The 57,671-nt window shown below is 43.2% G+C and carries 57 protein-coding genes (1 of these 57 running past the window's edge); 38 read left to right on the top strand and 19 right to left on the bottom strand.

Translation table 11 applies throughout. The features are described 5' to 3' along the window. Both ISG33_RS15150 and ISG33_RS15145 read left to right on the top strand, forming a co-directional pair. On the top strand, window positions 1–126 hold the 3' end of the coding sequence (locus ISG33_RS15150; RefSeq protein WP_195734490.1) for a type IV pilin protein. 342 nt of this gene lie to the left of the window's left edge; the window shows 126 of its 468 coding nt (coding positions 343–468); its start codon lies off the left edge, out of view; it ends in the stop codon at window positions 124–126. Window positions 127–289: 163 nt separating this feature from the next. Then, window positions 290–958: a spondin domain-containing protein gene (locus ISG33_RS15145; protein ID WP_195734489.1), complete on the top strand. Its 669-nt coding sequence runs from the start codon at window positions 290–292 to the stop codon at window positions 956–958. Between the two features lie 71 nt (window positions 959–1,029). On the opposite strand, the gene ISG33_RS15140 is transcribed toward ISG33_RS15145, so the two are convergent. Further along, window positions 1,030–1,668 carry a GspH/FimT family pseudopilin gene (locus ISG33_RS15140; protein ID WP_229333635.1) on the bottom strand — a complete coding sequence of 213 codons (639 nt, stop codon included), beginning with the start codon at window positions 1,666–1,668 and terminating at the stop codon, window positions 1,030–1,032. Window positions 1,669–1,834: 166 nt separating this feature from the next. Here ISG33_RS15140 and nadE point away from each other — a divergent pair, with 166 nt between their 5' ends. Together nadE and ISG33_RS15130 are read left to right on the top strand one after the other, a co-directional pair. Then, entirely contained in the window at window positions 1,835–2,677 is an 843-nt protein-coding gene (gene nadE, locus ISG33_RS15135; protein WP_195734488.1) for an NAD(+) synthase, read from the top strand. Window positions 2,678–2,707: 30 nt separating this feature from the next. Next, on the top strand, window positions 2,708–3,046 hold the full coding sequence (locus ISG33_RS15130; RefSeq protein ID WP_195734487.1) for a P-II family nitrogen regulator: 339 nt from the start codon (window positions 2,708–2,710) through the stop codon (window positions 3,044–3,046). Between the two features lie 65 nt (window positions 3,047–3,111). Here the strand turns inward: ISG33_RS15130 and ISG33_RS15125 are convergent, their stop codons facing one another. Then, the gene (locus ISG33_RS15125) at window positions 3,112–3,597 is read right to left on the bottom strand and encodes an FKBP-type peptidyl-prolyl cis-trans isomerase (protein WP_195734486.1); all 486 of its coding nucleotides are present in this window, start codon (window positions 3,595–3,597) and stop codon (window positions 3,112–3,114) included. A 7-nt stretch (window positions 3,598–3,604) separates the two neighbouring features. Next, window positions 3,605–4,615, bottom strand: coding sequence for a CAF17-like 4Fe-4S cluster assembly/insertion protein YgfZ (gene ygfZ, locus ISG33_RS15120; protein WP_229333634.1), 1,011 nt, complete (start codon window positions 4,613–4,615; stop codon window positions 3,605–3,607). A 194-nt stretch (window positions 4,616–4,809) separates the two neighbouring features. On the opposite strand from ygfZ, the gene ISG33_RS15115 reads away from it, so the two are divergent. Together ISG33_RS15115 and ISG33_RS15110 are read left to right on the top strand one after the other, a co-directional pair. Continuing rightward, window positions 4,810–5,061, top strand: coding sequence for an FAD assembly factor SdhE (locus ISG33_RS15115; RefSeq protein ID WP_195734485.1), 252 nt, complete (start codon window positions 4,810–4,812; stop codon window positions 5,059–5,061). Between the two features lie 576 nt (window positions 5,062–5,637). Then, on the top strand, window positions 5,638–6,573 hold the full coding sequence (locus ISG33_RS15110; protein ID WP_195734484.1) for a MaoC/PaaZ C-terminal domain-containing protein: 936 nt from the start codon (window positions 5,638–5,640) through the stop codon (window positions 6,571–6,573). A gap of 9 nt (window positions 6,574–6,582) precedes the next feature. Here ISG33_RS15110 and nadB read toward each other — a convergent pair whose 3' ends face one another. Continuing rightward, entirely contained in the window at window positions 6,583–8,178 is a 1,596-nt protein-coding gene (gene nadB, locus ISG33_RS15105) for an L-aspartate oxidase (RefSeq protein WP_195734483.1), read from the bottom strand. Between the two features lie 274 nt (window positions 8,179–8,452). Between nadB and rpoE the strand changes: the two genes are divergently transcribed. The 10 genes from rpoE to ISG33_RS15055 all read left to right on the top strand — a co-directional run bounded on the left by rpoE (window position 8,453) and on the right by ISG33_RS15055 (window position 17,458). Then, window positions 8,453–9,031: an RNA polymerase sigma factor RpoE gene (gene rpoE / locus ISG33_RS15100; RefSeq protein ID WP_195734482.1), complete on the top strand. Its 579-nt coding sequence runs from the start codon at window positions 8,453–8,455 to the stop codon at window positions 9,029–9,031. A gap of 46 nt (window positions 9,032–9,077) precedes the next feature. Continuing rightward, window positions 9,078–9,680 carry a sigma-E factor negative regulatory protein gene (locus tag ISG33_RS15095; protein WP_195734481.1) on the top strand — a complete coding sequence of 201 codons (603 nt, stop codon included), beginning with the start codon at window positions 9,078–9,080 and terminating at the stop codon, window positions 9,678–9,680. A 14-nt stretch (window positions 9,681–9,694) separates the two neighbouring features. Next, window positions 9,695–10,834 (top strand): MucB/RseB C-terminal domain-containing protein, encoded by a 1,140-nt coding sequence (locus ISG33_RS15090; protein WP_229333633.1) that lies wholly within the window; start codon window positions 9,695–9,697, stop codon window positions 10,832–10,834. 17 nt (window positions 10,835–10,851) lie between these two features. Next, window positions 10,852–11,334: a SoxR reducing system RseC family protein gene (locus ISG33_RS15085; protein ID WP_195734480.1), complete on the top strand. Its 483-nt coding sequence runs from the start codon at window positions 10,852–10,854 to the stop codon at window positions 11,332–11,334. A 197-nt stretch (window positions 11,335–11,531) separates the two neighbouring features. Then, window positions 11,532–13,328, top strand: a complete 1,797-nt coding sequence (gene lepA / locus ISG33_RS15080) for a translation elongation factor 4 (protein WP_195734479.1) — start codon at window positions 11,532–11,534, stop codon at window positions 13,326–13,328. Beyond that, on the top strand, window positions 13,328–14,254 hold the full coding sequence (lepB, locus tag ISG33_RS15075; protein WP_195734478.1) for a signal peptidase I: 927 nt from the start codon (window positions 13,328–13,330) through the stop codon (window positions 14,252–14,254). Before lepA ends, lepB begins: the two co-directional genes overlap by 1 nt. Before the next feature lie 137 nt (window positions 14,255–14,391). Further along, window positions 14,392–15,066, top strand: a complete 675-nt coding sequence (gene rnc, locus ISG33_RS15070; RefSeq protein ID WP_195734477.1) for a ribonuclease III — start codon at window positions 14,392–14,394, stop codon at window positions 15,064–15,066. Then, the gene (gene era, locus ISG33_RS15065; RefSeq protein WP_195734476.1) at window positions 15,059–15,964 is read left to right on the top strand and encodes a GTPase Era; all 906 of its coding nucleotides are present in this window, start codon (window positions 15,059–15,061) and stop codon (window positions 15,962–15,964) included. The genes rnc and era overlap by 8 nt, the downstream gene beginning before the upstream one ends. Window positions 15,965–15,992: 28 nt before the next feature. Continuing rightward, window positions 15,993–16,646, top strand: coding sequence for a pyridoxamine 5'-phosphate oxidase (gene pdxH, locus ISG33_RS15060; RefSeq protein ID WP_195734475.1), 654 nt, complete (start codon window positions 15,993–15,995; stop codon window positions 16,644–16,646). 11 nt (window positions 16,647–16,657) lie between these two features. Continuing rightward, window positions 16,658–17,458 (top strand): TatD family hydrolase, encoded by an 801-nt coding sequence (locus ISG33_RS15055; protein WP_229333632.1) that lies wholly within the window; start codon window positions 16,658–16,660, stop codon window positions 17,456–17,458. Here ISG33_RS15055 and ISG33_RS15050 read toward each other — a convergent pair. Beyond that, window positions 17,434–17,865, bottom strand: a complete 432-nt coding sequence (locus ISG33_RS15050; RefSeq protein WP_498043317.1) for a hypothetical protein — start codon at window positions 17,863–17,865, stop codon at window positions 17,434–17,436. The two genes, ISG33_RS15055 and ISG33_RS15050, sit on opposite strands and share 25 nt — an antisense overlap. A 293-nt stretch (window positions 17,866–18,158) precedes the next feature. Here ISG33_RS15050 and serB point away from each other — a divergent pair, with 293 nt between their 5' ends. Beyond that, the gene (gene serB, locus ISG33_RS15045) at window positions 18,159–19,181 is read left to right on the top strand and encodes a phosphoserine phosphatase SerB (RefSeq protein ID WP_229333631.1); all 1,023 of its coding nucleotides are present in this window, start codon (window positions 18,159–18,161) and stop codon (window positions 19,179–19,181) included. A 20-nt stretch (window positions 19,182–19,201) separates the two neighbouring features. Here serB and ISG33_RS15040 read toward each other — a convergent pair whose 3' ends face one another. Continuing rightward, a complete protein-coding gene (locus ISG33_RS15040) occupies window positions 19,202–19,678 on the bottom strand; it encodes a CreA family protein (RefSeq protein WP_229333655.1) in 477 nt (158 codons plus the stop codon). A gap of 107 nt (window positions 19,679–19,785) precedes the next feature. Then, on the bottom strand, window positions 19,786–22,230 hold the full coding sequence (locus tag ISG33_RS15035; RefSeq protein ID WP_195734473.1) for a PilZ domain-containing protein: 2,445 nt from the start codon (window positions 22,228–22,230) through the stop codon (window positions 19,786–19,788). 161 nt (window positions 22,231–22,391) lie between these two features. Between ISG33_RS15035 and radA the strand changes: the two genes are divergently transcribed. Both radA and ISG33_RS15025 read left to right on the top strand, forming a co-directional pair. Continuing rightward, window positions 22,392–23,759, top strand: a complete 1,368-nt coding sequence (radA, locus tag ISG33_RS15030) for a DNA repair protein RadA (protein ID WP_195734472.1) — start codon at window positions 22,392–22,394, stop codon at window positions 23,757–23,759. Between the two features lie 39 nt (window positions 23,760–23,798). Continuing rightward, the gene (locus ISG33_RS15025) at window positions 23,799–24,536 is read left to right on the top strand and encodes an alpha/beta fold hydrolase (RefSeq protein WP_195734471.1); all 738 of its coding nucleotides are present in this window, start codon (window positions 23,799–23,801) and stop codon (window positions 24,534–24,536) included. 96 nt (window positions 24,537–24,632) lie between these two features. Here ISG33_RS15025 and ettA read toward each other — a convergent pair whose 3' ends face one another. Beyond that, on the bottom strand, window positions 24,633–26,297 hold the full coding sequence (ettA, locus tag ISG33_RS15020) for an energy-dependent translational throttle protein EttA (protein WP_195734470.1): 1,665 nt from the start codon (window positions 26,295–26,297) through the stop codon (window positions 24,633–24,635). A 185-nt stretch (window positions 26,298–26,482) separates the two neighbouring features. Between ettA and lpxD the strand changes: the two genes are divergently transcribed. From lpxD to ISG33_RS14970, 10 genes are all read left to right on the top strand, one after another. Next, the gene (gene lpxD, locus ISG33_RS15015) at window positions 26,483–27,502 is read left to right on the top strand and encodes a UDP-3-O-(3-hydroxymyristoyl)glucosamine N-acyltransferase (protein ID WP_195734469.1); all 1,020 of its coding nucleotides are present in this window, start codon (window positions 26,483–26,485) and stop codon (window positions 27,500–27,502) included. A 196-nt stretch (window positions 27,503–27,698) separates the two neighbouring features. Further along, complete coding sequence (gene glyA, locus ISG33_RS15010) at window positions 27,699–28,955, top strand: serine hydroxymethyltransferase (protein WP_195734468.1); 1,257 nt, start codon at window positions 27,699–27,701, stop codon at window positions 28,953–28,955. Between the two features lie 167 nt (window positions 28,956–29,122). After that, the gene (nrdR, locus tag ISG33_RS15005) at window positions 29,123–29,572 is read left to right on the top strand and encodes a transcriptional regulator NrdR (RefSeq protein ID WP_195734467.1); all 450 of its coding nucleotides are present in this window, start codon (window positions 29,123–29,125) and stop codon (window positions 29,570–29,572) included. A gap of 5 nt (window positions 29,573–29,577) precedes the next feature. Then, entirely contained in the window at window positions 29,578–30,741 is a 1,164-nt protein-coding gene (gene ribD, locus ISG33_RS15000) for a bifunctional diaminohydroxyphosphoribosylaminopyrimidine deaminase/5-amino-6-(5-phosphoribosylamino)uracil reductase RibD (RefSeq protein ID WP_195734466.1), read from the top strand. Window positions 30,742–30,765: 24 nt separating this feature from the next. Further along, window positions 30,766–31,425: a riboflavin synthase gene (locus ISG33_RS14995; protein ID WP_195734465.1), complete on the top strand. Its 660-nt coding sequence runs from the start codon at window positions 30,766–30,768 to the stop codon at window positions 31,423–31,425. A gap of 65 nt (window positions 31,426–31,490) precedes the next feature. Then, window positions 31,491–32,597, top strand: a complete 1,107-nt coding sequence (gene ribBA / locus ISG33_RS14990) for a bifunctional 3,4-dihydroxy-2-butanone-4-phosphate synthase/GTP cyclohydrolase II (protein ID WP_195734464.1) — start codon at window positions 31,491–31,493, stop codon at window positions 32,595–32,597. Between the two features lie 72 nt (window positions 32,598–32,669). Beyond that, complete coding sequence (gene ribH, locus ISG33_RS14985) at window positions 32,670–33,146, top strand: 6,7-dimethyl-8-ribityllumazine synthase (RefSeq protein ID WP_195734463.1); 477 nt, start codon at window positions 32,670–32,672, stop codon at window positions 33,144–33,146. Further along, window positions 33,147–33,569, top strand: coding sequence for a transcription antitermination factor NusB (gene nusB / locus ISG33_RS14980; protein ID WP_195734462.1), 423 nt, complete (start codon window positions 33,147–33,149; stop codon window positions 33,567–33,569). It begins immediately after the preceding gene. A gap of 3 nt (window positions 33,570–33,572) precedes the next feature. Beyond that, window positions 33,573–34,547, top strand: coding sequence for a thiamine-phosphate kinase (gene thiL, locus ISG33_RS14975; RefSeq protein WP_195734461.1), 975 nt, complete (start codon window positions 33,573–33,575; stop codon window positions 34,545–34,547). Beyond that, window positions 34,548–35,036, top strand: coding sequence for a phosphatidylglycerophosphatase A family protein (locus ISG33_RS14970; RefSeq protein WP_195734460.1), 489 nt, complete (start codon window positions 34,548–34,550; stop codon window positions 35,034–35,036). Between the two features lie 38 nt (window positions 35,037–35,074). On the opposite strand, the gene dxs is transcribed toward ISG33_RS14970, so the two are convergent. The 3 genes from dxs to xseB form a co-directional block, all read right to left on the bottom strand. Next, a complete protein-coding gene (gene dxs / locus ISG33_RS14965) occupies window positions 35,075–36,940 on the bottom strand; it encodes a 1-deoxy-D-xylulose-5-phosphate synthase (RefSeq protein ID WP_195734459.1) in 1,866 nt (621 codons plus the stop codon). Between the two features lie 137 nt (window positions 36,941–37,077). Then, window positions 37,078–37,974, bottom strand: coding sequence for a (2E,6E)-farnesyl diphosphate synthase (gene ispA, locus ISG33_RS14960; RefSeq protein ID WP_370545342.1), 897 nt, complete (start codon window positions 37,972–37,974; stop codon window positions 37,078–37,080). A gap of 10 nt (window positions 37,975–37,984) precedes the next feature. Continuing rightward, window positions 37,985–38,215 carry an exodeoxyribonuclease VII small subunit gene (xseB, locus tag ISG33_RS14955; RefSeq protein ID WP_195734457.1) on the bottom strand — a complete coding sequence of 77 codons (231 nt, stop codon included), beginning with the start codon at window positions 38,213–38,215 and terminating at the stop codon, window positions 37,985–37,987. A gap of 364 nt (window positions 38,216–38,579) precedes the next feature. Here xseB and pomA point away from each other — a divergent pair, with 364 nt between their 5' ends. Both pomA and ISG33_RS14945 read left to right on the top strand, forming a co-directional pair. Beyond that, window positions 38,580–39,341: a flagellar motor protein PomA gene (gene pomA, locus ISG33_RS14950; RefSeq protein ID WP_195734456.1), complete on the top strand. Its 762-nt coding sequence runs from the start codon at window positions 38,580–38,582 to the stop codon at window positions 39,339–39,341. Beyond that, on the top strand, window positions 39,338–40,279 hold the full coding sequence (locus ISG33_RS14945) for a flagellar motor protein MotB (protein WP_255528939.1): 942 nt from the start codon (window positions 39,338–39,340) through the stop codon (window positions 40,277–40,279). The genes pomA and ISG33_RS14945 overlap by 4 nt, the downstream gene beginning before the upstream one ends. A 29-nt stretch (window positions 40,280–40,308) precedes the next feature. On the opposite strand, the gene ISG33_RS14940 is transcribed toward ISG33_RS14945, so the two are convergent. From ISG33_RS14940 to ISG33_RS14920, 5 genes are read right to left on the bottom strand one after another with little or no spacing between them, the layout of a single operon-like run. Beyond that, window positions 40,309–41,565, bottom strand: a complete 1,257-nt coding sequence (locus tag ISG33_RS14940; RefSeq protein ID WP_195734454.1) for an SAM-dependent methyltransferase — start codon at window positions 41,563–41,565, stop codon at window positions 40,309–40,311. A 15-nt stretch (window positions 41,566–41,580) separates the two neighbouring features. Further along, window positions 41,581–42,345 carry a DUF1365 domain-containing protein gene (locus tag ISG33_RS14935; RefSeq protein ID WP_195734453.1) on the bottom strand — a complete coding sequence of 255 codons (765 nt, stop codon included), beginning with the start codon at window positions 42,343–42,345 and terminating at the stop codon, window positions 41,581–41,583. Beyond that, complete coding sequence (locus ISG33_RS14930) at window positions 42,345–43,625, bottom strand: NAD(P)/FAD-dependent oxidoreductase (protein WP_195734452.1); 1,281 nt, start codon at window positions 43,623–43,625, stop codon at window positions 42,345–42,347. The genes ISG33_RS14935 and ISG33_RS14930 overlap by 1 nt, the downstream gene beginning before the upstream one ends. A 5-nt stretch (window positions 43,626–43,630) precedes the next feature. Next, window positions 43,631–44,365, bottom strand: coding sequence for an SDR family NAD(P)-dependent oxidoreductase (locus ISG33_RS14925; protein ID WP_195734451.1), 735 nt, complete (start codon window positions 44,363–44,365; stop codon window positions 43,631–43,633). Beyond that, window positions 44,362–44,787, bottom strand: a complete 426-nt coding sequence (locus ISG33_RS14920) for a nuclear transport factor 2 family protein (RefSeq protein WP_195734450.1) — start codon at window positions 44,785–44,787, stop codon at window positions 44,362–44,364. Before ISG33_RS14920 ends, ISG33_RS14925 begins: the two co-directional genes overlap by 4 nt. Before the next feature lie 155 nt (window positions 44,788–44,942). Between ISG33_RS14920 and ISG33_RS14915 the strand changes: the two genes are divergently transcribed. From ISG33_RS14915 to ISG33_RS14905, 3 genes are all read left to right on the top strand, one after another. Next, window positions 44,943–45,509 (top strand): LON peptidase substrate-binding domain-containing protein, encoded by a 567-nt coding sequence (locus tag ISG33_RS14915; RefSeq protein ID WP_195734449.1) that lies wholly within the window; start codon window positions 44,943–44,945, stop codon window positions 45,507–45,509. 140 nt (window positions 45,510–45,649) lie between these two features. Continuing rightward, window positions 45,650–46,264 carry a sigma-70 family RNA polymerase sigma factor gene (locus ISG33_RS14910; RefSeq protein ID WP_195734448.1) on the top strand — a complete coding sequence of 205 codons (615 nt, stop codon included), beginning with the start codon at window positions 45,650–45,652 and terminating at the stop codon, window positions 46,262–46,264. Continuing rightward, complete coding sequence (locus ISG33_RS14905; protein ID WP_195734447.1) at window positions 46,257–46,922, top strand: ChrR family anti-sigma-E factor; 666 nt, start codon at window positions 46,257–46,259, stop codon at window positions 46,920–46,922. Before ISG33_RS14910 ends, ISG33_RS14905 begins: the two co-directional genes overlap by 8 nt. A gap of 77 nt (window positions 46,923–46,999) precedes the next feature. On the opposite strand, the gene ISG33_RS14900 is transcribed toward ISG33_RS14905, so the two are convergent. Beyond that, the gene (locus ISG33_RS14900) at window positions 47,000–47,767 is read right to left on the bottom strand and encodes an outer membrane protein assembly factor BamD (protein WP_195734446.1); all 768 of its coding nucleotides are present in this window, start codon (window positions 47,765–47,767) and stop codon (window positions 47,000–47,002) included. A 331-nt stretch (window positions 47,768–48,098) separates the two neighbouring features. Between ISG33_RS14900 and rluD the strand changes: the two genes are divergently transcribed. The 3 genes from rluD (at window position 48,099) to clpB (ending at window position 52,482) form a co-directional block, all read left to right on the top strand. Then, window positions 48,099–49,028 (top strand): 23S rRNA pseudouridine(1911/1915/1917) synthase RluD, encoded by a 930-nt coding sequence (rluD, locus tag ISG33_RS14895; protein WP_229333654.1) that lies wholly within the window; start codon window positions 48,099–48,101, stop codon window positions 49,026–49,028. Beyond that, window positions 49,028–49,813: a peptidoglycan editing factor PgeF gene (gene pgeF, locus ISG33_RS14890; RefSeq protein WP_229333630.1), complete on the top strand. Its 786-nt coding sequence runs from the start codon at window positions 49,028–49,030 to the stop codon at window positions 49,811–49,813. The genes rluD and pgeF overlap by 1 nt, the downstream gene beginning before the upstream one ends. Window positions 49,814–49,911: 98 nt before the next feature. Beyond that, the gene (gene clpB / locus ISG33_RS14885) at window positions 49,912–52,482 is read left to right on the top strand and encodes an ATP-dependent chaperone ClpB (RefSeq protein ID WP_195734444.1); all 2,571 of its coding nucleotides are present in this window, start codon (window positions 49,912–49,914) and stop codon (window positions 52,480–52,482) included. 9 nt (window positions 52,483–52,491) lie between these two features. Here clpB and ISG33_RS14880 read toward each other — a convergent pair whose 3' ends face one another. After that, the gene (locus ISG33_RS14880) at window positions 52,492–55,284 is read right to left on the bottom strand and encodes a tetratricopeptide repeat protein (RefSeq protein ID WP_195734443.1); all 2,793 of its coding nucleotides are present in this window, start codon (window positions 55,282–55,284) and stop codon (window positions 52,492–52,494) included. A gap of 91 nt (window positions 55,285–55,375) precedes the next feature. Beyond that, complete coding sequence (locus tag ISG33_RS14875; RefSeq protein ID WP_195734442.1) at window positions 55,376–56,254, bottom strand: hypothetical protein; 879 nt, start codon at window positions 56,252–56,254, stop codon at window positions 55,376–55,378. A 274-nt stretch (window positions 56,255–56,528) separates the two neighbouring features. On the opposite strand from ISG33_RS14875, the gene pssA reads away from it, so the two are divergent. Next, window positions 56,529–57,362: a CDP-diacylglycerol--serine O-phosphatidyltransferase gene (gene pssA, locus ISG33_RS14870; protein ID WP_195734441.1), complete on the top strand. Its 834-nt coding sequence runs from the start codon at window positions 56,529–56,531 to the stop codon at window positions 57,360–57,362. The last annotated feature ends 309 nt before the right edge of the window (window positions 57,363–57,671 follow it).

Genomic DNA, 57,671 nt, shown 5'->3' with positions numbered 1-57,671 from the left:
ACACCTGTTGCTGGAACATCAGTAGATGGCGACGGCGCGCTTTTCTATTTTAGTGATGGCCGAAAAGCGTGGGATAAAAATGACGACGGCAATATAGGCAATGATGAGTTCTGTTGGACTTGCTAAGTCGAATCTAATTTATTTGTGGCTAAGACTTGAAAGTCATGTTTTCGTGTTGAATTCATGACTTTTTTGTTTGTTTAGCGTTATTCATTTGTGATTGTTTCGTGACAACTGCTCCTTAGTATAAATTTTGTCCAATTAGCGACAGCATACTCGGAGCAACAAAATGAAAAAAAGAATATTAGCCAGCTTAGCTTTATTAGCAGTAAGCACCAGCAATGCAAGCGCAAATTATTATCAAAGTGAAAGAAGCTATGAAGTAACAGTCACTAACATGACGAAAGGGCAGACCTTCACTCCGGTGTTATCGGCAACGCATAAACGAGCAATCAGTTTTTTCGAATTAGGTCAGGCAGCTTCAGCACCACTAGCTGAACTTGCCGAGTCAGGAAACCCCACGCCATTAAAAGATGTTCTCGATGGTGCACCTAGTCTGGTCAGTGCAAGTAATGCAACTGAAGGTCTATTAGCGCCAGGCGAGTCAGTTACCTTCGACATTTCGTCCAGTCGCCGTTTTAACCGCTTTAGTCTTGCGGCAATGTTAATTCCAACTAACGACACTTTCGTTTCGGTAAATTCGGTAAGACTGCCAGCATGGGGAAGTCGTACTTATATGGCAAGTGCTTATGATGCCGGTAGTGAAGCTAACGATGAATTATGCGCCAACATTCCTGGCCCTGCGTGCGGTGGCGCAGGTGCCTCACCTAGTGCGAGTGACGGTGACGAGGGCTTCGTACACATTGCTTCCGGTATTCACGGGGAGGGCGATTTATTGCCTTCGGTGTACGATTGGCGAGATGCCGTTGCTAAAATCGAGATTAGACGAGTAAGGTAGCAAAGTGTAGCCTTGTCTCAGTCTGAGGCAAGGCCTTCGTGTGCTTGTAGCGACGGTAGGTATAAGTAACTTTAGCTACAGGTAAGTGGACTTCCATCTGGCTTCTCATGCACTCCATCACCGTCGGTGTCTTTACTCACTCTCACACGGCCTTGCAGAGAGACATTAACTGCTCTTGCAAATTTTGCATCGTTGGTATCGGGGCAAATTAGAAGGGTAAAACCTTGACTCGCCACACCATTTTCCTCAAATTCAATCGTTGCATTCGGGCCAGTCATTGTTGTCGAATCAGATGATGCCGTGCTTGCTATTCGTAAGTCTTCAAAGTTTGCATTAGCTTCGTTGTCATTTCTTTGTCCATCACCATTGCGATCAATAAACGCAATCTTAGGATCATTCCAATCGTTCGAGCAATCGCTATAATTACTTGAAGGACAGACTGTTACAGGCGTTTGTTCGTCTATCGAAAGATGCCTCGCGTACTGAATGAGCCCGCTGATCTCATTTATTTCACCGGTAATTCTATTTTTGGTTAAAAAATCTTTTATATTCGGCGAGACAACAGTAAGTGCAACGGCTAGAATTGAGACAGTTATCATCAGCTCAAGCAGCGTAATGCCAGCTTGTTTCCTTTTAGTTGATGTGCGCGCTTGTATAGCTAAGCTTGGCACTCTGGTAGATGAAAACAGTTTCGAAATTTTGTAAAACACAGTAATCCCCTAAATTGAAGTTAAGACTATACGCTATATTTGAATTTCTTGCGTATATAGCTACAACGCTGGTTAGTCGTCTTAATACCTTGGTGTGGGTATATGGAAGTTTGTATTGTAACCAATTTTTGTCGAGTATCACGAATTAAAAATGAGAGAGTTTACTATGTTAAAACAAGAAGTTATTGATGAAATGCGTGTTCGCCCCAATATTAACGCCCAAGAGGAGATTGAACGGCGTACGCAATTTATAAAAAATCAACTGCTTGGTTCAGGGATGAAGGCGCTTGTTCTGGGAATTAGCGGTGGAATCGATTCGTGTACCCTAGGTCGTCTAGCGCAATTGGCAGTAAATGAACTCAACGAAGAAAGCTTAGACGAGCAGCAATCTTATCAGTTTGTTGCCGTACGTTTGCCTTACGGCTCTCAAGCCGATGAGGAGGATGCACAAGCTTCCATTGAGTTTATCCAACCCTCGGTTCAACTTACCGCAAATGTGCAAGCAGGTGCCGACGCAATTCACGAGGCAGCACTTTCAAGTCTATCTGAAGCTGGTATCAATAATGTTACAAAAGAAAAGTCAGACTTTGTAAAAGGAAATGCCAAAGCTAGAACGAGAATGGCGATTCAGTACGATATTGCTGGGATAACAAATGCCCTGGTGTTAGGTACTGATCACTCGGCTGAAAATATTACCGGGTTTTATACTAAATATGGTGATGGCGCTTGTGACCTTGCCCCATTGTTCGGTCTAAGTAAAAGACAGGTTAGAGCCCTCGCTCGCGAAATGGGCGCACCTGAGAAGGTGATTACGAAAGCACCAACGGCTGACCTAGAATCTTTGAATCCGCAAAAATCGGACGAAGAATCCCTAGGTTTAACCTACGATCAAATCGATGACTTTCTTGAGGGTAAAAGTATTGATCCACTTGCTGATGACAAACTTTTAGCTATATACTTAAAAACCCAACACAAACGAATACCAATACCGACTATTTACGACGAATAGTTTAGTTTTGAGTACAAGGCTACTAATAAAATGAAAAAAATTGAAGCGATTATCAAACCATTCAAGCTTGATGATGTGCGAGAAGCACTGTCCTCAATAGGTGTATCGGGTATCACTATGACCGAGGTTCGAGGCTTTGGCCGTCAGAAGGGTCACAAAGAGCTGTACCGTGGTGCTGAATACAATATCGATTTTCTGCCGAAAGTTAAAATTGAGCTAGTTGTTCCCGAAACTTTGGCGCAAAGGGCCGTTGAGACAATAGAGGAACATGCTAAAACGGGCAAAATTGGTGACGGTAAAATTTTTGTTTTTGATGTTGGACAGGTTATTCGCATCAGAACTGGCGAAACGGACGAAGAAGCCATCTAGTACAGCAAAGCATTTAATTAAAAAAAGGGCCGATTGGCCCTTTTTTGAAGTTATAAATCAACTGACTAGTGTGAGTGACCACAGCCGCCATCAGCATGAACGTGACCATGCGCTATTTCATCTTCAGTGGCTTCTCTTACATCGACAACTTCAATGTTAAACGCTAGCGACATGCCAGACAAAGGGTGATTGCCGTCAACGGTGACGGTATCGTCGGTCTTGTCGATAATAATCACTGATTGTTCTCCATCATCAGTGGTTGCTCTGAAACTCATACCAACCTCTACGTCCATCCCTTCAAACATTGCGCTAGGAACTTCCTGAACCAAATCATCATGACGCTGACCATAGGCTTTATCTGGATCTAGATCTAAGGCAAATATATCCCCTTTCTTTTTACCGAATAATGCCTCCTCTATTCCCTCAATCATAAAGTGACTACCTTGCAAAAATGCAAGTGGCTCAGCTTCTCTTGAACTGTCAATGACGTCTCCGTCAGATGTTTTTACGGTGTAGTGGAGTGTTACAACATGGTCTTTCTCTATTTGCATGGGGAACCTATTTGTCTTCTAAGCTATATGGCAGGGGAAGAACTGTGAATTCCACCACTGGATTTGCCTTCAATCGTATCATAGCTCCAAGCTCTGTGTCATTCGACAACACTGCAAGGGCAACTACTTTTAAGGTAGACTCGCTTTTCAGAACAGATTTTTGAAGTAAACTACCACCACTGCGCCAGTTCTCGCCAGCCTGTTTCTCTAAGGCGGCCCCAGCACTAAGTTCAGTTTCAATAGACTCGACTTGCTCAGCATCCATCTGCTCAATATTTAGCTCTGATTCTAGGATATAACTAGCTCGCTTATTTTTTCCTAAGAATTTTGTGCGGGCAATGGTTTCTTGCCCCATGTAGCAACCTTTATCAAAGTCGATACCCGCAATGGCTTGCAAATTTAGCATTTGAGGCACAAATTCGTTAGCTACTTGTGATGCTAAAGTCGGGAAGCCGCTCAAAATCACATCTGCATCCCAGAGTTCCTGTACGTCGGTATCAACACCATTAAATGACTCAAGAAAGTCAGCCTCTCGCTCTTGTGCAACCTTAATGAGATAAAGCGGCGCAAGCTCATTCGAAAATTGATAGCATATTGCAGTACCGATATCTGCAATTGAAATACCTAAATGCTGCGTATTCAATTGAGTGAAGTGCTGTTGTAGCGTTTTGCAGTAATCATTGCCTTTGACACCATAAAAACAGTAGCCGGCACTCTTGTCTTCAATTTCTACTTTTGAAAATACGCCATATTTTTTGAATTCAGATAGACTTTTCGCCAAGCCATCAGCATGACAAATCAACGAATACACATCATTGCTCTTAAAAGCCGTATACACAGCCCACGTCTTGCCTTTGAAATCACAATGTGCGCCAACACGTGCAGCTTCGTTGTTGAGCGAGTCGAGCGATGTTGTATTGATAGTGATTTGGCCTTGAAGATAATCAGCAGCTTGTGGCCCTTGCATTTCGATAACGCCGATACTGTCTAATTTAGTCACATAACTTGTGTTGGTCACGACTTACCTCGTTAAATTTGTGTAGTCTGTTTTTGCTTTAACAAAGTATTATTGGGACAGACTTTGTTTTTTACAAGCGTAATTACTCGCATTGAACAATAGCTTCAACCGAAACTTATATATCAGTCTATACGTTCAGGTTAGAATAATAAGCCAGTGTGATATGCTTCACACACAAATGCACAAGGATTTATATGTTTACAGCAAAAAGACTCGCCAGATTAAAATGGGCATGCCGCCGAGGTATGTTGGAGCTCGACGTTTTGTTTCTACCCTTTGTCGAGCAAGCGTTTGATGACTTAAACGATGGCGAAAAGGTAACCTTTGAGAGACTTCTTACTTGCGATGATCCAGACTTGTTCGCTTGGTTCATGGGGCATCAGAAGTGCAACGATCCTGACCTTGCAGCTATGGTTCAACGCGTTTTGAGTAGAGTGAAGGTGTAGTTGTCGTTCGCTTCTATTTACGAAAAAATAACTGGTCGTGGCCGAGCGCTATTAACTACCTTGTAGCGACCTTGCTGTGCTCTTTACTTATTGCTCAAGTGCTTGGCTCAGACTACTTTATACCATTACTTGTTATGCTTATTTTCATTGGTATTTGCATTTTGGCTGTCAGCAAGCAAAATAAGTCTCGTGTGTTCAAGGGGTTCTTGTCACTGAACTCGGTGAGCGTTTCGAAACTGGAGTTTCCTGACTTCAATAATAGTAATTTGTGCCCCTCTGAAGATTACCTTATTTTGCCTAGCTCGCGCCTAGCGTGGGGAGTTCAATTTGTGCACTTACAGAAAGTCAGCACACGCCCACAAGCAAGGGGCAATTTAATGACATCTGGGCCTTGCCAAAGAACGTGGCTCATAATATTCCGAAATGAATGCAGTAGAAGAAGCTATCGCTTGATTGCCTGCGCTGTAAGAAAAGCTAATAAGATCAGTGTTAACACAATCTAGTCACTAGAAATTTGTGCTATTGTTGTCAAAGACAACAGACAAATAACGAATAGGTGTTCTCACAAGAATGAGTATGAATTTACTTCGAGCCGCGTTGTATCGCCCCAAACGCAATGCGCTTTCCCTACCCATTTTACCCAGTACTGAACTCAGTCGAGAGTTTGAAATTGCTCCTGAGCATTGTCAACGTTATCAACAGCTCGTTGCTTGGAAACCAGGTATCGCATCGCTTATACATCCATGTTATTTACAGGTGCTTACCTTGCCGATGCAACTGTCGATGATGGTAAGAGAGCCTTTTCCATTTAAAGCTTTGGGTTTGGTGCACGTGGCGAATGAAATCGACGTGTATCGTCTGCCAGAGCAAAATGCCAAGCTAGTATTAAAAACCAAATTTACTTCATTAGAAAAGCACAAAAGAGGCTGGGTTTTTGGCTTACGCAGTGAGGCTTATGTTGACGGCCAGCTTATGCAAAGTGCCACATCCTTCTATTTGGCTAGAGAGCGACATCAAGAGGAACAAGCGTCTCGAACAACTGAGTCGTCAATCTTACCTAGTATAAATATGAGCCAATTACAAAATGAACTTGGTGTACGAAACGAGAGCCTTTGCTGCACTTATGAATTTGAGTCAAACAGCGGCCGTGAATATGCTAGGGCGTCTGGTGATTACAATCCAATACACTTGACTAAAGTGAGTGCTAAATTATTGGGATTCAGAGCGGCAATAGCACATGGTATGTACACTAAAGCACTTGGTCTATCGATTGCCTTAAGTAACAAAAATGTGGGTTTAGGAAGTATCAATTCCGTGCAACTCGATCATTTATTTGCGAATGATATCGATAGCAAGGTAACCATTGAAACGCAATTCTTGCAGGCGCTATATTTACCTAATTCGGCGCAATTTTCAGCCGTAAATCATAACAATCGATTAGTGCAGGTACTTAGCTCTCAACACCGCTCCAAAACGCGAGAGTATCTTAAAACCGCTATTACCTTATGTTAGCTTGCCGAGTTATGAAGTCCGTCGGATGATCGTTGGGCCTGACTGTTCATTTTGCTGAGGATGGTCGAGATTGTAGTGTAGGCCTCTGCTTTCCTTGCGTTGCATTGCACAGTTTACAATCAACTGTGCTACACACACCAAGTTTCGCAGCTCTAGCATATTGTTGCTAACTTTGAAGTTAGAGTAATATTCATCAATCTCTTGTTTTAGCAAATTGATTCTTCGTAACGCACGCTCTAATCGTTTGTCTGTTCTGACGATGCCGACATAATCCCACATGAATAATCTAAGCTCATGCCAATTGTGTTGAATAATGACTTGCTCATCAGAGTCTATCACTCTCGATTCATCCCACGGTTTTATTTCTTCATCGATGTAATGGCCATCGAGATGGCTCAATATATGTTTGGCAGCGGCGTGTGCAAAAACCACACATTCGAGTAGGGAGTTGCTCGCCATTCTGTTTGCGCCATGAAGACCGGTATAAGCTGTTTCACCAATCGCATACACATTATCTATGTTAGTTTGTGCATTGAAGTCAGTTTTCACACCTCCACAGGTGTAGTGTGCCGCAGGAACAACAGGAATTGGACTTGTTGTAATATCGATACCTAAAGAACGGCATTTGCGGTAGATATTTGGAAAGTGCTTTTTGATAAAGTCGTTCGATTTGTGGCTAATGTCAAGATACATGCAGTCTGCACCTAAGCGCTTCATTTCGAAATCGATTGCTCTGGCAACAATGTCCCGCGGCGCGAGATCACCTCGTTCATCAAATTTATGCATGAACTTGGTACCATCTTCATGACAAAGAAAGGCGCCTTCTCCGCGCAAGGCTTCGCTAATTAAGAAGTTTCCTGCATCTGGATGGTAAAGACAGGTAGGGTGGAATTGATTGAACTCCATGTTAGCAATTTCGCAGCCCGCTCGCCATGCCATCGCAATACCATCACCACTTGATACATCTGGGTTAGATGTATATTGATACACTTTGCTACCGCCGCCAGTTGCTAGGGTAATAAATCGTGAGCGGATAACTTCTACACGCTCTTTTTTTCGATTCCAAACATAGGCGCCCACACATTTATTAGGTTCAGCAACGCTTTTTATCAAATCGATGGCGTTGTAGCGTTCATAGAGATGTATGTTGGGATGATTTGCCACATTATCGGATAAGGTTTCTTGCACGGCAGCCCCTGTGGCATCAGCAGCATGCAAAATTCGGCGATGGCTATGCCCGCCTTCTCGCGTTAGGTGAAATTTTTTCTCTCCATTTTCTCCCTGCTCTTGGTCAAAGGGAACGCCTTTTTCAATTAACCATTGCATGCTCTCTTTAGCGTTTGCAGCAGTGTAAGCCACTACTTCTTCATCACAGAGGCCGGCGCCTGCATTTAGCGTATCTTTTACATGACTCTCGATGGAATCACTGTCATCAAAAACTGCTGCAATACCACCTTGAGCGTATCGCGTGCTGCCCTCATCGAGGTCACTTTTGCTAAGTACTATTACATCGCAGTGCTCTGCCATTTTAAGGGCCAGACTAAGCCCTGCAGCGCCACTACCCACGATAAGAAGATCGCAACGATGTTCGATAGTTTGAGTCATGTTATGAAATTTACATCTGATGAATATGCGGCAATAGTAATGGTCTGATGAAAAAAAACAACTTTCTGACCAATAATTGTTGCGCATATTTGGACATTGAATTGCGCTTTCGGTAACCTTTAGGCTCAAACGAGCATATCCAGTCTTTTTGATAATTGCTCTGTGTGTAATATTTTAAATTATTTTTCTTTTTTCCGAACTTATCCATAAAGTGTCTGTCTATTACTACACTTGCATGAGCCATAAGTAGTAACCTTTAGGAGTAATGGCTCGAATGAGCGAGCAGAAAACCGATCAAGAATTAGTTGAACAAGTGCAGCGGGGCAACAAAAACGCATTTAACTTGCTTGTCGTTCGTCATCAAAACAAGGTGATGAACATTGTGGCAAGGTATGTTAAAAATAGTGGTGACGTTGCCGACGTAACGCAGGAAGCGTTTATAAAAGCCTACAGAGCTCTCCCCAATTTTAGAGGAGAGAGTGCGTTTTACACTTGGTTGTATCGAATAGCAGTGAACAGCGCGAAAAACTACCTAACTTCTCAGGGGCGCAAGCCTCCGGCTAGTGATGTAGATGCGACTGAAGCAGATTATTATGACGGAAGTGATGCGCTCAAGGAGAACAACTCTCCAGAACGCTCCTTATTATCCGACGAACTTCAGCACAAGTTGTTCGAGACGATTGAAGGCTTACCCGATGATTTGCGAGCGGCGATTACCTTGCGTGAAATCGAAGGCTTAAGCTACGAAGAAATCGCAACCGTGATGGAGTGTCCAGTTGGTACTGTACGCTCACGAATTTTTAGAGCGCGAGAGGCTATCGATAAAGTGATATTGCCTTTGGTGCAAAATTAAACACTAGCTATAACTCGTTGTAGTTGGTGAATGTAGGATGTCTTATATGACGCAGCAACAAGAAAAATTATCAGCTTTTTTTGACGGTGAAGATGAAGCTAACGAATTAATTGATTCGTTGAATAGCAACAAAGATCTGTCTGATAAATGGAAAAGATACCATTTAGCACGCGATTGCATGCGCAATGAAATGACTGCCGATGTTCATTTTGATATCAGTGCGAAAGTAGCCGCGCAGCTTGAGAATGAGTTTGCGATAGTTGCGCCAAAGAGAACTTGGAAAGAGTTGCCGGTGGTGGCATCTGTGATACCACTGCTGAAACAAAGCGGTCAATTAGCGGTAGCAGCTTGCGTAACAGCGGTAATGATCTTCAGCTATCAAACCTACAATGCGCCAGAAGCAACACAGCCATTTTTAACGGCACCTACCTCGGGTCCTTTAGGTGGACTAGCACCTGTAAGCTTATCGACTAGCGAAGGTATCAGCGAAGAACAAATGACGAAAATCATTGAACATCGTCGTCAATTAAATGCGATCATCGAAGACCATGAGCGTCAAAAGCGCCTTAAAAACACCGGCATGCATAATACTAATCAATCACAAAGCACAGAGAGTGAGGTTGAAGAGAGCGCACAGCCTCAGAACTAATCTCGGAGCAGTAAATGTCATTTATGACCGCTTTTATGTTGATTTCAGCTTTGCAAGTTGGGTCAACAAGCCAAGATTTACCACAAGCTGTTGAGGCCTCTCCAGAGCTGCAGGTAAGCGAAGGTCAGACGACTGTAAATGATAGCGCGAATGATACGGTCGAAAAAGCGGTCAGTCCGACGACAAGTGCGTCACAACAATCACTTGTTGATGAAGTTGCTCGACAAGTTCTTCAGGCACCTAATGGGTTCAATCCAAATTCAGCCGAAAGTTGGTTGAAGCGATTAGCAAGAACAATCAAATCATCAAGCTATGAAGCCTCGTTTGTTCTGAATGTACCCGGTAAAGACACACAGCCTTTTTTATGGCGTCATGCGGTGCTTGAAGACGGCCAACATATTGAGCAACTCAGTTCACTAAATGGACCAGGGTTCGAAAACGTTCGAATTGACAATGTAATCAGCTTATTTCAACCAGGTTACCCTCCTTACAGTATTTATGGTGACGCAATAGACGGTCCAATTCCGGTGACTTTGTTGAATGCACCCGAGCAACTTTTCCAAAGCTATCAGTTTATCTTGGTAGGGCGAAACCGCGTGGCCGGTCGAGCAGCTCAACAAATTCGAATTAGTAGCAAAGACAAAACACGCTATGGTTATCATATATGGTTAGATGAAGAAACAGGCATGTTACTTAAGCTTAATATGTATGGGCTAAAAGGCGAAATGCTACAACAAATACAAGTGACTCAGTTAAGGGTAGATGAGCGCATCGCTGAGTTTTTTGCTCAATTACAAGCAGAAACGTTGCCACCAGTGTTGAATGTTAAAATGCCACCGCAACGCAAACACCAATGGTATTTGGCGTTTAAGCCTGTGGGTATGAAAGTAGTTAAACAAGATGTGCATCAACTGCCTGTTACGGGTCAAGTTGTTGAATATTTGCTGTTGAGTGATGGTTTGGTCAATGTGTCGGTGTACGTGAAGGCCGACACGGGCCTCTTTCAAGAAGATGTAAATCTCAGTAACGGTGCAAACTCTGTGCATTCGAGGGCTAATGGGCGAGTGCAAGTTACCGTAGTTGGCGATGTTCCCTTAGTCACGGCGCAAAAAATTGCCGAATCCATTGAAGTCTTACCGCAAAGTGTTGAGTGACAAGTGAGTAACCAGCCATGATAGAAGAAACCGGTATCGTAAAACGCGTTAAAGGTAAAAAAGTATGGATTGAGACGCAGGTTAAAACAACCTGCGGAAGTTGTCATGTGAGTGATAACTGCGGAACCAGCGTGGTTGCAAAAGCCTTTACCAATAAACCGGAACTGCTTGAACTTGATTCAGATATCTCCTTAGTGGAAGGCCAAACTGTAAAGTTAGGTATACCCGAAAGCCAGCTCGTGTTCTCTTCTATGCTTGTTTATTTGTTGCCAATACTCAGTTTGATTGGCGGTGTTCTGCTGGTTAAGTTGCTGATGCCCGAGGTGCATGAAGCTATGCAGATACTCGTCGGTTTCTTTGCCTTTGGACTTTGTTTTTGGTTGTTGAATAAGAAACTAAAACAAAAAAATAAGGCACATTTTTCCCCCCTTATTCTTGGTGCTTTGAATGAAGCTAGCGTGATAAAAAAGCATGAAATTCCTGTTAAAAAGCTTGTTTAAGCGTTTTTTGCGTGATTATAGCGCTAACTTGACGCTTTAACGCGTTATATTCCTTATATCATTCGCATTTAAGCCGATAAAAAGTTAAAATTCGCGACCGTAAATGCATGCTCTGAAATGCATGCCAGCAAAAACGACACGGCCAGTAGAGTTAGTCAGTATTTTCGCCGTAAACCTCAAGGTATAAAGCTAAATTTATGCAGTTAAAGAACATTCGCAACTTCAGTATCATTGCGCATATCGACCACGGTAAGTCGACCTTGTCCGATCGCTTAATTCAAACCTGTGGCGGTTTAACCAACCGCGAGATGTCAGCCCAAGTGTTGGACTCTATGGATATAGAGCGGGAGCGCGGGATCACAATCAAGGCACAAAGCGTAACACTTTATTATCAAGCTAAAGATGGTGAAAAATATCAACTAAATTTCATCGACACGCCCGGGCATGTCGATTTTACTTATGAGGTTTCTCGCTCACTAGCCGCATGTGAGGGCGCTTTGTTAGTTGTTGATGCTGGTCAGGGCGTCGAAGCTCAAACCCTAGCAAATTGTTACACTGCGATCGATTTAGATATGGAAGTTGTGCCAATACTGAATAAAATCGATTTGCCGCAAGCAGAACCAGAGCGGGTTTCGGAAGAAATAGAGGATATCGTTGGCATTGACGCAATTGATGCAGTGCGATGCTCTGCAAAAACGGGCATCGGCATCGAAGATGTGCTCGAAGAAATTGTGAAGCGAGTGCCGCCTCCTGTTGGAGATAAAGATGCGCCTCTGCAAGCACTGATCATTGACTCATGGTTCGATAATTACCAAGGCGTTGTATCTTTGGTAAGAATTGTTCAAGGTGAATTAAAAGCCAAAGACAAAATACAAATCATGTCAAACGGCGTGGTTCATCAGGTAGATAAAGTGGGTGTGTTCACGCCTAAGCAAACTGATACTGGCGTATTGAGTACCGGCGAGGTTGGCTTCATTATTGCGGGAATAAAAGAAATTCACGGTGCGCCAGTGGGCGATACCATTACTTTGGCGAGAGCTCCTGCTGAAAAAGCGCTTCCCGGTTTTAAAAAGATAAAACCACAAGTTTATGCTGGCTTGTTCCCTGTTAGTTCTGACGATTACGAAGATTTCAGGGATGCGCTTGCTAAATTAAGCTTAAATGATGCCTCGTTATTCTACGAGCCAGAAAGTTCGGCCGCACTAGGATTTGGTTTTAGGATTGGATTTTTGGGCATGCTGCACATGGAAATCATTCAAGAACGTCTTGAGCGTGAGTATGATCTCGATTTGATCACTACGGCACCCACCGTTGTGTATGAAGTAAAAACCACTAAAGGCAATGTGATTCAAGTTGACAACCCTTCTAAATTACCACCAATAAACGATATTGAAGAAATTCGCGAGCCGATCGTAACCGCGAACATTCTTGTTCCTCAAGAGTATCTGGGAAATGTTATTACACTCTGTGTTGAGAAACGAGGGGTACAAACCGCAATGACATACCATGGTAAGCAAGTTGCGGTTACCTACGATCTGCCAATGGCGGAGGTTGTTCTAGATTTCTTTGACAGATTGAAGTCGACGAGTCGTGGCTTTGCATCTCTGGACTATAATTTTTCAAAGTTTAATGTCGCTGACATGGTTCGTTTAGATATATTGATCAACGGCGAACGAGTGGATGCACTGGCGCTTATCACGCACAAAGAAAATGCACAATATCGCGGGCGTGATTTGGTTGAAAAGCTAAGAGAGATCATTCCTCGACAAATGTTTGATATTGCGATTCAGGCAGCTATTGGCAACCACATTGTAGCTCGAAGTACTGTGAAACAGCTGCGCAAAAACGTTATTGCAAAATGTTACGGTGGCGATATCAGTCGTAAGAAAAAGCTCCTTCAAAAACAGAAGGATGGTAAGAAAAGAATGAAACAGGTAGGCAACGTTGAATTGCCACAAGATGCGTTCTTGGCAATTCTGAAGGTAGATAATTAATGGCAAATTATTTCGCAATCTTTTTAGTCGCAATGACTGCGATTACGGGCTTAATCTGGTTAATTGATGCTGTGTTTTTTGCTGGTAAACGCAAGGCTGCTGCAATAGCCGAACGTCAAGCCATTGTTGGCAATGACGTAAGTGTGAAACTTGTCGGTGAAGAGGCCGACCCTCACATGCCAGTGCTGGTCGATAATGCTAAACAATTCTTTCCTATTTTTGCCTTGGTCATGGTGTTTCGCTCCTTTTTGTATGAGCCTTTTCAAATACCGTCTGGTTCAATGATGCCAACCCTATTAGTGGGTGATTTTATTCTCGTTGAGAAGTTTAGTTACGGTATTAAAGACCCGATATTCAGAAGCAAACTAGTCGAAACAGGGAGCCCTGAGCGTGGTGATGTTGTGGTGTTTAAGTTCCCTGAAGATCCAAGCCTCGACTATATCAAACGAGTGATAGGGCTTCCTGGCGATAAAGTCGTGTACCGAGATAAAAAAGTCTATTTAACAAAAGCTTGTGAAGGGCAAAGCCCTTGTCCAAGTGAAGAACTTGTTCCACAAGAGTTTGTTGGTCAAACGAACTATATTGCAAGAAGAAAGTTCTTGATGGAGTTTAATGAAGGTGAAGGTGATAAGAAGCACGGCATTCTTGTCGATCCTGGTCACCCTGCAGAAGTGGGGAGATATTATAAACAACCAGGCACCATGATGGATGAGTATATTGTGCCAGAGGGTGAATATTTTGTAATGGGCGACAACCGTGACAATAGTGAAGATGGTCGCTACTGGGGCTTTGTCCCTGAACATAACCTCGTAGGTAAAGCCGTGTTAATTTGGGTAAGCTTCGAGTTCGATCGTCAACCAGAAGACTTTTTACCCACGTGGGTTCCATCTGGTATTCGCTTTGAACGCAGCGGCGGTATTCAATAATTAGTGAGGGAGCTTTAGTATAACTATCGCTCACTCGTTTTTAGTGCCACAGTTCTCAGTTTGTGGTCATCAATATACTGTTATTTTTTGCGTCATCAGTGATGGTGCAAACCTTAAGGGTATCAATAAGATAAACAATGAAATCATATAAAAAGCTACTAAGCGCCCTCGATTACCAATTCTCTGACATTAGCCTGTTAGACCAAGCATTTACGCATAGAAGTGCTGCTAAAGTTCATAATGAACGCCTTGAGTTTCTTGGCGATGCCGTACTGGGAATGGTTGTTGCTGATGTACTTTATCAGCAGTTTCCTAATGAACCAGAGGGTAAACTTACTCGGATGCGCTCTTCTATTGTAAAAGGTGATACGCTTGCTCTAATAGCCAAAGAGCATCAATTCGGAGACTATCTTAAATTAGGCTCGGGTGAAATGAAAAGCGGCGGGCATCGTAGAAGCTCTATATTAGCTGATGCAGTCGAAGCGGTGATAGGTGCTATATATCTGGAGAGTGGAATTGATGCGGCAAGTAATACAATTAACAAGCTTTTTGCTTCGCGACTCGAAAAACTCGACCCGAATATTCAAATAAAAGACAATAAAACGCAGCTACAAGAATATTTACAATCCCGACAATTAGCACTCCCCCAATATGAGGTGGTATCGATTAAGGGCAAAGATCATGCCCAAACTTTCGAAGTAAATTGTACTGTTGAACCCTTGAACTCAGTAAATAAAGGTGTGGGAAAAAGCCGACGCCAAGCCGAACAGAATGCAGCCAAAATAACATTAGAGAAACTAAGTCATGACTGATACAAAGTGCGGGATGGTGGCAATAGTAGGGCGCCCAAATGTTGGGAAGTCAACAATACTGAATCAAATATTGGGTCAAAAGGTTAGCATCACCTCTCGAAAACCTCAGACTACACGTCACCGCATTATGGGTATTGATACTCTAGATAATCGTCAAGCGATATATGTCGATACACCAGGGCTGCACTCTGACGAAAAGCGTGCTATTAACAAGCTAATGAATCGTGCTGCCTCAAGTTCGCTCGGTGAAGTTTACTTAGTACTGTTTGTTGTAGAAGGCACACGTTGGACAGACGACGATGAAATGGTGCTGAATAAGATCAAGCAAGCAAATCTCCCCTGTTGGCTACTGGTGAATAAAACTGACAAGGTTGAAAATAAAGCAGAGTTGATGGACCAGCTTAAGTTTTTAGGTGAAAAGCATAATTTTGACAATCTGATTCCAGTCAGTGCCAAGCAAGGTAAGCAAATAGAACACTTACGCCAGCTGGTGTTGGAATCGTTACCTGAGAGTGACTTTTATTTCCCCGATGACTACATCACCGACCGCTCAAGTCGTTTTATGGCTGCAGAAATTATCCGAGAAAAGTTAATGCGCTTCACTGGCGACGAGCTACCGTATTCAACTACGGTTGAAATCGAGCAATTCAAACTTACACCATCAGGGGTGTATCATATCAATGGCTTAATATTGGTAGAGCGAGAAACCCAGAAAAGAATGATCATAGGAAAGGGCGGTAGCCACCTTAAAACCATGGGCGCCGAAGCACGCAAAGATATGGAGGCTTTGTTTGATAACAAAGTGTTCCTCGAACTATGGGTCAAGGTCAAAGCTGGTTGGGCTGATGACGAGCGAGCATTGCGATCTTTAGGTTACGATAACGACTATAAAGGCTAAACACAGCGAATTTACAGGTAGCGCGTCGATGAGTAAATCTAATAAAGCAATCAGTGAACTTAGAAAAGAATATAAACTTGGCCGCTTAAGCGCTAGCACATTGAAAGAAAATCCAATAGCGCTTTTTCGACAGTGGTTTGACGAAGCATTGGAGGCTGAGCTGCCGGAGCCAAATGCAATGACGGTGGCAACGGTAGATAGCGAGGGCAGGCCGAGTCAGCGCATCGTATTATTAAAAGATCTGTCAGATGAAGGCTTTGTATTTTACACCAATCTTGGCAGCCGAAAGGCTCAAGATCTTGCGAAGAACCCCAAGGTATCACTGCATTTCCCGTGGTATATTATGGAGCGGCAAGTGCGAGTTAATGGTATAGCTGAGGCATTGAGTCGCAAAGAAGTCGCGAAGTATTTTTTCTCTCGTCCCAACGATAGCCAAATTGGTGCGTGGGCGTCGAAGCAAAGCCAACCAATATCGACTCGTGAATTACTTGTTAGCCAATTCATGCAAATGAAAGAAAAATTCTCTGAAGGGAAGGTGCCATTACCAGACTTTTGGGGTGGTTTTAGAGTGAAGCCCGATGAAATAGAGTTTTGGCAGGGTGGTGAGCATCGCTTACACGACCGCTTCGAATATACCAAAGCTGCCGACGGCTCTTGGCAAACCCAGCGCCTCATGCCCTAGAATGGTGAGCCTTGCTTAACCTGCCTCTTATCGACAGTCATTGTCACCTCGATCTTGCTGCTTTTGATCACGACCGAGCACAAGTGCTAAAGGATGCTGCTGATCATGGTATAAAGGGAATTCTTATCCCGGGCTTGGACAATAAGCAGTTCAACAAGCTACTCGATTTGCAAACTCGTATTAGTACTCCCGAACTCTTTATCGATATCGCACTGGGGATCCATCCTTATTTTATGCAAGCAGCTTTGCAAGAGGGAAGTGACAAACTTAGGGGCGATTTTTGTGAACTGGCTGAAAGCTACCAACACAAAATAGTCGCGATAGGTGAGTGTGGTCTCGATAGCGTGTTAATGCTCGATATGCCTATACAAGCGCGCATTCTTCAAATGCAGATTGAAGTCGCTAAACAACTTAATAAACCTCTTGTTTTGCATCATCGGCAATCCCACAATCAATTGATACGTTTACTTAAAAAAACTAAGTTTCAAGGCGGAGGCCTCATTCATGCATTTTCAGGGAGCGTTGAACTGGCTAAAACCTATATCGATCTTGGTTTTTACTTAGGGGTTGGGGGCACCATCACCTATCCGAGAGCACAAAAAACCAGAAATGCCTTAGCGTCGATAAGCCTGCAACACCTATTACTTGAAACTGATGCACCAGACATGCCCTTGAATGGTTTTCAGGGCCAAAGAAACTCGCCTGTTCAATTACCGCGAGTTGCAGACGCCCTCGCACAATTGAAGGCATGTACGATACAAGAAGTTGCAACGGTGACGTGTAGGAATTATTCGCTCTTATTCTCGCGCTGATGAAGCCAATAGTTTTCCCGAAACTTATAGAACAGCCGGGTTACTATAGCGGCGCAAAAACCAGTAAGTACCATTGCTAGTATGGTTTGAATCAGTTGGTTCTGATTAAAGGCTTCGTGATGAGCGATAATGCCGTCGCGGTCGAGCAGCAATTTCACATAACCGATGGTTCTATTATCGAAAACAATGTCTTCAACAAAAATAAGTGGTGGCTCGTTGAGCACTCTGAACTGCTCAATCACGCTATAGTCCTCGTTGAAGCTCTTGATGACTTTTCCGTTTGCATCGAACAAAGAGGTACCTTTAACAAAGCTATCCGTTTCAATGGTATTAACGTAATTTTCGATACTGGTTGTATCGCCGCTACTCAAGGGCCCAGCCAACATTCTTGCTGCTTGTGAAGCCAAACTCCTTCCTAATTGCTCCGACTCTAAACTATACCACTCGTAAGCATTCTTGGTGTGCATCAGCCATAGATTGACACAAATAATCACTATTAATACGGCCAATATAAAATTGGAAATACGCTTAATAATAGAAAATTTACTCGATTGAGGTGCAAACACGCTTTGAGATACTCACTTTTTGAAATTTTGAAGCGTTCACAATAGGTGAATTAGGGGTTTTTGCCAAGTCTTTGTTTTATTAGTTGCATTGTTTGGTTATCATTTAACAAACCCTGTATTTAGCTGGAAAACTCTTGCAAGTCATATCTCACGCTCAACAACAAGACCTAAACACCTTCAACTTTGCCACTCTTTTGTCAGCCCATGGCAACTTAAGCTTTAATATAACGAATACAGCTTGGTCTGCTGGCAAGGCAGCTTTGTCAGCTGGTGAAGAAAGCAAGATTCACACACTGATTTTAGTCGGTGCCGGTTTCAATTTTTCCCTATTACAAAGTATTGTTGAAGCACTTTCCCTACGCACCGATAATGTTGAGTTTACGAAAAACAAATATCATTGTTACCTAGATAAAAGCGTACTCAACATGCAGTTTTCGAGCAATATTGACGAAGACCTGCAATCTAAAGCTCGTATGCTAAGTGAATTATTTTTTATTGATGTTTTTATTAAGCCCCCAATTAATATCGCCGATGCAGGATTAGTTGTATTTGATATGGATAGCACGCTGATTGAAATGGAGTGCATTGACGAGATCGCCAAGCTCGCTGGAGTAGGAGAGCAGGTTGCAGAGGTTACTGAAAAGGCAATGCAGGGCGAGATAGCATTTTCCGAGAGTTTGTATCATCGAGTTAATTGCTTAGCTGGTGTTGAGCTCAGTGCTTTGTTAAATATCCGTCAGAGGCTTCCATATATGCCTGGCTTCGCTGCACTTATCAGCGAATTAAAGGGTCAAGGCTGGACTCTGGTGATTGCATCGGGTGGCTTTACTTATTTTGCTAACCATATAAAAGCTCATTTTGGCTTTGATGCCGCTTATAGCAATGTCTTGGAAGTGAAAGATGATCGTCTCACCGGTAAAGTATTGGGTAGTGTAGTAGATGCGCAAGCAAAAGCAGATATCCTTCAAAACAGTGCCGAAGAACATGCTATTCCTTTATCAAAAACTATCGCTGTTGGGGATGGCGCCAACGACTTAGTTATGATGGAACGAGCCGGAACTGGCCTCGCTTTTCGTGCCAAGCCGCAAGTGCAGGAAAAGGCCGACAACGCAGTGAGATTCTCTGGGCTTGAGGCGCTGCTTTATCTTCTTGGTTGATTTAAATCCATGTTTTGGGCCTATATTGCCTCTGGCTTGTTTTGGTATGCCTCAGTGCCCCAAAGTGGCACAGTAGAGAGGCTGTGCTTGAAACTACCGGATGTTTCTTTGGTTGAGTAAGACACGTACATTAAGGTTTGAGAGTTTGCATCATATATGCGTCTGATTTTTAGGGATTTGAAAAAGATGCTCTTTGATTTTTTAAACACAAGCTCGCCAGATTTACTCTTGTCGATTTGCGCGATCATCATCGCAGTGATTTGGCCTGTTTGTCTACACGAAATCGAGCTATCTGAAGGATCCGCTAAACTTAGATTTGCTTCAATACTTGCAACATGACAGGTGACCCCAGGTACCAGTGGATCTATTAAAATGTTGAGCTTGATATCTTGGGTGGTGAAGACTCCTAAAGACACATCTCCCACCTCAGAATTATCACATGCGGCTAAGGCACAAAAAGCAAAGCCCAATATCGCTAGTTTCAAACCGCGTTGCATGCTTTCAAGCACAGACACGAATTTAAGCATCGTTCTCATTCTCATCTCATTCGTAAGTTATTTTCTTTGTTCATACTAGCGCGAGTTTTACTTGGAAAGCAAAAGACTTAGTTGTTTTGCAGATAGCGATACAGTACTTCGTCGGTCACCTCGTTGAGGAAAAGCTGGCCAGCTATATCCCACATGTGCTCTTCAAGTTGTTTAGCTCGGTGAATGGCATATCGACTCAAATACTGTAATTCCTGGTCTAAAAATGAGGTGTCGGGTTTAGTCGCTCTATTAACATGCACATTAAAAGCAAAAAACTGACCTTTTTCTTGTGCTTTGCGAATGAATTGTACCTTCGAGCGGTGAGTCGCGAGCTCATTCTCCCATCTTGCTTCAACCGCTTTATCATATTCAATCTCCTTGGGATCAAAAAATATGAAGAGTTCAGCCTCAACTTGTCGCGGTTCCGTTCTTAGTTTACGCAGAGCTTCGCGAACAAAGGCGTCATGCTTGTGCTTGTCTTGAAATAGCCACGACAAGTTTACTTTGTGCGCAGGCGTATCATGCAAGAGTATGTTCATCCATTTTGCGGGGCGGTGCTGCATACTCGTCTTTATTGGGTAGTAATCACCAAGCTGCTTAATTAAGTAAACACAAAAATCAGCACTATAGCTGGCTTGTAAACAACGTAGGGCATGTCCCATGCCTGGAACCGTCTCTTCATTACTCACTGATTTAAGTTTGTCCTTATTTGAGCGAATGAGTAGGCTAAAAAACTGCTCAGCAACACTTAATTCATCTTCTGAAATAGCTTCTAAGTGGAGCACTAGCTTATCGTAGCTAATATGACGCACCCTATATTTGAGGTTTTCTAACAGAAACTGATTAGTCTTAGTTTGTAGCTCTGGAAATGAAGCGCTAATTTTTGAATTTATGCGACTTTCGAAAGGCTCATCTAGTTCCACTTTCAAACCGCTTACAGAACAGTCTTCGCTCACTGCTTGTGCAGCACCGTTATAGTTTTCAAGTTTCACAGGAGTGCGCAACTTATAACGAGTTTCTTTTCTTAACTCTTCTTGCTTGTATCTAAACGATAGTAGCTCATGCGGTGGCTTGTTTCGCGCATGCCCAAATACGGCTAGTTGTTTTACCTTATTGCGCTCTAGATCGAGTTTTTGATAGCACTGCTGACCAATAAGGTGAGTAACATCCGCTATATTAATCATAAGCGAAAGATGTTGCAGTTTAGACTCTAAGCGCGCAGTAAGGGGCCGATTTAACTTATCTATCTTTCGAGTAATACCTGAGGGCACCGAGCTTTTAACATGCGCCGACTTATGGTCGATGTCTTGATAGCTAAGGTGATAAACGCGCCAACTTACTCGGCGTGAGGCATAGCTTAAAAACACCTGTTTAAGGTCGATATTGTCTTCCAACTCTGCCTGAGATGCGGAATAAAAATAGACTTTGCCATCTTTTATATGTGTAAAAGCATAGATCCATGAGTGTTTTTTGTTTTTTCGGCTACTTACCAGTGTTTGTATGCGTTTGGGATTGAGTAAGTAACCTATGCGTTGATGGTCATTTTCATCGAGCCAGTAATCTAAAATTTCCTTATTTGTACCGTTCATACAAGCATATTTGGCAATAGGATAGGCGTGATCTTTGGTATCTACGAACACCGAAAGTGCAGGTGTTGTGCTGCTATAAGCTTGCTCGTATATTTTATTTTCGAGAGCATCTATCACGTTATCAAGGTTAACTTTGTAGCGTCGCTTATTTGCTTTTATGAGTTTAGAAACATACTCATTAAAATCGCTGGGACCGTCTTCAAGAGAACGCTGTAGATGAATACGTGCTTGTTCCGAATGACCGGTAACTTTTATTACCTTGTATGGAATTGCTTCTTTGTTGAGCCCCGACTCAGGAACAAAACCTCTAAAAACGATAAGCACCTGCGATTTTGCCTTAATCAACTCAAGTTGGTCGGTATCTTTTAACTTAAGTTTGAGACCTCTGGTGCCAATATCGATAGAGCTGGCAAATATACTTTCCCCACTTTCAAAGAACAGCTCTACCGCAACAACATAATTCATGCGCTCTTCACAACGATGTTCGACATCTAGTAAGGCGATGTTTTCGACGAGGTAGTTGTCATCTCGTCCTGCAGGCAGCTCCTCAATAAAGTCATTGGAAGCGCTTAATTCAAAAATATCACCACGTTGTTCGTCTTCTGCAAGCGATAAAACCGCTTCGTATACGCCAAATGTGTATTGGCCATAGCGATTTAATAAGTTCTCAAATAAGGATATAGCAGGAGCATGAAGATAATGAGTAATACCCTGAAAAGATATCAATTCACATTGCTCGCTTATTCGCATCCTAAGGTCGATGGCGCGTATACATGGCTTTGCTAAACGTCGCATTTCCATTTTCAACAAAAAGCGTTTTTCTTTCGTCAGATCGCCAGTGGCTTCGTTTAACAATCGATTAAATTCAGGCTTATCTGCATGTGGTGCTAATTGGTTTATCAGGCTTTTAAATTCTGCTAATTCGTTAGACATGCAACCCTTAATTGTAAACTGTGTAAAACTGACAGATGCACTCTTTTAATAGTGCATGCTTAAGTATCGACAAAATAGCCTATTTCTCCAAAGATTTTTGCGCTGAAATTAGGTACTCTTCAATTATTATCCTTTCGCTTATATTAGAAGACTACCAATAAATGGCAAAAAGAAAAACGGCTTTTGTTTGCACTGAATGTGGTTCAGAGCATCCACGCTGGCAAGGGCAATGTAATGACTGCAGAGAATGGAACACCCTAAGTGAAATTGTTCTCGAAAATTCAGCGACGAAAAGTGTACCTGCAAGCCGTGGCGGATACGCTGGATTAACGACTGCAAAAGTGGAAGTACTTAATGAAATCGACTTAGCAGCACTGCCTCGTTTTAGCTCTGGCTTTAAAGAGTTAGATAGAGTTTTAGGCGGCGGTATTGTGCCCGGTTCAGCGATGTTAATTGGTGGCTCTCCTGGTGCGGGAAAAAGTACTCTTTTGTTGCAGGTAATGTGTTTGCTTGCAGAGCAAAACTCTACCTTATATGTCACTGGCGAAGAGTCATTACAGCAAGTCGCAATGCGCGCAAAGCGGCTTCAGTTGCCAGATGATAAACTTAAGCTCTTAGCTGAAACGAATGTCGACACTATCTGCCAATTAGCCTTAGAGCATAAGCCTACCATCATGGTAATAGATTCTATTCAGGTTATGCACATGAGTGATATTCAATCTGCACCCGGCGGTGTGTCACAAGTGAGAGAGAGCGCCGCAGCCTTAACTCGCTTTGCTAAAAAGCATCATATTGCTATGTTCTTGGTTGGTCATGTAACGAAGGACGGTAGCTTGGCTGGTCCGAAGGTGCTTGAGCATTGCATTGATTGTTCAATGATGCTTGAAGGAGAGAGCGATAGTCGTTATCGCACACTCCGTGGTACGAAGAATCGTTTTGGTGCGGTTAATGAGCTTGGGGTTTTCGGTATGACGGAAAAAGGCATGAAAGAAGTGTCTAATCCTTCCGCAATTTTTTTAAACCGTGAGGAAGAATCATCTCCAGGTAGCATCGTGATGACTATCTGGGAAGGTACAAGGCCATTGCTGGTGGAAATTCAAGCACTAGTAGACTATTCGCAATTAGCCAACCCCCGGCGTGTTGCCGTTGGTTCAGACCAAAACCGATTAGCCATGTTACTTGCAGTGATGCATCGCCATGGTAATGTCCAGATGAACGACCAAGATGTGTTTGTGAACGTTGTTGGCGGTGTCAAAATAAATGAAACGGGAGCCGACTTGGCCCTGCTTCTAGCGATGGTATCAAGTTTTAGAAATCACACCTTAGCGAAAGAATTGATTGCTTTTGGAGAGGTAGGTCTATCGGGAGAGATAAGACCTGTACCCAATGGGACAGAGAGAATTGCCGAAGCAGCGAAACATGGATTTAAGCGCGCGATTGTGCCGAAGGCGAATGTGCCGAAACAAAAAATTCCGGGTATCGAAATTGTTGCGGTAAGCAGACTTTCTCAAGCCTTAGAGGCTCTATGATAAGCTTGCATTACGCTCAAGTAACACACAGGATTTTTTATGTTTAGTCGTTCTGAGCCCGTGATATTTTTCCCGGGAACGCTCTGCGATGAAAGAATTTTCATGCCCTTATGGCAAAGCCTTAAATTGGATTCTAAGGCCTTTGTACCCTTGCAGTGGGCTCAGGATTTGGAACAAATGATGGCGTTGAGCAATGACCGCATCGCTTATTTTGATCAAGCCGTTCACTTGCTCGGTTATTCGATGGGAGGCTATGTTGCTGCGTTGGCAGCCCTTGACGCATTTAAGCAATCAAAGACTCAAAAAGCAGGCTTCAAAATTGCGTCCCTAACCCTACTCAACAGTTCTGCACAGGCATTGGGCGATGAGGAGTTGGCCCAACGTAAGTTAGTAACAAAACTCATCAAGGATAAACGCTATAAAGGTATGCCAAATTCAAAAGCTGAAGCAATGCTGCATGAGCAAAACCGAGCTGATAAAGCCTTGGTTGATAGCATTGTCACAATGTCGAACGACTTGGGGGCTAGCACACTTTTAGCACAAACATCTGCTACCGCAAATAGGAAAAACCTGCTACCGGAACTGGCAAAACTGCCCATCCCTATTCAATTTATTGTGGGTGAGCAAGACACTATTGCGCCACCTACGCAAGTAGAAACGGCCAGTAAAGGCTATGCGAATATGCGGGTAAGTGTGCTCAATGGCGCTGGGCATATGATGCCTTTGGAACAGAGCGAGGCTTTGGCGGAGTTGTTGATTAACCCAATATTGGCATAACGCTAAGCGCTTGTGAACGAGTAAAAGGGATGAAAGCGGCTATATGAACCATAGCCGCCTTGGAGCTGGCAAGGTAGCCAGCTGCAGGTTTCTCGACTAATCAATACTCTTGTATTTTAGTCTGTGTGGTTCAACGACGTCTTGGCCATAGGTCTCTTTCAACCAAGATTCATATTCGTTGTAGTTACCTTCGTAGAAGTTAATGTTACCTTCATCACGGTAATCCATAATGTGGGTTGCTACTCTGTCTAAGAACCAGCGATCATGCGAAATAACCATTACACAACCTGGAAATTCAAGTATTGCATTTTCGAGTGCGCGCAGGGTTTCAACATCAAGGTCATTAGTAGGCTCATCGAGCAGTAGTACGTTGCCGCCAGCCTTTAATAGCTTGGCTAAGTGAACGCGGTTGCGCTCACCCCCTGATAAGTCTTTAACGAACTTTTGTTGGTCTGTGCCTTTGAAATTAAAGCGACTGCAGTAAGCACGGCTGTTAATTTCGAAATTACCTATACGGATAATATCCTGACCGTCGGATATTTCCTGCCATACCGTTTGATCGCCATCCATATGGTCGCGGAACTGGTCTACGCTCGATAACTGAACAGTATCACCGATGTCTATTGTGCCCGAATCAGGACTTTCTTGCCCAGTTAGCATTCTAAATAAGGTTGATTTACCTGCGCCGTTTGGCCCGATAATACCGACGATGCCACCTTTAGGAACCTTAAAGCTTAAGTCGTCGATGAGTAATCGATCGCCATAGGATTTTTTCAGGTTGCTAATTTCAATCACTTTATCACCCAAGCGTTCACCCGGTGGAATAAAGAGTTCGTTGGTTTCGTTTCGTTTCTGATAGTCGCCGGTGTTGAGTTCCTCAAAGCGTGCCATTCTGGCTTTGCTCTTGGCTTGTCTACCTTTAGGGTTACTTCTTACCCACTCTAATTCTTGCTTAATCGATTTTTGACGAGCGCTTTCGCTACGCTCTTCTTGTTGTAGTCGAGCATCTTTTTGCTCTAGCCAGCTTGAATAATTGCCTTCCCATGGAATACCTTGACCACGGTCGAGCTCAAGTATCCATCCCGCAACATTATCAAGAAAATAGCGGTCATGGGTGATCGCAACTACAGTGCCTTCATAGTCGTGTAAGAAACGTTCGAGCCAAGCAACTGATTCAGCGTCTAAGTGGTTAGTTGGTTCATCAAGCAGCAGCATTTCAGGCTTTTCAAGAAGTAAGCGACACAGCGCAACGCGACGTTTTTCTCCACCTGATAGCTTACTTACATCGGCATCCCAAGGAGGTAATCGTAAAGCGTCTGCAGCACGCTCAAGAGCGTTCTCCAAATTATGTCCGTCTTTTGTTTGGATAATGGCTTCCATTTCACCTTGCTCTTTTGCTAGCGCATCAAAATCTGCATCTGGCTCAGCGTAGGCAGCATAGATTTCATCTAGCCGTGCTAGTGCATGTGCTACATCAGCGACGGCTTCTTCTATATTGCCGCGCACATCCTTGGTTTCATCTAATTTGGGTTCTTGCGGCAGATAGCCTATTTTTAGCCCCGGTTGTGGAATGGCTTCCCCTTCAATTTCGCTATCAACGCCAGCCATAATGCGAAGCAAGGTAGATTTACCCGCGCCATTAAGACCTAACACACCGATTTTTGCGCCAGGAAAAAAGCTAAGTGAGATATTTTTAAGAATTTGGCGGTTAGGTGGAACAATTTTACCCACTCTATGCATGCTATATACATATTGAGCCATGATTTTCCTCTCTTTAAATTAGGTTACTGTAGATAGTTGAGACACTGCGCACATAGCCTCTTAAGTGTTAGCGCCCATAAATTACGTGGCGTTGCAATAATATGAATTGTAAGGACATTGGTGCTTAAGTGCTAGCAAATATCTATGCTATTATCGCGAAAGTTTAGTTTTCTTTTGGAACCCTTATGACAAAGACATTTACCTTACAAGAAATTGTTGCCCGCATTGGTGGCGAGTTAATAGGCAATGGCGATATTGAGATATTGAGTATGGCTACTCTAGAAGGGGCAGCAAAAGGCCAGCTTTCATTCTTGTCCAACAGCAAATACAAAACGGCATTAGCAAAAACTGAAGCCTCTGCAGTGATATTAAGAAGCGATGATGCTGAGTTTTGCACAACAAATAAAATCATCCATTCCGACCCTTACGTGGCGTTTGCGAAGGCTGCGCAATTGCTCGATACAACGCCAGTTCCAGAAAATGGCATATCGCCACTAGCGACGATTCATGAAAGCGCTGTAATTGGTGAAAATGCCAGTATCGCTGCTGGAGTGGTGATTGAGCGTGATGTCATCATTGGCAAAAACGCAAAGATTGGCGCCAACACCACAATAGGCGAGGCGTGCCGTATAGGCGATGATTTGAACCTGCGCGCAAATGTGAGTTTGTATCACCGCCTAATTATTGGGAACAACGTGTCTATTCATAGCGGCACAGTGGTTGGTTCCGACGGTTTTGGTTATGCAAACGATAAAGGTGTGTGGGTGAAGATCCCACAAACTGGCAGTGTTGTTATTGGCAATGACTGTGAAATTGGCTCAAACACAAGTATCGACCGTGGCGCTCTCGACAACACAATTATAGGAAACGACGTTATTATTGATAATCTCGTACAGATCGCACATAACGTTACGATTGGCGACCACTCCTGCATTTGCGGCGGCACGGGTATCGCTGGAAGCGCTAATATTGGCAAGTATGTAGTGGTTGCTGGTACTTGCGTGATAAATGGGCACATCGATATTTGCGATAAGGTCCAGGTAACTGGCTTTAGTATGGTTACCAAGTCGATCACTGAGCCTGGTATTTATTCGTCGGGCATGCCGGTGCAGCCTAATAGAGACTGGCAACGAAACACCGTAAGACTGCGCCAAATCGATAAATTAGTCGACAGGGTAAAAGCTTTAGAAGGACTAAATAAGTAAGCTTTACGTTTACTTATATTTAATTCCAATAAAGCGCTATACAAGCGGCATAAAATGCTTAAAATGTGCGCTTTAAAGTAACGCGACCACCGTTTTTTAGTGCTAATTTACTGCGTTCATCAAGGTGTGTTTTTTCAAAATACAACCGTTTTGCTCTTCAGAAATTAGCCTGCGACCAGCTCAGCAGGAGATACACATGCTTTCAAGTAAAATGAATATTGCCGAATTCGATCCAGAATTAGCCGCAGCAATTGAAAAAGAAAATAATCGTCAAGAACATCATATCGAGCTAATCGCTTCTGAAAACTACTGTAGCCCGAGAGTGCTCGAGGCTCAAGGCTCACAGTTAACGAATAAATACGCAGAAGGCTATCCGGGTAAGCGTTACTACGGTGGTTGTGAGTATGTAGATATCGCTGAAGAACTTGCGATTGAACGAGCTAAAGAACTATTTAATTGCGACTACGCAAACGTGCAACCCCACGCTGGTTCTCAGGCCAATACCGCCGTATTCATGGCCTTAATCAACGCCAACGATACCGTGCTAGGCATGAGCTTGGCTGACGGTGGCCACTTAACTCACGGGTCACATGTTAACTTTTCTGGTAAAACATATAACGCTGTGCAGTATGGTTTGCATCCTGAAACCGGCATAATTGATTATGACCAAGTTGAAGCGCTCGCACTAGAGCATAAACCGAAAATGATTATCGGTGGTTTTTCTGCATACTCCGGTATTGTAGATTGGGCTCGCTTCCGAGAAATAGCCGACAAAGTTGGTGCCTACCTTCTGGTTGATATGGCGCATGTAGCAGGTTTGGTAGCGGCAGGGGTATATCCAAGCCCATTACCTCATGCACACGTGGTTACCACGACAACCCATAAAACGCTTGCGGGCCCAAGAGGTGGTTTAATCCTCTCTGCTTGTGGTGATGAAGGACTGTATAAGAAACTCAACAGTTCAGTTTTTCCTGGCAATCAAGGCGGTCCACTTTGCCACGTAATCGCAGCAAAAGCCGTTGCATTCAAAGAAGCACTCGAGCCAGAGTTTAAAAGCTATCAGCAACAAGTCTTGAAAAATGCGAAGGCGATGGTAGCGGTAATGCAAGAGCGAGGTTATAAAATTGTATCTAACGGTACCGACAATCACTTGTTTTTGCTCGACTTGATTGACAAAGACATCACTGGTAAAGATGCTGATGCCGCGCTTGGCAACGCAAACATTACAGTGAACAAAAACTCGGTACCTAACGACCCTCGTTCTCCTTTTGTGACCAGTGGTTTGCGTATTGGTACACCTGCTATCACTCGTCGCGGCTTTAAAGAAGCAGAAGCAGGGCAGGTGGCAACTTGGATTTGTGATGTGCTTGATGCTATTGAAGATGATTCTGTAGTGAAGCGTGTGCAAGCTGAAGTGGTAGAGCTATGTTCTCGATTCCCCGTTTACGCTTAAGTTCATCGCGCTAGTGAGGGTAACCTGTACGTGCTATCATTCGTGCAGTTAACATAGCGCTAAGCTTATTGCGGTTATAGTGGAAAAGTCGGTAATAGCCGGCTTTTTTGTTTTATAATGTTACTTTCAACGTAGCGCTTAGTTTGAAAGTATGGAGATCACAACAGATGTTTTGTCCTTTTTGTTCTGCTCAAGAGACCAAGGTGATTGATTCACGCTTAGTTGCTGATGGCGCGCAGGTTCGCAGGCGTCGCGAGTGCTTGGAGTGTCACGAGCGCTACACAACCTTCGAGGCCGCTGAATTAGTTATGCCGAGAGTGGTGAAACGAGACGGTTCTCGGGAGCCTTTCAACGAAGACAAGCTTCGAGCTGGCTTGCAAAGAGCTTTAGAGAAACGTCCAGTGAGCACGGAACAGGTCGAAAACTGCATTGTTCGTATCAAGTCATCATTACGCGCAACGGGTGAGCGAGAAATAAAAAGTGAAATGATAGGTAGTTTGATTATGGATGCTCTCAAAGAGCTAGACAAAGTTGCTTATGTGAGATTTGCATCGGTTTATCGTTCCTTTGAAGATATTCGTGAGTTTGGTGAGGAAATCGCCAAACTCGGCGACTGAGCACAATGCAAGATAAAGATAAGAGCTTCAGCAGCGATGACGCTAAGTGGATGGCGTTAGCCATAGAAGAGGCAAAAAAAGGTTGCTGCTCTACCACTCCGAATCCGGCAGTGGGTTGTGTTATTGTAAACGCAAAAAATGAACTGCTAGGAAAGGGCTATCATATTAAAGCGGGGAGTGCTCACGCCGAAGTTAATGCTCTTAAAGCTGCTGGCTTTTCACCTCATCAAGGAGATACGCCGCCTCTCAGTTTAACAGGAGCAACTGCTTACGTTACCTTGGAGCCATGCTCTCACACGGGTCGCACGCCACCTTGTGCTAAAGCTCTTATCGAGGCTAAAATTGCAAGAGTAGTCATCGCAAGTGTTGATCTTAATCCCCTCGTACACAATCAAGGAATCGCTTTACTAGAAAAGGCAGGTATTAGCGTGCAAAGCGGGTTGATGGAGAAAGAAGCTCAATCAATCAATCGCGCTTTTAATTATAGAATAGTGCACGACAGACCTTTTGTTAGCGTAAAACTCGCGGCAAGTATTGATGCAAAAACGGCCCTGCTTAATGGCGAAAGTAAATGGATTACCGGTGAGCCAGCCCGTGCCGACGTGCAGATCGAGAGAGCAAATAGTTGTGCAATCCTGAGTGGTGCCGATACAGTAATAAGTGATAACCCTAGGCTAAACGTACGACCAGATACTCTGCCATCGGCACAGCGGAATGCCTTCAAGGCAAGGCAAAAACAACCACTTCGAGTCATCATTGATGGCAAAAATCGCTTAAATAACAACTATCAAATATTCCAAGACGGTCAGCCCGTTTTGGTTTTTAATGCCCAGCATAATAACGGGCTTACAGGCCCTGAGTGTGAGCAGGTTCAAGTTCCCAAAAAGGGAGACTACCTTTGCCTCGATGCCATAATGCAACACTTAGCTATGCGACAAATTAACAGAGTATGGACCGAGGCAGGTGCCAAGCTGTGCGGCGCACTTTTCCATGAAGCCTGGGTAAATGAGCTCATTGTTTATCAAGCCCCCATGCTGCTGGGCAATAAAGCGCGAGCATTAGTGGAATTCCCTGAAATTACCTCACTCGCTCAAGCGCAACGTTTGTGCTTTACGGAAATAACTCAACTTGGAAACGATCTAAAGCTGAGAATAACAGTTAAAAGCTAGCAATCATTGAGATTAGGAGACGCTATGTTTACAGGTATTATAGAAGCAAAAGGTAAGATCAAATCTCTGGTTAATCACGGCGATGATATCCGTTTAACCGTTGCTAGTGGTAAATTGGACATGAGTGATGTTGCACTTGGCGATAGCATTGCAACCAACGGTGTGTGTCTTACTGTTGTTGATTTCGGCCATGATTTTTACAGTGTTGATGTGTCATCCGAAACAATTAAATATACGGGGTTCGCCAATTATTCGAACGGTGACGAAGTCAACCTAGAAAAAGCCATGCGTGCTGATACTCGATTCGGCGGTCATATTGTGAGCGGTCACGTAGATGGCTTGGGCGTAGTAGAGAGCATTACAGATCATCAACGTTATATAGAAGTATGGGTGAAAGCACCAGATGGGCTAGCAAAATACATTGCGCACAAAGGCTCTATTACAGTGGATGGTGTTAGCTTAACGGTGAATGAGGTGAAGGGCGCTTCATTTATGCTTTGGCTTATTCCTCATACCCTACAAGAGACGATCATTGGTCAGTATAAAAAAGGCACAAAGGTCAATCTTGAGGTTGATGTTGTTGCTCGCTACCTCGAGAGACTAATGCTCGGTGATAAAGCCGCAGATGCTCATAAGTCAGACATAAGCATGTCTTTTTTAGCTGAAAATGGATATTTGAAGTAGACTAAACAGCACAGCTTTTGCAAATAAAGCGACTCCTTATAAACACGAATACAAAGAGATGCACAATGGCGTTGAACACCACCCAAGAAATTATTGAAGACATCAGGCAAGGCAAAATGGTCATTTTGATGGATGACGAAGACCGTGAAAATGAAGGCGACATTATCATGGCTGCAGAGCACGTTACCCCAGAAGCAATTAATTTTATGGTAACGCATGCAAGAGGTTTGGTGTGTTTACCAATGACCGCAGAACGTTGTAAGTTGTTAAAGCTTCCTTTAATGGTAGATAACAACAATGCTCAGTTCTCCACCAACTTCACCGTATCCATTGAAGCGGCTGAGGGTGTTACAACAGGCATCTCGGCAGCAGATCGCGCAAGAACCATACTGGCCGCCGTAAATCCTGACGCTAAGGCAAAGGACATCGTGCAGCCTGGGCATATTTTCCCATTAATAGCCAAAGAAGGCGGGGTCCTTAATCGTGCTGGTCATACTGAAGCGGGCGTTGATTTAGCGAGAATGGCAGGCTGTGAACCTGCTTCCGTCATTGTTGAAATTCTTAATGACGACGGCACAATGGCGCGCAGGCCAGAGCTTGAAGTATTTGCTAAAAAGCACGGCTTAAAAATAGGCACGATTGCCGATATGATTGAATATCGGAACCTAAACGAAACCACGATTGAACAAGTTGCTACGTGTCAGTTACCTACAGCTTATGGTGAATTCGAACTCATTACGTTTAAAGATAATATCGACGAGCAAATTCACTTTGCTTTGAAGAAGGGCGAGATTCATCCAGGAGAGCCCACTTTAGTGAGGGTTCACCTCCACAACACTTTGAGTGACTTACTCAGCTCAACGCGCGCTGTGAATCGTTCAATGCCCCTGTCTGCTTCCATGCAACGAATACACGATGAAGGTGGCGTATTAGTATTACTTGGTAAGAAGGAAGATATTATTGCGCAAGTGAAGCAGTTCCAAGCTGAAGATAACGACGAAGTTGCTGAAGGTAAGGCTTGGCAAGGCTCTTCTAGAACAGTTGGGGTTGGCAGTCAAATTCTAGCGAGCCTAGGTGTACAAAAAATGCGCTTATTAAGCAAGCCAATTAAATATTCTGCACTCTCAGGTTTTGGCCTTGAAGTAGTCGAATACGTGTATGAAGAAAAATAAAACTTTTAATTAATAGCATAAATATCACGCGACCTATGGTATACTTCGCGCCGATTTTTTTGGAGAGCACAAATGATAGAAATTGAAGGTAACATCCGAGCTACAGGTAAGAAATTCGCAATCGTTGTTGCGCGCTTTAATAGTTTCGTTGTTGAAAGTTTACTTGATGGTGCTCTCGACACACTTGACCGTCATGGAGAGGTGAACACCGACGACATCACTGTCGTTCGCGTTCCTGGTGCATACGAACTTCCGATAGTCGCTAAGAAACTAGCAGAAAAACAAAAATACGACGGTATTATTGCCTTGGGCGCGGTAATTCGCGGTGGTACTCCACATTTTGATTTCGTTGCTGGTGAGTGTAATAAAGGTTTAGCTCAAGTTTCTCTAGACTTCGGTGTGCCGGTGGCATTTGGCGTCATCACGACTGATAGTATTGAGCAAGCAATTGAGCGTTCTGGTACTAAAGCCGGAAACAAGGGAGCCGAAGCCGCTCTTGGCGCGCTAGAAATGGTGAATGTTATAAGCGCTATTGAAGAGGCTAACTGAGTGAAACCTGCTGCACGCCGAAAGGCTCGAGAACTAGCTGTACAGGGCCTTTATGGCTGGCAGATGAGTGGTAACCCAATTGAGCAAATAGAGCTTACGATTGCTACTACTAACAACATGAGTAAGGTCGACATGGAGTACTTCCAAGCACTCCTCAAAGGTGTTGCAAAACGAAGCGATGAACTCGACGCTACGATAAAACCCTACTTAGGGCGTTTACCTGAAGAATTAGATCCGGTCGAAAAAGCCATACTTCGCCTTGCAACCCTAGAGTTGGTGGAGCGCTTTGACACGCCCTTCAAGGTGGTAATAAACGAATCAATAGAACTAGCTAAAACCTTCGGTGCTGAAGAAAGCCATAAGTTCGTCAATGGCGTGTTGGACAAAGCGGTTAAAACACTTCGAAAAGACGAAAGAAGCTAGTCCGTGAAAGAATTTGATTTGATAGAGAAGCACTTTTCAACGGGTGGCTACAAACGTAAGGATGTACTGATTGGCATAGGTGATGATGCTGCCGTGACTAAAGTGCCTGCTGGTCAATGTCTGGTGACTACCACCGACACCTTGGTCGAAGGTGTCCACTTTTTAAAAGATACTTCACCTGACGCCATTGCCCATAAAGTTGTGGCAGTCAACTTATCAGATCTCTCTGCTATGGGTGCCGAGCCTGCATGGTTGAGTTTGTCTTTGTCGTTGCCGAGCATAGAGCCTGAATGGGTTAAGAGTTTTTCTGAAAAGCTTCATAGTCTGAGTGAGTATTTTTCATTCCAGCTTATTGGTGGTGATACAGTTCAAGGTCCTTTGAGTATTACTGTTACTGCTCAAGGCTTCATTCCAGAAGGCAATCAGATTACACGCTCTGGGGCATCGTCAGGCGACTGGTTAATGGTAACCGGGTGTTTGGGCGACGCTGGGGTTGGCTTAGATATTTTGAAGGGTGAGCGCCGCGTGACGAATGAGGCCGACGCCTCCTATCTGAAAAATAGGCACTGGTTTCCAACACCACGCGTTTTAGCAGGTACAACGATGCGTAGAATTGCTACGTCATGCATCGATGTGTCTGATGGCTTGTTGCAAGACGTAAAGCATATTGCAAGCAGTTCTGAAGTTGGCGTGCTTATTCACCTCGACAAACTTCCAATATCTCAAGCCTTGGGCGCAAATGTTGCTGATTTAAATGACGCTATGGTTTACGCCGCTACGTCGGGTGATGACTATGAGCTCTTATTTACTGTTCCAGAGGAGCAACGGGTTAATATTGAAACCGCGCTCTCAAGTTATGACATTCCAGTTGCTTGCATTGGTCAAATAACCGGTGCGAAAGGCAAAATCGATTGCCGTCTAAACGACCAGCCTTATACTTTTGACTCAGCTAAAGCTGGTTTTGAGCACTTCTCCTAAATGGACAAAGCACTCAGAGCACGAGTGAGCATGAAGAATCCTGTGCATTTTCTTGCATTAGGCTTCGGTTCAGGCTTGATCCCAATGATGCCTGGCACTTTTGGCTCTATTGCTGCGTTACCTCTGCTCTTTGCCATGAGCTTTGTTAATTTGTACTATTTTCTTGCTATCACAGTCATCAGTTTTCTGTTTGGTATTTACTTATGTGGAAAAACTGCCGCAGACATGAAAATGCATGACCATGGCTCCATTGTCTGGGATGAAATTGCAGGCATGATGGTGGTGTTTATTGCTGTTCCAATCAATTGGTCAACGCTGCTCTTGGGCTTTCTGTTGTTTCGCTTTTTCGATATTTTAAAGCCATGGCCGATTCGAGAGTTCGATAAAAAGGTGCATGGCGGTTTCGGTATTATGATAGATGATATTGTTGCTGGGGCCATGGCGTGCCTTTGTTTGCATGCATTGGTCTATTTCTTCCCCTTAACTTAAGCGGATCTTCTTCACAAAGACTCATAAATAGTTAGTGGCTACTGTGCCTTAAACTTTTCTATAGCATTGAGAATGCCGGCGGTATCAATACCTAATTCGGCATACATTTGTTGTTGGGTACCTTGCATAATAAATTCATCTGGCAGACCTAGCTGTAATAAGTCAGGTGTCAGTTTATTTTTGAATAAAGCTTCTGCAACTCCACCACCGGCGCCGCCAGCAATAGCCCCATCCTCTAAGGTAACAAGCAGTTCATGTTCTTTAGCAATGCTGATAAGCAAACTTTCGTCCAGTGGTTTAGCGAAACGCATATCAACTAAAGTCGCGTTTAGAGCTTCGGCTGCCTCTTTTGCGTAAGGCATGAGCGTACCGAAGTTTAAAATAGCAACAGACTTCCCTTTACTGATCAATTTTGCTTTACCAATCTCAATTAGGCTCATTTCGCCCTGCGTATCGATACCACTTCCGCTGCCTCGAGGGTATCTTACTGCCGCTGGTTTATTGGCTTTGTGGCCTGTAAATAACATATTTCTGCATTCGAGTTCATCTGACGGCGTCATGATGATCATATTTGGTATGCAGCGCAGGAAGGATATATCAAAAGCGCCTTGGTGAGTTGGACCATCAGCCCCAACTATACCAGCTCTATCGATGGCAAATAATACCGGTAAATCTTGAATGGCGACATCATGAATAAGCTGGTCATAAGCACGTTGCAGAAAGGTAGAATAAATAGCTACAACAGCATTTTTCCCCTCGCGAGCCATGCCAGCTGCCAGTGTTACAGAGTGTTGTTCGGCAATTGCTACATCGAAATATTGGCTTGGAAAGCGTTGTGAAAACTCAACCATACCAGAGCCTTCTCGCATCGCAGGGGTTACCGCCATGAGATCAGAGTCAAGCTCGGCCATATCGCAAAGCCATCTCCCAAATATTGCTGAAAAGTTGGGCGAGCTTGGTGCCGATTTTGGCAGCTTTTGCTCCCTATGATCGAATTTAGGAACAGCATGCCATTTTATAGGATCTTGCTCAGCTTGTTCGTAGCCTTTACCTTTTTTGGTAACAACATGCAGTATTTTAGGCCCCGGCATTCTTCTCATATTTGAGAGTGTATCTACCATAGCATCGACATCGTGGCCATCGATAGGACCAAAATAGTTAAATCCCAGCTCTTCAAATATAGTACCAGGCACAACCATGCCTTTTATGTGCTCTTCTGCACGACTTGCAAAATCTTTTATCGGTGGAACTGAGCTAAGTAACTTTTTGCCACCATCTCGGATGCTATTAAAGAAGCTGCCTGTTAGTAATCGCGCTAAGTGACTGTTTAGCGCACCGACATTTTCTGAAATTGACATTTCGTTGTCGTTTAGCACCACCACCATGTCTTTGGCTATATCACCGCCGTGATTGAGGGCCTCAAATGCCATACCTGCGGTTAAAGCGCCATCACCTATAACGGCTACCACTTTTCTGCCTTTGTTTTCTTGCTCGGCAGCAATGGCCATACCTAATGCAGCACTGATTGAAGTTGAGGAGTGACCTACAGCAAAAGTATCATATTCACTTTCTGGTGGCCAAGGGAAGGGGTGCAAGCCGCCTTTTTGACGAATACTCGTCATGCGATCACGTCGGCCAGTGAGAATTTTGTGAGGGTAAGCTTGATGTCCGACATCCCAGATGAGCCGGTCGAAAGGAGTGTTGTAGACATAATGCAAAGCAACAGTTAATTCGACTGTACCTAAACCAGAAGCGAAGTGACCACTACTTAAGCTAACACTATCAAGCAGATAGCGTCTAAGCTCATTAGCGATACTAGTGAGCGATTCCTTCGGCAACAAACGCAGGTCTTCTGGCGTGTTTGCCTTCGCTAGGTTGGGGTAGTTTGCTAAATTTAGTGTCATTTATCTCTATTCTTTAATCGTGCTCGTATTTGCTAAACAGATTATACCAGTTATCAAATGAACTGTGTTTGTACTTTAGTAAATTTACTGTATTTTTGTTAGCTACTTCGCTTGATCGTAAGCTGTTTCGCTCGCCATTAATTGCTGCGCTTTACTAGAAAGTCGGTAAAGCTAACAAGCTGCGTAGTATCGTGTGGTAAGCTGCTTAAGGCCTGCAAGGCCTCGTGATGCAGGTTATGCAAGAAGCTCTGAGAGCCTTCCAAGCCGAGGTGCGAAACAAAAGTGTTTTTGTTCAGTGCAGAGTCGGAGCCTTGAGGTTTACCCAGCGTCTCACTGTCTGAAACAACATCTAATATGTCATCTTGCACCTGATAAGCCAAGCCTATCTTATCAGCAAAGCGTTTCAGTGCTGCTACGTGCGCGGTATCGACCTTTGGTGCTAGAACGGCGCCCATCGATACACAAGCCTGTAACAAAGCACCTGTTTTGAGTTGATGTAGTTTGGTAAGCTGCGAAATTGAGATTTCTTTGCCGGTTGCCATTAAATCGATACTTTGCCCAGCACACATGCCGTTTATACCAGATGCATTTGCAAGAATCTTGGCCATTTCAATGCGTTTGTGTTCAGCATCGTCACTTAACGGAGCGTTTAGCACAATTTCAAAAGCTAAGGTTTGTAAGGCATCGCCCGCTAATATTGCGGTAGCCTCACCATATTGAATATGGTTAGTAGGTTTGCCTCTTCGCAGAGCATCGTCATCCATGGCAGGAAGGTCGTCGTGTATTAATGAGTAGGCATGAACGCATTCGACCGCCATGCTAGCAACATCTAAATCGTCTTGTTGCGCTCCTAACATTTGACCAACGATATTTATTAACAGCGGACGCATGCGCTTTCCGCCAGCAAATAAACTGTATTGCATCGCCTCCGACAAGTTCTCAGCTGCGCTTTCTTGCGCCGCTATAAATACATTTAACTTATTATCGATGCGTTGTTGTAAAACTTGCTGAAACTCGGCCAGCGAGCTATCAATGTCCACTGTGCTATTCGCCTTGCTCAAAGGATGACAAGGACTCCTCACCGTTGTTTTGCATAAGAACCTGAACCTTTTGTTCAGCAGATTTCAATTGTTGCTGGCTTTGACGAGCAAGCTGAATACCGCGTTCAAATTTTTTCAAAGAATCTTCGAGTGCAATATCGCCTCTTTCCATTTCAGTAACGATATCTTCAAGCTCTTTCATCGCCGATTCGAAGCTAGTTGTTTGGTCGGTCATTTACTCACGATCCCTAATTTATAAAGAGGCAAAATGCTATGCCGAGAACGATAACTGACCCACATATCAAGGTCAATGTGTTTGCTTTAAAAAAGCCACTTTAGTCGCTAAAAATTCAATCGAGTGCATAAAGCTTTGCGCTTGCGTGCCGTTAACACTTCATAGATGGCATAAATACGAAATATGGCATAGAAATAGCTTTCTCAGATTATGCTCAAAAGTGATAAATACAAAGGTATTGATTTCAATACAGAGAATTCTTAGCGAGTCTGTAGACTTGCATTTCGTTGGGGTTATCTAACCTTTTCAAGTGAATAAGCGCGGTAAATTCCGCAGATATAGAAAACGAATTCAGGAGTAGTCAGTGGACTTAGCAACCATTATAGGCATGATTGGCGCGATAGGCTTTATCGTTATGGCGATGATTCTAGGCGGTGACCTTGGGATGTTTTTTAACGTTCCGTCTGTATTGATCGTGTTCGGCGGCTCTCTCTTTGTCGTATTGTCACAGTACCCACTTAGCCAATTCTTAGGGGCGGGGAAGGTGGCTGCCAAGGCCTTCATGTTCAAGATCCAAAGTCCGGAAGAGTTGATTGAAAAAATTGTTGAAATGGCAGACGCCGCTCGTAAAGGCGGATTTCTCGCATTAGAAGAAGCACAGATTGATAATTCCTTTATGCAAAAAGGGGTTGATATGTTGGTTGACGGCCACGACGTGGACGTGGTGAAAACAACTATGGGTAAGGATATTGTCAACACCACCGAGCGGCATGATGCTGGTGCAGTAATATTTAAATCCTTGGGCGACGTAGCACCTGCGATGGGGATGATAGGCACACTGATTGGTTTGGTTGCGATGCTCTCGAACATGGATGACCCTAAGGCTATCGGACCAGCAATGGCGGTAGCTTTGTTAACGACGTTGTATGGGGCTTTTTTAGCTAACGTTATTTGTTTGCCAATTTCTTTTAAATTAGGTGTGCGCTCTGCAGAAGAAAAGTTAAACCAAAGCCTAATTCTTGACGGGATCCTTGGCATTGCTGATGGTCAAAACCCGCGGGTTATTGAGGGTGTGTTGAAAGGCTATATAGCAGAAGGTAAAAGAGCTTCTGGAGAAACTGAATAGTGGAAGATGAATGCCCAAAATGCCCCCCCGAAGGTCTTCCTGCATGGATGGGAACCTTTGCGGATCTTATGTCCTTACTTATGTGTTTTTTCGTATTGTTGCTGTCGTTTTCAGAAATGGACGTGAAGAAGTTCAAGCAAATAGCAGGGTCAATGAAGTTCGCATTCGGTGTGCAAAATAAAATCGAGCTTAAAGACATTCCGAAAGGAACCAGCGTGATTGCCATGGAGTTTCGCCCAGGGAAACCAGACCCTACGCCAATCGAAACAGTGCAACAAATCACTCAAGAAATCACAAAGCCAATGCTTAACTTCCAAGATGGAGAAGAAGATGATGCCGGTGGACGTCAAAAGCAACGCGGAACTTTTCGGGGCGGTCAGTCTAGTCAAACAGCTAACCAAGTAGCAGCAGCTGCTGCTGCGGCGGCAAGTAAAGACCAAGTTGAAAAGAATACTAAGAAAATAGAAGACCTACTGCAAAAGGAAATTAAAGACGGTGCTGTCGATGTTGAAAACCTTGGTCAGCAGATCGTTATTCGTATTCGAGAAAACGGTTCTTTTTCTGCTGGCTCCGCCTTTCTACAACCACAATTTAAGCCGATTATTCGAGACATAGGTGAGCTTTTGGCAGAAATGCCGGGTGAGATTGAGGTGACGGGTCATAGTGATAATGTGCAAATATCCAATGAACTCTATCGCTCCAATTGGGATTTAAGTGCACAACGCGCTGTCGCGGTTGCCGAAGAGTTACGTAGAGCGCCAGGTTTCGATGAAGCTCGAATGAGAATTGTTGGAAAGGCGGCAACGCAACCAGTCGAAGGTGACGATACTGCTGAAGCGCGAGCGAAAAACAGACGTGTCGAAATCTCTGTGATGCAAGGTAAGCCGAAGTATGCTGACCCAATTTCAGTATTGCCAGGAACAGAGCCCGCTAAATAGTAAGTAGCGGGCTGTTTATTTTCAGATTACTAAGCTCTTTCGACTTCGTCTCTGAAATGCGGTTTGCTTAAAACAAGCTGGACAGTGCTTATGGCTCTTTCTAAAAAGCCACCTTCACAGTAGTTTAAATAGTATTGCCACATACGGCCAAAACGTTCGTCGTAACCGTCGGCTTCCAATTCCTCTTTTGCTTTATTAAATGCTAGGTGCCAATCATGTAAGGTTTTTGCATAATCGAGCCCAATATCATGAAGGTCACGAATGTTCATATCCGTGTGTTTCTTGAGGTTGAGGTTGATTGCAAGCTGTGATGGCAAAAAGCCACCTGGAAATATGTGCTTTTGGATGAAGTCGACGCTATTCGAATAACTGTCATAACGACGATCATCAATTGTGATAGCTTGAAGTACCATCAAACCATTTGGTTTTAACAGCGAGGAGCATTTTTGGAAGAAGTTCGGTAAGTATGATTTGCCTACTGCTTCGATCATTTCAATTGACACTAGTTTATCGAATTTTCCTTCGAGTAAACGATAATCCTTCTTTAAAAGTGTGATTTTATCTTCCAAACCCTCATTGCTTACCCATTCTTGAGCATAAGCATATTGTTCATCTGAAATAGTCGTCGTCGTAACTCTACAGCCATAGTGTTTGGCAGCATAAATTGCTAAACCGCCCCAGCCAGTTCCTATTTCTATCAAGTGATCACTTGGTGCTAACTGTAATTTATCACAAATTGAACGTAACTTGTTTTGCTGCGCTTGCGCCAACGATGCATTTGCATCAGGGTAAATAGCGGCAGAATACATCATCGAGTTATCAAGGAATTTAGTGTAAAGCTTGTTACCCAGGTCGTAATGCGCTGAAATATTCTTCTTCGCTTGCTCTCTGGAGTTACGGCGAAGCAAATGCTGTATTTTCATCACGGGCATCGTTACCCATTTGAACTTGTTTTCCCATTCGTCGAGGGTGCTTAAGTTACGCGCGAAAATTCGTATTACATTTGTTAAATTAGGCGTTGTCCACAATCCGTCCGTAAACGTTTCGCCAGATGCAACACTCCCACCAAGTAGCAATTTTTTGTATGCCTTTGTATCAACAATATTAACTTCGGCATGAAGGTCTTGCTCTGGATCGCCACATTGGGCAACCAAATGACCATTTTCAGTCAGTGTCAAATGACCTTCAGGCATATTTTGAAGCGCTTTTACAAAAAGGCTTCGGTAAGTTCTATCCATAAATGACATAGCGTCGGAATTGGGTAGGGTTTGTTCACCATGTGACATAATTATTTCCTTTTCTCATGGATGCATATAAATGGGTACGCGCTTGAAAAACAACTTAGTAGCCTGCCAATATATCCCAGCAACTGTTTTTAAAGTCATGCTTGGAATAGACAACAATGCCCGCCGGAGTGTCTTTGTATTCAAAGGTTCTCGGTGCATGTCTATGGCGGCTTCAAAGTGCTTAGTATCTTTGATGCAAGCTAGATAGAGCTTCAGATTCTCATCAGGCTGTTGTATTCGCCATTGGTAGCTCATATCCATCGGGTTAAATGGCGATACGTGAAACATCTTATCGCTATTCTCTTGCTTTGACAGATCAACCAGATAATGATGCCGTTTATTCCAAGGTGTATTGCTGACCTCAGCGAGCATATGTGTGTAAAGGCCTTGATCGTTTCGAAGGTAATAGAAATTAACAGGGCTAAAGTACCAGCCGAATGTTCTTACTTGACCAAAAAAAAATACCTCGCCATGTAGAGCGCTGCCATTAAGCTCGCTCATTCTATTAATAACCTGTTGCTCGAAGTCAACGGTGTCGTTTGGTTTTGACGAGTCGTCGATAGCTAAGTAATCGTCTTGAATAAATTTCACAAAATTGAAGCCTTTTTTCTCAGTAGAAAAACCCTTTACTTCTTCATGAAGGATAGGAAGCTCGCTTAGTTTTAGCCAATACAAATAAATAGAGTAAGAGAAGCGATGTACTTTGGGTACAAAGCGCTGATGATGCACTATGCCCTTATACAAACTGGACTCTAGTTGAGTTTGCTCTCTTTGCTGCATTACAAACTTTCTCCGAACCGTTTGGCAACATCCAATGCGCTGCGAACACCGTCTTCGTGAAAACCGTTGTACCAATACGCGCCGCAAAAATGTAACCCCTCTTTTCCACAAATTTTATCTCGTTGCTCCTGAGCTTTAACCATTTCTGGGCTAAATTGAGGGTGGGCATAATAATAGGTACCAAGCACTTTATCTTTGGCAATAGCAGCGGTGTTATTAAGTGTGACGCAAAAAGTAGTATCACTTTCAATACACTGTAAAATATTCATATTATAAGTAACGGCGGCAGGTTTAGTCGCTTCTCGTTGCGCCCCTTCAATTTCATAGTTCCAGCTTGCCCATGCCAACTTCCGCTTTGGAAGCACACTGGTATCGGTGTGCAGAACAACTTCATTCATAGCATACGGGATAGCGCCGAGCACAGAGCGGTACTCACTCAGGTCAAAGTCAGGTGATTGCTCATTACTGAGCATTTCAAGCGCTTGGTCGCTGTGGCAAGCGAATACCACTTCGTCATAGTTTTGTGAACCCTTCGCGCTATGCACAATAAAACCTTCGCCTGATTTCACCACGCGAGAAACTGCCGCGTTGAGTTTAATTCGGTCTTTGAAAGACTCAGTCAGTGGCGCAATGTATTGATTCGAGCCGCCGATAATAGTGTGCCATTGAGGCCTATTAGTCACATTTAACAGACCGTGATTGTTAAAGAACTTCAAAAAGAAAGATAAAGGAAAGTTAGCTGAAGCTTCAAGACTGGTAGACCAGATTGCTGCGCACATCGGCAAGATGTAGTTTTGAGTGAAAACATCACTCAATTTGTGTTGAGCGATGAAATCAGCAAGGGTCATGTTGTCACTGTCTTTTTTATCGGCAATATGTTGCTTGCATAGTTTATTAAATTTCAAGATATCAAGCACTAAACGCCAAAACTTGGGCTTAATTATGTTGCGCCGCTGCGCGAACAAACTATTAAGAGTATTACCGTTATACTCCATTTTACTACTGAGATTTTTGACGCTGAAACTCATTTCAGTTGGCTGGCTCGCTACGCCCAGAGCTGTCATTAGTTTAATAAAGTTGGGATAGGTCCAGTCGTTGTAAACAATAAAGCCCGTATCAATAGCATAGTCACGACCGTTTAAGTGAATCTTTTTTGTTGCAGTATGCCCGCCGATGTAATCGTTTGCTTCATAAACACAAACATCATGCTTTCTGTTTAGAAGATAAGCCGTTGTTAGACCTGAAATCCCTGTGCCGATAATGGCGACCCTTTTTGTCATTCTTATTAATTCCTGCTGTTTCTTGGTTTTTGACGCATTCCAATGCAAATTTTCTTTTGAATTACTTCTGGAAGCATATTTAACATACGAACTAAAAAGCTAAAACGGCGCGGAAAATACACACTCGAACGTGATTTGAAAATGCCTTCTAACATATATTCGGCAGCCGCTTCAGCAGTTATGACCATAGGCATTGGGAAATCGTTTTTGTCAGTGAGTGGCGTTTTCACGAAACCTGGTGACAAAGTTTGTACGTCGATACCTTTATGAGCAAGGTCCACTTCGAAACTCTTTGCAATGTAATTTAAGGCGGCTTTGCTGGCCCCGTAGGCTTGACTGCGTGGGAAAGGTAAGAGTCTTGCTAAGCTATCAACAAATACTATTTTGCCACCACCTTTCATTTTTGGAAGCAACGCTGAAACAACATTAACGACACCGAATACATTGGCATCAAAGACGCGCTTGAACATCTCAGTTTCTATGTTGTTGACGTCGACATATTCACAGGTACCCGCATTTAATACCGCAATGTCACAATCAAGGTCCTTTAGGGCTTGTTCGATTTCCTCAGTATTTGTGACATCAAAACGGCATGTCTCAATACCGTCGATGCTTGCTAATTCGGCAAGTTTTTCTTCATTTCTTCCACAAGCAATTACTTGGTGTCCTGCCTTGGCAGCTAGCTTTGCAAGCGCTTCACCGATACCAGAAGTTGCACCCGTTATTAAAATCGTGGTCATTTACTCATACTCTTTTTAATTCTTCTTGTGACCCACCCTAAAAGAGGAACATTGTCATAAATCATCTGGCCGAGGTCGTAATAGTCTCGGTGATATGTCACTTTGTTGTCTTCTATTTCGAGCAGAGTGATGCCGTCAACCTCGATAGGCTTGCCTTTATTCATTTTTGATGAGCTAAAACGCATTTGCCAAGTCACTACGTGGTTTTTGTCACCGGCTTGCTTGATAGACTGTATTGAGAAGGTGCAATACTTTGCGTTTTCTAAAAGGCGACTAAAATAATTGACCAATGCCTCGATGCCGCGATGCTCTGCAATCGGATCAATGAATACCACCTCTTTGCTGTACAAGTCAGGTAACGCGTCGAGTTGCATGGAAGCAAGGTCGGTATAAAAACGTTCAAATTTTTTAATTGCTTGCATAATCACTCAAAATTAATAGATGTAAGCCTTTTACCAATCGATGTGGCGTAACGATCACGTTATTAATTTTTTTTAATTTGTGGCATTTCGATCTATTTCATAAACGACTCGTAATTATGAGTGTAGTTGATAATTTAAGAGTTGAAAGTAAAGATATGAAAGTTTCACTATTCCCTTTGTCATCGCACATTCTTCCGGAAGGTCGAATGGCCTTGCGAATATTTGAGCCACGATATGTTCGCATGGTGAAAGAAGCTTGCGAAAGCGATGCTGGCTTTGTTATTTGTATGCTAAATGCTAAAGGCGACAAGACCAAAAACACTCATATTTTTCCAACGGGCACATATTGTAAAGTGATTGATTTTGACGTTCTTGAGGATGGTCTACTCGGTATTACAGTCGAAGGCCAGTATTGCGTCAACATCTCAAATATTCAGACCGAAGCAGATGATCTGAGAGTCGCAGACTGCGAACCTACTAATGTGTGGCAATGCAACTTTGATATTCAAGAGCTTAGTCCAATGAACGAAAGATTGGGTGAAATTTTTGATACCTATGCGGAAGTAAGTTCTTTGTATGACCAAGTAAAATTAGACGACCCATTGTGGGTTATAAACCGCTGGTTAGAGCTGTTGCCGGTGGATGCAGAACAAAAACAACATTTTCTAGCGCAAAAAGACTGCAAAAAAATTGTGGATTATCTTGCGCAACTTATCGAATAGTGTTGACTAAAGCGATATACTTTCTAATAGCCAACGACACTTTTGGTGAATATTCATTTCATATCGAATTCTTTAGTCGTTGTGATCTTTCTTAATCTGCAAACGTATACTACAGTAATTAAACGACAGGATTAAATCGAATGCTCATTGGAATTCCATTGGAAAATAACAAGCCAGACGTCAGAAAGCCGAAAGATTGCGCAGCCGAAATGTCAGCGTATTTGGATTCTGTTGCGAAAACAAGATGCAAAGCTTCGTTTGCGAAAATATTCGGTTATTTTGCACCACGACTTCGCTCGTATGCGCTGAAGCAAATGGGTAACGAAGCGATTGCCATGGAACTGGTTCAAGACACCATGTCAAATGTTTGGCAAAAAGCCCATCTATTTAATTCAGAGAAGGGTTCGCCTTCAACGTGGATATTTACTATTGCTCGAAACATTCGTTTCGACATGTTGCGCAAACTACAAAACCGTAAAGAAGATGTCTGCTCAGATGATCTGTGGCCCATTTTGTGCGAGCAAACCGCCGACCCTAAAGAAACATCTTTAGAAGAAAAAATTACGCTTGAGCAAGTTGGTGAGTTGTTTAATGAATTGCCTCTAAAGCAAAAAGCAGTGATAGAAGCGATTTATATCGACGGCAAGTCACAACAAGAAGTTGCTGACGAATTGTGCATTCCACTTGGCACTGTAAAATCAAGAACGCGCCTTGCATTGCAACGCTTGAAGGATATGTTGGCAACACATGATTAAGTTTCATCCCACTAACGAACAACTAAGCCAATTTGCCGACGGCTTGCTAGGTGCAACAGAAGCCTTGATGGTATCTGCTCATTGCGATATGTGCGAGCGCTGCATGGCTAAAGTCGAATTATACACCGACGCAAGTGCGGAAATAGCGTTGCCACAGTCGCAAGATGACGATTCAGTCGATTTTGGTAGTATGATGCACAACATCATGCAAGAAGAGCCTGAGGAGGGTATTCAACTTACTCCAAAGAGCCAAATCATCGAGCTTGATGGTCGCACTTTCGAAATACCTAGGACGCTAACGCGATACACCAAGTCAATGGGTAATTGGTCTCGACTAGTAGGTAAGTTGTGGCAAGCTCCTGTAGATATAGGCGGTGAGACGGTCGCTAACTTTATTTACATGGAAAAAGGTGGAAGCGTACCAGAACACACCCATCGTGGTAGCGAAATGACCTTGGTCATTAACGGCGAGTTCAGTGATGGTATCGCTGATTATGACAGCGGCGACTTTATGATAATGGACTGCAATAACCAACACACTCCTTCTACAAATGCGGATGAGGGTTGTTTAGTCTTTAGTATTGTTGATAAGCCATTGCATTTTACCTCTGGTTGGGCAAGGTTAATCAATCCTTTTAGCCATCTGTTTTTCAAATAGTCGAACATTCTAAATGTTAAAAAAAAACACGTCTTGGACGTGTTTTTTTATGTGTGTTATTTAACGTGCTATTTTGATTATTCGATGAATTCACTATCAGGATAGTTCAGTCGAAGTGTGCGCATTGTATTTTCCTTTAACTCTGTTAAGTTAAGCTGGTCATAACTGGCAACCATCACTTCTAGTGCCTGCTGTACTTGGCTAGTATCAGGAAAATTCTCAATCACATATCGACCACGGTTCGCCGCTGCGACATAGGCTTGCCGACGCATATAGAATCTTGCAACAGCAATTTCGTATTTCGCCAACCTAGTTTTAATGTGAAGCATGCGTTCTCTTGCATCAGCAGCATACTTGCTGTTTGGATACTTTTGAATTAAACGACGAAAGTCTTCGAAGGCCTCTTTGGATTTAGAAGGGTCGCGATCATCACGATCGACTCCAAGGAGTGATTGGAAAAGGTTATTATCAAGCTCCATGTTGGTAACACCGCGCATGAAGTAGGCATAGTCAACATCTGCATGATTCGGGTTTAACCTTACGAAGCGATCTATTGTTGCAATCGCTTGGTCAGGGTTGCCACCCTTGTAGTATGAGTATATTAGGTCAAGCTGCACTTGATGAGAATGAGGGCCAAAAGGGTATTTAGAGTCGATAAGGCTGAGTATTTGAGTCGCTTGTGCGAAATTACCCACACTCATGCTGTCTCTAGCATCAGCGTAAAGAGGTTGAATACCTGAATTTGCAACAGCTTGTATCTGTTCATCTTCGCTACTAGTGCATCCGCCAAGGGCAAGTAGTGATGCAGAGATAACTGCTATGCCTGTTTTATTTATAAATCTCATTTTTTTCAGTAATACCTTTATTCTTATGTGAGCTTAAACGGTGCTAATCATAGCTTTGCTCATATTCCGTCATTCTACACTATGCGGCCACTAAAGAAATCTTGTTTTGCGTATGTTAATGCTTTAATTTCCTAATAGGCTCTACTTTTTTCAACACCCGCCAGTGAAACTATGGATATACTCTTACTCCCGTCTTGCTATAATAGCGCCATCATTTTTAAAAGCGAAATTTATGTCTTCTGATAACACACAACTTGAAAATAAAAACCTCGGCGTTGCAAACGCATCTCAAAGAGCACAAGTAAAACTTAGTGCAGTAGTGCCGGATTCTATGTTCGACAAAAGACTAGACCAATGTTTAGCGCTTTTGTTCCCTGATTATTCTCGATCTAAGTTAAAAGAGTGGATTTTGGAAGGCTATGTAAGCATTGACGGTAAAGTTGAAGTCACTCCTCGACTAAAATTGAGTTCTGGTGAGTTGATTGAACTGAATGCAACTCAGGAGATTCAAGTTAGCAACATTGCTCAGGATATTGAGCTTGACGTAGTTTATGAAGATGATGATATTTTAGTGATAAATAAGCCTGCGGGTTTGGTCGTTCATCCTGGCGCCGGCAATCAAGATGGTACCTTGCTAAATGCTCTATTAGCGCGGGTACCAAATATTGATCAAGTTCCTCGCGCGGGCATTGTTCACAGATTAGATAAAGACACCACCGGCCTTATGGTTGTTGCAAAAACGCTACCGGCACAGACTGGTCTAGTTGAACAACTTCAGGCTAGAAGCATGGGTAGAGAGTACGAGGCTCTGGTTATGGGAACAATGGTAGCAGGTGGTATGGTTGATGAACCGATTGGACGTCACCCGACAAAACGGACGTCGATGGCAGTGTCTCAGTCTGGTAAGGAAGCCGTTACGCACTTTCGAGTTATTGAAAAGTTCAGAGCCTATACGCATCTTCGATTAAAACTAGAGTCGGGTCGGACTCATCAAATTCGTGTTCATATGTCGCATATTAAACATCCTCTTGTCGGTGATCACTTATATGGTGGAAGGCCACGGTTACCGAAGCATGCTAGCGAGGTATTTATTGAGACCTTACGCGGCTTTAACCGACAAGCCTTGCACGCTGCGCAGTTGAGCTTAACTCATCCAATTAGCGCAGAAGCGCTTATTTTCAAAGCACCACTGCCTGATGATTTTGTTTATCTCCTCGAGCAAGTTAGAGCAGATACTGCTATTCACGGTATTCAAATATAGTGAGGCTTATTGAGCCCAATTGGCCTTTGAAAGATAAGGTTACCTGCTTTAGCACCACAACTGAAGGTGGTTTTAGCGAGGGGGCTTTTGATAGCTTTAATCTGGGTGCTCATGTCGAAGACGAGGCTTTGCACGTGAGAAAAAATAGAGCCCTCCTTAACACCTATATCCGAGGCCTTGATAGTCATAATCAGCCAGTGATATGGCTCAATCAAACTCATAGTAGCCGCTGTATCCGTCTGCCCGACGACGCTCAGACGATCACAGAAGTATCTTCTCCAATAGATGCGGATGCCGCGTTCACATGTTCAACATCACAAAGCTGTGCAGTAATGACGGCCGATTGTATGGCCGTAATGGTAAGCAGTGAAGATGCTAGTGAGGTTGCGGCAATTCATGCAGGCTGGCGCGGCCTTGCCGACGGTATTTTAGAAAATAGCATCTCTCAGTTTTCGAGCGATAGAGAAAAGCTATTCGTATGGTTTGCGCCATGTATTTCAGCAGAATGTTTTGAAGTTGGCGAAGAGTTACTTGATTGTTTCCCCCAATACTCACAAGCTTTTTCACTTAAAGAAAATAGTAGTCAGCTTAACAGTATAAGGAAATACAACATGAATATGCGTTTAATCGCTACGAGCAAGTTACAAAGCATGGGAATAGAGCAATTTTATGATGCTAATATTTGCACTTATTCGAGCCCTTTTCTTTATTCTCATCGCCGCGCTACTCACCAAGGAATGCAGACCTGCGGTCGCATGGCAAACGTGATCCTAATCAATAAATAAGCCTACTGATTAAATTTTAAACTTGAAAGTTTCTCGATTCGCCTCCACTTCTTCCGTATAAGAGAGTTAAACACAGTAGCACTGTGTATGGAGATTTTATGAGACTAGATAGATTTACAAGCAAATTTCAAATTGCCATTTCCGATGCGCAAAGCTTAGCGTTGGGACGCGATCATCAATATATCGAACCAGTTCATTTATTAATGGCTTTACTGAATCAGCAAGGTGGCTCAGTTCGCACCTTGTTTGATCAAGCCGGTGTTAATGTTAACAGTTTGCGGTCATCACTGTCGGAAGCTATTGAGCGCCTTCCACAATTGCAAGGAATTGGTGGCGATGTGCAGCTAGGCAATGACTCAATCAAGCTACTAAACCTCAGTGATAAAATTGCGCAAAAAAGAAAAGACGATTACATCACGTCTGAAGTGTTTGTTCTCGCATCGCTCGAAGATAGGGGTTATTTAGGCACGATTTACAAATCGCTTAAGGTTAAAAAAGAAGCTATAGAGCAGGCGATTGATCATATGCGCAAAGGCCAGAAAGTGACGGATCCTAACGCAGAGGACGTGAGGCAAGCACTTGAAAAATACACCAGTGATTTAACTGAGAGAGCTGAGCAAGGAAGGCTTGACCCAGTGATTGGGCGCGATGATGAAATTCGTCGAACTGTTCAGGTTTTGCAACGTAGAACGAAGAATAACCCTGTCTTAATCGGTGAACCTGGAGTGGGTAAAACAGCAATCGTTGAGGGCTTAGCTCAGCGTATTATTAACGGGGAAGTACCAGAGGGTCTTAAAAATAAACGTGTATTGTCTCTCGATATGGGCTCGCTGTTAGCTGGTGCAAAATATCGTGGTGAGTTCGAAGAGCGCTTGAAAGCTGTTTTAAATGAATTAGCAAAAGAAGAGGGTAAGGTCATACTCTTCATTGATGAGCTACATACCATGGTTGGTGCCGGGAAGGGAGAGGGCGCTATGGATGCTGGGAATATGCTTAAACCAGCACTTGCTCGAGGCGAATTACACTGTGTAGGTGCCACTACGCTTGATGAGTATCGACAATATATTGAAAAAGATGCAGCCTTGGAAAGACGTTTTCAGAAAGTGCAAGTAGATGAGCCCAATGTGGAAGATACTATTGCTATTTTACGCGGATTAAAAGAGCGATATGAACTGCATCATTCGGTTGATATTACCGACCCTGCTATTGTTGCGGCTGCGAGCCTGTCTAATCGCTATATAAGCGATCGTCAACTGCCAGACAAAGCAATCGATTTAATTGACGAAGCGGCTTCAAGTATTCGCTTGCAAATTGATTCCAAGCCAGAAGAAATGGACAAGCTTGAGCGCCGTATTATTCAGCTCAAGTTAGAAGAGCAAGCTTTAGCGAAAGAAACCGATACTTCATCACACAAGCGTTTGGAAGTGATTGAGTTGGAGCGTGAACAGCTCGAAATAAAATTTCAAGAGTTGAACAAAGTATGGCATCGAGAAAAAGATGCTATGCAAGGTACACAATTCATCAAGGCAGAGCTCGAGCAGGCTAAGCTCGACCTAGAAGTTGCACGTAGGGCGTCAGATTTATCTAGAATGTCTGAGCTACAATACGGTCGTATTCCTGAGCTTGAGCTCCGTTTAGAACAAGCCGCTGATGAAGAAAATACCGAAACAGTTTTGCTTAAAAATAAAGTCACTGAGGAAGAAATTGCCGATGTGCTGTCTCGCTGGACAGGTATTCCAGTGAGTAAAATGTTAGAAGGCGAAAAAGAAAAGCTTATTAATATGGAAGAGATTGTGGGCAAGCGCGTTGTCGGGCAAAGTGAGGCGGTAAAAGCGGTATCTAGTGCTATTCGTCGCTCTCGCGCAGGTTTAGCCGACCCAGACAAACCTACGGGTTCGTTTCTGTTTCTCGGGCCAACCGGAGTAGGTAAAACTGAGCTGTCAAAAGCGCTCGCGTCTTTTATGTTTGATACCGAGGACGCACTTGTTCGAATCGACATGTCGGAGTTTATGGAAAAGCATAGCGTTTCCCGCTTAGTCGGAGCGCCACCGGGATATGTTGGCTATGAGGAGGGAGGCTATCTCACAGAAGCAGTTCGCAGAAAGCCTTATTCGGTGATCTTACTCGATGAAGTCGAAAAGGCACATCCAGATGTTTTTAACATCCTTCTACAGGTCTTAGATGATGGAAGACTAACCGATGGACAAGGGCGTACCGTCGACTTTAAAAATACACTGATCATTATGACATCAAATTTGGGGTCTGACGTTATACAGAACTACAACGATGATAGCTCGTATGACGAAATGAAGCAGCAAGTAATGACTCAGGTTTCAAGCCATTTCAGACCTGAGTTTATCAACAGGGTTGATGATATTGTGGTTTTCCATTCGTTAGCAAAAGAGGAAATTAAGGCAATTGCGAAGATTCAGCTCTTAGGATTACGCCAGAGACTACAAGAAATGGGTCTCAAGCTTGAGATCTCTGGAGCCGCTCTTGACATCATCGCCGATGCAGGCTTTGACCCTGTATACGGTGCAAGACCATTGAAGCGTGCTATTCAAATGCAGATAGAAAACCCGCTGGCCGAGAAGCTTCTAGCGGGTGCACTGAAAGATAGTGAAGTTGTTAGGATCAGTGAAAATGGCGGTCAATTGGATATCAATTGACCGAAAACGCTAGGCCTTTATTTTTTGTAGTAAAGACTGCGCTAGTTTGCTGTCAAAATAGCGCGAACTATTTGATATTGCATCTTCTAACAGTCGCACTGCCTCATCATTTCGGCCTAGCTGTGCAAGTACATAAGCTAAGTGATATTGTATTTGAGGGTTGTCAGAATCTAACGTTATTGCCTGTCGCAAAATGGTGAGAGCGCCATCAAAGTTTTCTTGTTTGGCTTTTAACCATCCATGCGTATCTAGAATCAGTGGATGTTGCTTATTCAGTGCAAGGGCAGCATCGACATGGAATTCAGCTTTAGTTATATCCTCTATGCTATTCAGATAGATATTAGCGATGTTGTTGTGAACTAACGCGAGGTTGCGATAACGTTGGTCGGCTGTGATTGAGAGATATAATTCTAGTGCCTGACTATAACTTTTTTTTGTCATGTAAAGGTCGGCTAACATGTTCTTAATCAGGGAGTTATTTGGGCTTCCTGCAATCAACTTTTTAGCGACGTTAACAAACTCGTCTACGAATTTATCCTGAGAGATAACTAGTTGGTACATTTTCACAATGGCTAAGTTGTACTCAGGTGAGATATCAAGTGCTTCTTTGTATAAGGAGAAACTCTTTGCATATTCGTTTGTCATTAGAAATGCTTCTGCAATTACGACCTTGGCAACTGGAGACATTGGCGCCAATTTAGCAAGATTGTTAGCGGTGCTTTGTGCGTCCGCAATCCTGTTTGCTTGAATTAAAGTTTGTGTGCGCTGTAATTGAGAGCGCGCACTAACACCACTTAAGGTATCAAAGGAATCTAAGGATTGTAATGCACCAGCATAGTCTCTAGCGTTGGTTTGCAGTGAGGCGAGAAATATGAGCTGCTCTGGCTTTTCACCCCAAATACCAAATAATAACTTAGCCTGTTGTTTCGCCTTATCGTACTCCTCTTCTTGAATGAGTAGGCGCGTCTTTTCCACGAGATATGCTTCATTCAAAAAATATTGCTTCAATAAGATGTCTAACTCTCGGATCGCAGCTTTGTTATTTCCTTGGCGTTTATACAGATCAATCAAAGCATCTGACAAATAACGTGATGAGCCATGTTCGAGTTTTGCTTCTTCCAGCACCTCTTGCGCATCATTTAACTTGTTTTGGGCCAAGTAGATCTTTGCGAGCAGTGACTGAAAGATACTACTGCTGCTTTCAGTATCCAAGGCGATTGCCTTTTTGATATCGGCTTCAGCGGAATCTAACATGCCCAATTGTAAATTAACGATAGCGCTATTGTGTAACGCAAGGCTATTATTACTGTCTTTTGCTAACACCAACTTCAATAATTCAGCGGCTTCCTCGTATCTCTGTAAAATAACAAGTAGCTCAGACTTGGTTATTTGAGCATCAAGACTGTCAGGAAGGATCCGTAGTAGTTGCTCAATACGGGTTAATGCTTCTTCATTACGCAACTCTGCGCGTAGCAACTCTACATGAAAGAATATGACATTAGGATCGAGTTGATTCGCAAAATATTCTTCGAAAAGGGCTAAAGCTTCTGACGATTTGCCTCTTGCATGAAGCGTTCTTGTTCTAGCGTAAACAATACTAGGATTAGTATTACCCAGCTTGTCTGATAGTTTATCGAGCAATAAACTACATTTAAATGTCTTGTTCGATTCTAAGTATAAATTGCAGAGCATCAAATTAAGCTCGAGGTTATTGTTGAAAAGCCCTTGAGTACCATCTAATAATGCTAATGCTTTGAAGTCTTGATCAAGTTTAATGTACGTGTCGGCCAGCAAACTGATAGCATTCACATCGCTACGATTTTTTATCCTATAGCTTTCAAAGCCTATTGCTGCCTGTTCATAGTTTCCACCCATGTAAGTTGCAAGCGCTTGCGCAAAAATGAGCTCTGCTCTCTCAAGCTTAATCTGTTCGGGTACAAGAGATAGTTGTTGATTTACCTCGGCTAACAATTCTGATGAAACAACACCGCTGAGGTTTTCATTGATCCTCGCTAAGAGTAAAAGAGCAAATGGATCGTTTGGGGTATTTTTAACAATAACATCAATAATGTCTTTAGCATTTTCTATATTTTGATTCTCAAGATATACGTCGGCTAAGGTACGCAATACGATGGGGTCATCATTCGACAAGGCACGCGCACGAATTAATAGTGTCTCTGCCTCATCGTAATTCTTATCACGTTTTGCAAGAATGCCTTGTAGATGAATTGTTCTGTAGTCATCAGGAGCAAGAGCAACTAAAGACTTTAAGCTAGTTTTAGCGTCATCGATCTTATTTACGAATAAGTAGTGATAAACTAATGACTGCAATACACGTTGATTATTAGGGTAAAGTGATTGCGCCTTTTTATATATCTTTTCAGCATTAAGGTCGTCACCGATCGAAAAAGCACTCGTTGCTTTTACCAGTAAAAGGTTTAAGAGGTTAGCAGAAGTAAGGCCGGATTCGGGTAAATCAGCTATTTCATCACTTAATCCAAGATATAAATAGGCACTTGCAAAATCTGAGATGAAAAGGTTTATATCTGCTCCCGCTGATACGGAGTCCTCGAATTCTATTATCGCATCCCGTGCGAAGCCTTTCTTGAATAGTACTTTTCCCATAAGAATTTTTGAGGGCAGATGGTCTGGATCTTCTTGCAGTGCATTCTTTAGATGAATATAGGCTTCTTCTACCTCAAAGTTCTCATAAGCTTGTTGTGCAGTTTCATAGGTGTTTGCAACTTGAGCTTGGAGAAAGGCTGAGCTGATAAGTAAAGCTATTAATAAAATGTGTTTCAATTTAGTTCCAAAGCAAGAGTGATAAAGTTCTGACATATTTGACCATAAAAAAAGGCCTCTGATAAGAGGCCTTAGTATTTTGCAATTACAATTACTTCTTGCGGCGAAGCACTAAGCCACCGAGGCTAAGGGCTAACAGTATTGCCGCGCCAGGTGCACTTACTTCTGCTGTTTTATATACTAGGTTGTTTATTGCACCAGACCCAGGCATGTTAACAACAAGCTTCGTTACTTCGAACATTGTATTGTAGGTTTCACGTCCGTAACCACCATCACCCAGCACAGGCACTTGTTCAAAAATTGTGCCGTTAGCTAAATGAAAGAATACTTTTGCAGCATCGGTGCCGATTTGTGCTTCAGGCATTTCGATATCAAAGAAATCCAATGATACGATGCTAACTGGGCTTGTAAAATCAAAACTAAAGAAACCCGCTGGTCTTTGGCCTTCATCATCTGGGTTGCTACAACCGTTCGGGCAATCATGCCACTCATTGATAATCATTACGTTACCAGGTTGTTTCCAAGCGTTAGCAAGGTTACCGTGATTATTCGGTAGCTCATTCGCCAAATTGCTGTAGTAGTTTTCGTACTCAGTTAACGGAAGATAATCAGCATGCGAACGTCTAGACTCGTATGAGTCTGACCCAGCATCGTAAACAAACTCAAGATCGGTATCTCTCGTTCCGCTTAGGCTTGTGTCAAAGCTTATTTGACGCTGCTCTTCGTTGTCATTCCAGCTTTTATCGTTACATTTACCGTCTACATGGCTTCCGCCATCGAGATCACCGTTCAGATTACAGCCGGAGATAGTGACACCCCATGCAGCGTATTGGTTATCAATTATGGTGCCGTTCTGAATTTTTTGGCCTTGAGCGTCATAGTCAAAATCTAACACGTGCACGCCAGCAAACGCTGAGCCGGCGCTTAGAGCGCTGATGATGACAGAAACAGACAATAGTTTTTTAATCATTTTCATTATTCCATTACTTCTTTGTAGCCGATAAGTGGCTTAATAAAGATTTGTATGCAAGCATCATACCTATCTGCTATGTCACTGTATTTATTGAGGTAAATAGTGAAATAGACTTAAGTGTCGTTCAATCTGTAAAAAATTCTGACAAATCGCAATCTACTCTTAACATCCCCCGCTTATGTTAGCTGAGCTAGCAGTTTATCTTTATTAAATGAGTGTTTTGCGTTACTTTTGCTATTATACACTATCAATACAAAGGTACTAACTATATATGTCTAGCCGTCGCGGAATCTATCTACTTCCAAACCTTCTTACAACAGCGGGTTTATTTTCCGGTTTCTATGCTGTTGTTATGTCAATGAATAATCATTTTGAGGCTGCTTCTATTGCTATCTTCGTTGCAATGATTTTTGATGGACTCGACGGTAGAGTAGCTAGAATTACTAATACGCAGAGTGATTTTGGTGCTGAGTATGACTCGATGGCCGATATGGTATCTTTTGGTATGGCTCCTGCATTAGTCGCCTACAATTTTGGTCTAAGCGAGCTAGGAAAATTCGGCTGGCTTGCAGCATTTATATATGTTGCAGGCGCTGCTCTTCGCTTAGCCCGCTTTAATACTCAAGTTGGCATTGCCGATTCTCGCTTTTTTCAAGGGCTGGCGAGTCCTGCGGCCGCAGCTGTTGTTGCTGGTATGGTTTGGGTGAGTATTGATTACGATATCGATGGAAATGAATTTGGGATAATAGTGGCCTTTGTAACAGGTATAGCCGGCTTATTGATGGTGTCAAACTTTAAGTACAATAGTTTTAAAGAAGTTAACTGGCATGGCAAGGTTCCATTTTTCGTTATATTGGTGGTGATGTTAGTTTTTATCGTTGTTGCTACCGCTCCTTCATTAGTTCTTTTCATAGTATTTATGCTTTATACAGTCGCAGGTCCAGTGAATACATTTAGGACCGTTGACAAAGTCACACTAGAAGATGTCATTGGCGAAACTGAAGAAGATGTCGATTTTGACATTTTAGGTGAGAAAGACGAATCAAAAGCCAGTGAACCGGCGGACCCATCAGAGCATAAGTCGGACACACAAAGTAGTAAATAAATTGGCTTTTGCTAAAGTCGGTAAAAATTGTGACTGTTTTAAAAATTTATATAGATACGCTATCAGTGTAAATGATAAATCATAGATATTTTGCCAGAAAAGCCTTGACGCAAAATTCCTTATCTGTAAAATGCGCGCCACTTCAACGGAGACATCCAAACGCAAGTTTAGAGCTAAGTTGTAGCGGCAAGTGTATTTACAATTTGTGTTGGGTTTTACATCGACTTCGGTCAAAAATAAATTCAAATAAATTTGCAAAATGGCTTGACAATAAATTGGATGTAGGTAGTATACGCATCCCGCTTGAGA

It is taken from the genome of Marinibium conchae, assembly GCF_015595035.1.
In the GTDB taxonomy this organism is placed as follows: domain Bacteria; phylum Pseudomonadota; class Gammaproteobacteria; order Enterobacterales; family Alteromonadaceae; genus Glaciecola.
Note: the sequence above shows the minus strand (reverse complement) of the source record. Positions and strands in the feature narration are given on the sequence as shown.

What these genes read in the sequence shown, in the direction of transcription:
- ISG33_RS14900 (WP_195734446.1), bottom strand. Translation starts at nt 47,767, where the DNA reads ATGAGATTTATAAATAAAACAGGCATAGCAGTTATCTCTGCATCACTA.
- lpxD (WP_195734469.1), top strand. Translation starts at nt 26,483, where the DNA reads ATGACAAAGACATTTACCTTACAAGAAATTGTTGCCCGCATTGGTGGC.
- ISG33_RS15085 (WP_195734480.1), top strand. Translation starts at nt 10,852, where the DNA reads ATGATAGAAGAAACCGGTATCGTAAAACGCGTTAAAGGTAAAAAAGTA.
- ISG33_RS15025 (WP_195734471.1), top strand. Translation starts at nt 23,799, where the DNA reads ATGTTTAGTCGTTCTGAGCCCGTGATATTTTTCCCGGGAACGCTCTGC.
- radA (WP_195734472.1), top strand. Translation starts at nt 22,392, where the DNA reads ATGGCAAAAAGAAAAACGGCTTTTGTTTGCACTGAATGTGGTTCAGAG.
- ISG33_RS15145 (WP_195734489.1), top strand. Translation starts at nt 290, where the DNA reads ATGAAAAAAAGAATATTAGCCAGCTTAGCTTTATTAGCAGTAAGCACC.
- ISG33_RS14970 (WP_195734460.1), top strand. Translation starts at nt 34,548, where the DNA reads ATGGACAAAGCACTCAGAGCACGAGTGAGCATGAAGAATCCTGTGCAT.
- rluD (WP_229333654.1), top strand. Translation starts at nt 48,099, where the DNA reads ATGTTCGACAAAAGACTAGACCAATGTTTAGCGCTTTTGTTCCCTGAT.
- lepB (WP_195734478.1), top strand. Translation starts at nt 13,328, where the DNA reads ATGGCAAATTATTTCGCAATCTTTTTAGTCGCAATGACTGCGATTACG.
- ISG33_RS14930 (WP_195734452.1), bottom strand. Translation starts at nt 43,625, where the DNA reads ATGACAAAAAGGGTCGCCATTATCGGCACAGGGATTTCAGGTCTAACA.
- ISG33_RS15130 (WP_195734487.1), top strand. Translation starts at nt 2,708, where the DNA reads ATGAAAAAAATTGAAGCGATTATCAAACCATTCAAGCTTGATGATGTG.
- ISG33_RS14935 (WP_195734453.1), bottom strand. Translation starts at nt 42,345, where the DNA reads ATGCAGCAAAGAGAGCAAACTCAACTAGAGTCCAGTTTGTATAAGGGC.
- ISG33_RS15115 (WP_195734485.1), top strand. Translation starts at nt 4,810, where the DNA reads ATGTTTACAGCAAAAAGACTCGCCAGATTAAAATGGGCATGCCGCCGA.
- glyA (WP_195734468.1), top strand. Translation starts at nt 27,699, where the DNA reads ATGCTTTCAAGTAAAATGAATATTGCCGAATTCGATCCAGAATTAGCC.
- ISG33_RS14910 (WP_195734448.1), top strand. Translation starts at nt 45,650, where the DNA reads ATGCTCATTGGAATTCCATTGGAAAATAACAAGCCAGACGTCAGAAAG.
- era (WP_195734476.1), top strand. Translation starts at nt 15,059, where the DNA reads ATGACTGATACAAAGTGCGGGATGGTGGCAATAGTAGGGCGCCCAAAT.
- ISG33_RS15110 (WP_195734484.1), top strand. Translation starts at nt 5,638, where the DNA reads ATGAATTTACTTCGAGCCGCGTTGTATCGCCCCAAACGCAATGCGCTT.
- ISG33_RS14920 (WP_195734450.1), bottom strand. Translation starts at nt 44,787, where the DNA reads ATGCAAGCAATTAAAAAATTTGAACGTTTTTATACCGACCTTGCTTCC.
- pdxH (WP_195734475.1), top strand. Translation starts at nt 15,993, where the DNA reads ATGAGTAAATCTAATAAAGCAATCAGTGAACTTAGAAAAGAATATAAA.
- rnc (WP_195734477.1), top strand. Translation starts at nt 14,392, where the DNA reads ATGAAATCATATAAAAAGCTACTAAGCGCCCTCGATTACCAATTCTCT.
- ettA (WP_195734470.1), bottom strand. Translation starts at nt 26,297, where the DNA reads ATGGCTCAATATGTATATAGCATGCATAGAGTGGGTAAAATTGTTCCA.
- nadB (WP_195734483.1), bottom strand. Translation starts at nt 8,178, where the DNA reads ATGACTCAAACTATCGAACATCGTTGCGATCTTCTTATCGTGGGTAGT.
- ISG33_RS14915 (WP_195734449.1), top strand. Translation starts at nt 44,943, where the DNA reads ATGAAAGTTTCACTATTCCCTTTGTCATCGCACATTCTTCCGGAAGGT.
- ISG33_RS15040 (WP_229333655.1), bottom strand. Translation starts at nt 19,678, where the DNA reads ATGCAACGCGGTTTGAAACTAGCGATATTGGGCTTTGCTTTTTGTGCC.
- ribD (WP_195734466.1), top strand. Translation starts at nt 29,578, where the DNA reads ATGCAAGATAAAGATAAGAGCTTCAGCAGCGATGACGCTAAGTGGATG.
- rpoE (WP_195734482.1), top strand. Translation starts at nt 8,453, where the DNA reads ATGAGCGAGCAGAAAACCGATCAAGAATTAGTTGAACAAGTGCAGCGG.
- nrdR (WP_195734467.1), top strand. Translation starts at nt 29,123, where the DNA reads ATGTTTTGTCCTTTTTGTTCTGCTCAAGAGACCAAGGTGATTGATTCA.
- ISG33_RS14905 (WP_195734447.1), top strand. Translation starts at nt 46,257, where the DNA reads ATGATTAAGTTTCATCCCACTAACGAACAACTAAGCCAATTTGCCGAC.
- ribBA (WP_195734464.1), top strand. Translation starts at nt 31,491, where the DNA reads ATGGCGTTGAACACCACCCAAGAAATTATTGAAGACATCAGGCAAGGC.
- clpB (WP_195734444.1), top strand. Translation starts at nt 49,912, where the DNA reads ATGAGACTAGATAGATTTACAAGCAAATTTCAAATTGCCATTTCCGAT.
- ISG33_RS15035 (WP_195734473.1), bottom strand. Translation starts at nt 22,230, where the DNA reads ATGTCTAACGAATTAGCAGAATTTAAAAGCCTGATAAACCAATTAGCA.
- ISG33_RS15090 (WP_229333633.1), top strand. Translation starts at nt 9,695, where the DNA reads ATGTCATTTATGACCGCTTTTATGTTGATTTCAGCTTTGCAAGTTGGG.
- ISG33_RS14925 (WP_195734451.1), bottom strand. Translation starts at nt 44,365, where the DNA reads ATGACCACGATTTTAATAACGGGTGCAACTTCTGGTATCGGTGAAGCG.
- ISG33_RS15095 (WP_195734481.1), top strand. Translation starts at nt 9,078, where the DNA reads ATGACGCAGCAACAAGAAAAATTATCAGCTTTTTTTGACGGTGAAGAT.
- nadE (WP_195734488.1), top strand. Translation starts at nt 1,835, where the DNA reads ATGTTAAAACAAGAAGTTATTGATGAAATGCGTGTTCGCCCCAATATT.
- ISG33_RS14940 (WP_195734454.1), bottom strand. Translation starts at nt 41,565, where the DNA reads ATGTCACATGGTGAACAAACCCTACCCAATTCCGACGCTATGTCATTT.
- ISG33_RS14995 (WP_195734465.1), top strand. Translation starts at nt 30,766, where the DNA reads ATGTTTACAGGTATTATAGAAGCAAAAGGTAAGATCAAATCTCTGGTT.
- ribH (WP_195734463.1), top strand. Translation starts at nt 32,670, where the DNA reads ATGATAGAAATTGAAGGTAACATCCGAGCTACAGGTAAGAAATTCGCA.
- dxs (WP_195734459.1), bottom strand. Translation starts at nt 36,940, where the DNA reads ATGACACTAAATTTAGCAAACTACCCCAACCTAGCGAAGGCAAACACG.
- xseB (WP_195734457.1), bottom strand. Translation starts at nt 38,215, where the DNA reads ATGACCGACCAAACAACTAGCTTCGAATCGGCGATGAAAGAGCTTGAA.
- lepA (WP_195734479.1), top strand. Translation starts at nt 11,532, where the DNA reads ATGCAGTTAAAGAACATTCGCAACTTCAGTATCATTGCGCATATCGAC.
- ISG33_RS15125 (WP_195734486.1), bottom strand. Translation starts at nt 3,597, where the DNA reads ATGCAAATAGAGAAAGACCATGTTGTAACACTCCACTACACCGTAAAA.
- ISG33_RS14875 (WP_195734442.1), bottom strand. Translation starts at nt 56,254, where the DNA reads ATGATTAAAAAACTATTGTCTGTTTCTGTCATCATCAGCGCTCTAAGC.
- pssA (WP_195734441.1), top strand. Translation starts at nt 56,529, where the DNA reads ATGTCTAGCCGTCGCGGAATCTATCTACTTCCAAACCTTCTTACAACA.